The sequence below is a fragment of the Aeromonas caviae genome, from assembly GCF_000819785.1.
In the GTDB taxonomy this organism is placed as follows: domain Bacteria; phylum Pseudomonadota; class Gammaproteobacteria; order Enterobacterales; family Aeromonadaceae; genus Aeromonas; species Aeromonas caviae.
Genome location: NZ_CDBK01000065.1, coordinates 1 through 44,614, shown reverse-complemented (window position 1 = coordinate 44,614; position 44,614 = coordinate 1). Strand labels below are relative to the sequence as shown.

The window sequence follows — 44,614 nt, the reverse complement described above, 5'->3', positions numbered from 1 at the left end:
GCCCGCCTCTCCCTGCTGCTCGTCGTTGCCCGTCCCCCCCGGGACGCCCTGCTCGCCCCCGAGCCCATGCCACCCACCCCGTGAGCCGCCATTCAAGGAAGCCTCGATGTTAGATGTATTGAAGCGCTGGTATCAGACCCGTTTTTCCGACCCCGATGCCGTCACCCTCTTCCTGCTGCTGGTCTTCTGCTTTGCCGTGCTCTGGCTGTTTGGGGATCTGCTGGCACCGCTGCTGGTGGCCCTGGTGATGGCCTATCTGCTGGAGTGGCCGGTGAGTCGCCTGCAACGGGGCGGCCTTTCTCGCACCGTCGCCACCAGCCTGGTCCTGCTGCTGTTCATCACGGTGACGACCCTGATGCTGCTGGGCCTCATCCCGACGCTGGTGAGCCAGGGGGTCAACCTGGCCAAGGAGGCGCCCGCCATGCTGGCCCATGCCCAGGACTATGTCCGCACCCTGCCGGAAAAATACCCCGAGATCATCGACGTCAGCCTGGTGGAGACCATCATCGACAACATTCGCCAGCGCATCCTGACCGGCGGTGAACAACTGGTGAGTGCCTCTTTGAGCTCCCTCATCAACGTGGTGGCCATCCTCATCTACGCCATCCTGGTGCCCCTGATGGTCTTCTTCATGCTCAAGGACAAACAGGTGCTGATGGGGGGCCTGCGCCGCTTCCTGCCCCGCAACCGCACCCTGGTGAACCGGGTCTGGGTGGAGATGAACGACCAGATCATCAACTACATCCGCGGCAAGGTGATCGAGATCGTCATCGTCGGCATCGCCACCTATGTGCCCTTCGCCCTGATGGGATTGCGCTACTCCGCCCTGCTGGCGGTCGCGGTGGGCTTCTCCGTGCTCATCCCCTATATCGGCGCCGCCGCCGTGACCGTGCCGGTGGCCATGGTGGCCCTGTTCCAGTGGGGGCTGACCCCCGACTTCGCCTGGCTGATGGTGGCCTATTTCGTGATCCAGGCCCTCGACGGCAACCTGCTGGTCCCCCTGCTCTTCTCCGAGGCGGTCAACCTGCACCCGGTGGCCATCATCATCGCCGTGCTGGTGTTTGGCGGTCTGTGGGGCTTTTGGGGTGTCTTCTTCGCCATTCCCCTCGCCACCCTGGTCAAGGCGGTGCTCAACGCCTGGCCCAAGCGGGAAGATCTCCCCCGCCCCGCCCCCTGACCCTGGCAAGGGGCGAGGCCGGGTCTCGCCCCTTTCAGATACCGGCCACCAGCTGCACTTCCGTGACGCTGGCTCATGCTTGCCTTATCGGGTTTAATTGAAAACCGACATCCGTTTGACTTGCTACGCCGGTCTGATTCGTTCCCACGCCCACCCACCGACAAGGATCTGTCATGCCCCCACTCCCTGCCCTGCGCCATGCCTCTCTGGGTGCCTTTCTGGCACTGCTGTTCTGTTCTCCCGTCCGGGCAGACCTCGACATCGGGGCCCTCAGCGCCTTCTCCAGCGACAGCCCTGACAGCCCCATTCCCAAGGGGCTGGTGCTGGGCGGGGCCGTCATCGGCGGTCAGGCCCGTTACCAGCACCAGGACGACACCCTGATGCCCATCCCGGGGGCCCTCTATTTTGGTGACAACCTGATGTATCTGGGGGATCGGGCCCGCTACTACCTGAGCCGCAATGGCAACCTCTCGACCTATGCCTTCGGCCGGATGCGCTTTGGCAACCTGGACCCGGACGACGATCCCTTCCTCCATGGCATGGAGAAGCGCAAGGGGCAGTTCGAAGCGGGGTTCGGGGCCGATCTCATCACTCCCTACGCCCTCTGGAGCGTGCGGGCCACCACGGATGTGACCGGCACCAGCAACGGTCAGGAGCTGATGCTGTGGGCCAACTTCCCCATCATCCGCGGTCCCCTGCTGCTGATGCCGGGAGCCGGCGTCATGCTGCGCAGCCACAACCTCGCCAACTACTACTTCGGCGGTGTCTCGCAAGACGAAGCGAGGGCGGACAGGCCGGCGTGGAACACGGGCACCACCCTCTCCCCCATGGTCTCCCTCATCGGCAGCTATCGCTTCAGTGCCAACTGGATTGGCGGCTTTGGCATCAACTACGAACGCTACGACGACGACATCGCGGACAGCCCCATCGTCCAGCATCAGGGAGAACTCTATGCAGGCTTCGGGGTGGGCTACATCTGGTAGCCCCATCCGGACTGGGCAACAAAAAAGGAGCCCATGGCTCCTTTTTTACGGCTATCCGGCGCAGTGCCACCCTGCCACTTCGGCGAGAAATTCGGCGAGCGCCCGGTTGATGAACGCGGGGTTCTCCAGGGTCGAGATGTGACCAGCCCCCGGGATCTCCTTGAACGGGCACCCCAGCACCTCGGCCATCAGATACCCCTCCAGCACAGGGCGAGCCTTGTCCTCACACCCCGTCATCACCAGTGCGGGCAGCCTCATCTCTTCGATCCAGTCGATGCGATCCTCCCGGGTCACGAAGCTGCGGCCCACCGCCACCAGGCTCGCCACCTTGTCGGCGGGCCATTGGGCCAGCCGTGTCTTGAAACCGGCCATCAGGGCCGCGTCCGGTTGATGGGCGAAGAAGAGCGGTGCCACCTGATCGGCGATGGGCGCAGGCACGGCGCCGACCTGTTCGATCATCGCCAGCATGCCGAGATAGCGCTCGCAGGTGATCTGGGGTTCAAGGCCGACGAAGCTGTCCATCAGCACCACTCCCTTGAGGCGAGCAGGCGCCATGCGCGCCAGCTCCACGCCCCACATGCCACCGATGGAGAGCCCCACCAGCACGCACTCGTCGATGCCGAGGGCATCGAGCAGCGCCAGGTGATCCCGGGCCAGGGTCGCCAGGGTGCAGGGCCCCTCGGGCAGCACATCGGAATCCCCGTGACCCCAAAGCTCGGGCACGATGCAGCGATACTGCCCCTTGAGGGCCTCGATTTGCGGTGCCCACATGGCACTGTCCCACAGGTAGCTGTGGCCAAAGAGCAGTGCCGGACCCTGCCCCTCGTCCAGATAGGCCATGCGGCGGCCCGCTATCTCCATAAACTGCTTCATGTTTTCTCCTGTTGCCAGCGGCGATGAAACTGGCTTTCCTGTTTTTCTGTTGCCAGCGGCTGATGAGGCGGCAGTGTAACACGCCACCCTTGGCAGGGGGGCCCGCCTGGTGCAAGCTGGAGAGACTCACAACGAGGAGTCACCAAGGAGAGGATGATGGCCAAGGAAAAGAGCAAGAAACGCCCCCGTCTGGACAAGAAGACCTACGAACATCACCTCGCCCACCTGCAGGAGGAGCTGGTCAAGTTGCAGGAGTGGGTCAAGCAGGAGGGGCTCAAAGTGGTGGTGCTGTTCGAGGGGCGCGACGCCGCGGGCAAGGGGGGCGTCATCAAGGCGATCACCGAGCCCCTCAACCCCCGGGTCTGCCGGGTCACCGCCCTGCCCGCCCCCTCGGATCGGGAGCGCACCCAGTGGTACTTCCAGCGCTACGTGGCGCACCTGCCCTCGGCGGGCGAGATGGTGCTGTTTGACCGCTCCTGGTACAACCGGGCCGGGGTCGAACGGGTGATGGGCTTTTGCAGCGACGACGAGTATCGCGAATTCCTGCGCGCCTGCCCCGAATTCGAGCGGATGTTGATCCGCTCCGGCATCACCCTCATCAAATACTGGTTCTCGGTCAGCGACGAAGAGCAGGAGAAACGCTTCAAGGAGCGCATCAACACCCCCATCAAGCGCTGGAAATTCAGCCCCATGGATCTGCAATCCCGCTCCCGCTGGGTCGAGTATTCCCGCGCCAAGGATGACATGTTCACCTACACGGATACCGAGGATTGCCCCTGGTTCGTGGTGGACGCCGACGACAAGCGCCGCGCCCGCCTCAACTGCATCTCCCACCTCCTTGGCAAGGTGCCCTACGAGGCGATCCACTACGAGCCCATCACCCTGCCTCCCATCAAGACCGAAGGCTATGAGCGCCCGCCGCTCACCAGCCAGCACTTCGTGCCGGACGTCACCGCCGCCCTCGAGTCAGACAAGCACGGGCAGTGACGGGCCCCGGCCAGCCGCACCCGCTGGCCGGAACCCGGGCTTCGGATGACAGGCAATAAAAAGCCGGTCTTGCGACCGGCAAAAGGCATTGAACGTATAGAAAGGAAAACCTGGCACTCTCGCCCTCTCAGGCGCGGATATATTTGGCCGTGCGCGGGAACGCCTGCTCTTTGGCATCGAACAGGTAGCAGGCTTCGGCCGGGATGCCGACGCTGTACTCCTGGCCGGTGGCCACGTCGATGTCGGAGCTCGCCTTGACGGTGAAGTCGTGACCATCCACGTCCATGTAGACGAAGGACTCGGCCCCCAGGTGTTCGGCTACCTGCACCACGCCGCTCACGCGGCTGTCGGCATGGGCATGACCCAGCGGCACCAGGTGCTCGGGGCGAATGCCCAGCTCCACCTTGTCGCCCACCGCGCCGCGACGGGCATCCACCCGGGCACGCACGGTATCGCCGGAGGTGAGCTTGACCAAGCACTCCTGCTCGCCGATCTCCACCAGCTCGCCCGCCAGGAAGTTCATCTTGGGGGAGCCGATGAAGCCCGCCACGAACTTGTTGTCCGGGTTGTGGTAGAGCTCGAGGGGGGTGCCGAACTGCTCCAGGTTGGTGGCCGCCTCGCCCTTGAGCGGGCTCAGCACCACGATGCGGTTGGCCAGCGTCATGGCCTCCACCTGGTCGTGGGTCACGTAGATGATGGTGGAGTTGAGCTCCTTGTGCAGCTTGGCGATCTCGATGCGCATCTTGACCCGCAGGGCGGCGTCGAGGTTCGACAGCGGTTCGTCAAACAGGAACACCTGCGGCTGCTGCACTATGCTGCGGCCGATGGCCACCCGCTGACGCTGACCGCCAGAAAGGGCCTTGGGCTTTCTGTCCAGCAGCGGCTCGAGACCCAGGATCTCGGCGGCGCGCATCACCCGCTTGTGGATGTTCTCCTTGTCCATCTTCTTGAGCTTGAGGCCAAAAGCCATGTTCTCGTAGATGTTCATGTGCGGGTAGAGGGCGTAGGACTGGAACACCATGCCCACGTTGCGCTCCACCGGCGGCACGTCGTTCATGTAGCGCCCGCCGATGGTCAGCTCGCCGCTGGTGATGTCTTCCAGACCCGCGATCATCCGAAGCAGGGTGGACTTGCCGCAGCCGGACGGGCCGACGAAGACGATGAACTCCCCTTCCTTGATGTCGAGGTTGATGCTGCGCAGGGTGTCCTTGTGGACAGCCGGGTCGTAATTTTTGCGAACGTTGTTGAGTACTACTTCAGCCATGTCGAGCTCCGCTCTTGAATCTTTGCAAATCGTGATGACGGGGGGAGCCAGCTCCCCCGGCCATGAACCGTTAACCTTTCACGCCGCCTGCGGTCAGACCGCCCACCAGCCAGCGCTGGGCGAGCAGGAAGACGACCGTGATGGGGAAGCCTGACAGCACGGCGGCTGCGGCGAAGTCACCCCACAGGTAGTTCTGCGGATAGAGGTACTGCTGGGCCCCGACCGCCAGGGTCAGATTGTTCACATCCTGCAACAGGATGGAGGCCATGGGCACCTCGGTGATGGAGCCGATGAAGGCCAGGATGAACACCACCGCCAGGATGGGCACCGACAGGGGCAGCAGGATCAGGCGGAACGCCTGCCACGGAGTAGCGCCATCGATGGCCGCCGCCTCCTCCAGGGAAGAGTCGATGGTCTCGAAGTAGCCCTTGATGGTCCAGACGTGCAGGGCGATGCCCCCCATGTAGGCCAGGATCAGGCCGCCGTGGGTGTTGAGACCCAGCCAAGGGATGTAGTCACCGATCTTGTTGAAGAGCGCGTAGATGGCCACCAGTGCCAGCACCGCCGGGAACATTTGGAAGATCAGCATGCCCTGCAGGATGGTGGACTTGCCACGGAACCGCAGACGGGCGAAGGCGTAGGCACAGGTGGTGGAGAGCACCACTATCATCAGGGCGGTAATACCCGCCACCTTGATGGAGTTCCACAGCCAGGTCAGCACCGGGAACGGCGGCGGCGTGATGCTGCCATCGGCGTTGGTGATGGACATGCCGAGCGCCAGCTTCCAGTGATCCAGGGTCGGATTGGTGGGGATGATCTCCCCCACCGAGAAGTTGCCGTTACGGAACGAGATGGCGATGACCATGATCAGCGGGAAGATGATCAGTGCCAGGAAGCCCCACATCACCAGGTGGGTTGCCCACACCCGGTATTTGACTGATTTGGGTTGTACGATTGCCATGTTGAAGCCTCCTTACAGTTGCTTGTCGGCTTTGGACAATTTCAGGTTGAGCAAGGCCAGCGCACCCACGATGAGGAAGATGGCGGTGGCGATGGCACTGGCCAGACCGTAGTCCTGACCACCCGAGCCCTGGAACGCGATCCGGTAGGTGTAGCTCACCAGCAAGTCGGTGGTCCCGGCCGGCGTGGTGGCCCCGATGATGTCCGGCGCCCCGTTCGTCAACAACTGGATAAGTACGAAGTTGTTGAAGTTGAAGGCAAAGGATGCAATCAACAGCGGTGTCAGCGGCTTCATCAAGAGCGGTACGGTGATCTTGAAGAAGTTCTGTACCGGCCCCGCCCCGTCCATGGCAGACGCCTCGTAGAGATCTTCCGGAATGGCCTTGAGCAGGCCCATGCAGAGGATCATCATGTAGGGGTAACCGAGCCAGGTGTTGACGATGAGGATCATCACCTTGGCCAGGAAGGGATTGGTGTACCAGTCCGGCTTGATGCCGAAGGCCGCTTCCAGGAACAGGTTGATTTCACCGAAGTTCTGGTTGAACAAGCCCTTGAACACCAGGATGGAGATGAACGCCGGTATCGCATAGGGCAGGATCAGCATGACCCGGTAGAAACCACGCCCCCTGAGCTGCTCCCACTGCACCAGACACGCCAGCACCATGCCGATCGCCAGGGTGAACGCCACCGAACAGGCGGAGAAGATCACGGTCCAGACGAAGATCTGCATGAAGGGACTCTGGATACCCGGGTCCGTCATGATGCGCATGAAGTTTTTCCAACCCACGCTCACCACGAAACCGGGGGCAACGCCCTTGCCGACGAAGTGACCTTCCGCATCGATGTACTGGTAGAAGCCGGTGTCACCGTTGGGCAGCATCAGCTCGCCGCTCTGGTTGTCACGCAGCAGGTTGCTGTCCTTGATCATGACGCCCGACTTGAGCACGGCGCCGTCGACCAGCTGGGTATAGAGCTGTTTCTGGGCGGCGAACTTGCGCAGGCTGCTCAGGGTCAGATGGATATTGCCTTCGGGCAGTACCACATCCAGGGCACTCAGGTGGGTGCGGTGATCAACGATGGCACGAATGGGTGCCGCCTCGCCGACCGTGGCCCCGTCCAGAGGCTGCAACTGAACAACCTGGGGCTCGTCACGGACCCGTCCTTCACGGACGGCCAGGGTACGCGCCTTGTTGTTCAGCAAGGTAAGGGGTTGACTGATAAAGGATTGGTCGTCCTGTTTCAGCAGCAGCTGAAACTGATTGTTCTCACCACCCAGGAGGGTGAAATCGAATTCACCGCCGGTCACCTTGTAGGTTTTTTTCAGATGGTAATCCCGTGCCTGCTCAAGGGAGAGCAAGTTGGATCCCGAATAGTTGGTGAAGGCGATGCCGATCGTGTAGGCAAGAGGGAAGATGATAAAAACAACCATGCCTGCCACACCGGGGAAAATATAACGGTGGGCATAGGTCTTCTTGTTAATGAAGACATAGAGACCGACGGATACGACCACCAGATCGAGCAGGGCAAATACCCACTCGCCGCTGGCATACATCATCACGGCCGCATAACCATTAAGCACTGCGATCAGTGCCGCCATGGTCCATTTCAGCCAGACGTACTTGTCTTTCTTCGGACCGGCATAGGATTCGATAGAAGGTACTACTTCCATGCCAATTAACCTTTATTGCGCCAAGAGAGATTGAGAGAGTGGGAGGCCCGAAGGCCTCCCGGGTAGTGCATGCTTACTGGACGATACGCTTGGCAGCGGTATCCAGGGCTTCGTCAACACCCTGACGGCCAGAGGTGACGTTCTTGAGGGCGGTTTCGAAGGAGGACCAGAAACGGCTCATCTCGGGCACGGACGGCATCGGTTCGCCGTTCTGGGCGTTCAGCATGGTGGCCTTGATGTTGGGGTCGGCTTCCAGGGTCTTCTGGAAGGACTTCAGGGCCACGGCACCCAGCGGCTTGTCGGCGTTCATCGGCGCCAGACCGGCATCGGTCAGCAGGTAGTTCTCGAGGAACTCGATGGCCAGATCCTTGTTCGGGCTGGCGGCGTTGATGGTGGCACCCAGTACGCCAACGAAGGCCTTGGCCGGCTTGCCTTTCAGGGTCGGCAGCTGGGCTACGCCATACTTGATGCCGCTCTTGTCCAGGTTGCTCCAGGCCCAGGGACCGTTGATCATCATGGCCACTTCGCCCTTGTTGAACTTGGCGTCCATCACACCGTAGTCGATGCCCTTCTCCAGGTGACCGGATTTGATCATCTCGGAGATGTAACCGACGCCGGCCTTGGCACCTGCGTTGTTCACGCCGGTGTCTTTGACGTCATAGCCGGTGGCGGTCTTCTTGAAGGCATAACCACCGTTGGCAGCCACCAGGGGGTAGCTGAAGTAGGGGGTGTCATAGGCCCACATGATGGCGCGCTTGCCATTTTTCTTCAGGTCTTCGTCGATCTTGGCGATCTCTTCGAAGGTCTTCGGCGGGTTGGGCAACAGATCCTTGTTGTAAATCAGGCTGACGGCTTCTACCGCGACCGGGTAGCCATAGGTCTTGCCATCGACGGTCATGGCATCCCAGGCGAATTGCTCGAACTTGGCCTTGGTGGCGGCATTCGGGGTCACGGGAACCAGCAGACCGGACTTGACCCACTCACCGTAACGGTCGTGAGCCCAGAAGAAGATGTCCGGGCCGTTGCCGGTGGCGGCGGCTTGCTGGAATTTGACTTCAACCTGATCCGGGTGGGCGACTGTGACCTTGATGCCGGTTTCGGCTTCAAACTTCTTGCCGACTTCGGCCAGGCCGTTGTAGCCCTTGTCACCGTTGATCCAGATGGTCAGCTGACCTTCATCAATGGCAGCAGTGGCAGAGCAGGCCACGCCCAGGGTAGCCAGACCGATCAGGGATGACAGCAATTTCTTTTTCATGAGCCTTTCCTTGTATTAGTTCCGCGCTGTAAGAGCATTGTGTGCAGATGAATATTATCCCAAGCAGTCAATGCCTCACATGACACGCCTCGCATTTTTGAAATGCAATTACGTATTTTCTTCCAGAAAGTTATGAAAACATTTTCTTATTTCAGCGACTTAGGAAGGGATATCCCCATATTTTTGCCAAGATATGGAAATTAAATTACAGAAAGGAAATTAATTTACGTCATTGAAAGGGATTTCACCCCACTGAAAACCCTTTCATTCCCGATATTTTGTTCAATGTGTTAACAAAAGTACTGAGGTGGTTTCCATCTACATCACCCCCTTAAATAAAAAGGCACCGGAGCGGACTCCGGTGCCTTTTTGCAAGAAATGACGGCTGGATCACATTACGACTGGCGCAGCAATTGATCCTTGAGATTGGGCGGGACTCCCCTGATGGTCAGGGTGTCGGTCTGGGGATCGTAAAAGACCCGGTTGTTGAGCAACTTCTGCTCGAAGCTCAGGGTCAGGCCGCCACCGGAGCCCACAAACTTGGTCAAGCCCCGCAGGGTGGAACGGTCCGCCGGGAAGCGCTCCTCCAGCTCGTACTCCTGACCGATGAAGCTGTAAAAATCGAGGTCCCCATCACCGGGCAATTCCGCCGACAGCTCCTTGATCTCGATCTCCTCGCCGGCGCTGGCCTGCTCGGTGCAATATTTGAAGACCTGCTTCTTGTAGTCATTGCGTTCGGCCGGTTCGAGTTGGCGGCTGTCGCAGTAATCGTCCACCGCCTGCAGCAACCCCTTGTTCTGGATCTTGGCATCCATGCCCTCGCGGGCCCCCAGCAGATCCATGAAGAAATCCCCCAGCTTGCGACCGACCCGGCCCTTGCTGAAGGTGATATAACGACGCGAATCCCCCTGGGTTTTCCACTCGGTGAGATCGATGCGGGCCACCAGATTGAGTTTGCCGATATCCAGGTACTGGATGTGGCGCAGCTCCAGCGCCTCGCTCACGGTGACGCTCTCCTTGCCTTCCAGCAGGGCGATCATCAGGTAATCCACCCCCACATAGTTGTACTTGGCAATCAGCAACACCCCCTGCTCGTCCAGGGCATGCTCCACCAGCTGCTTGACCAGCATCTGGGTCAGGTTGACGGAAAAGGGGACGAACTCGGTCTGCTCCGCCAGCAGCTGCTCCAGGGCGATGCGAAAGGCGGGGGAAGGCTGCTTGGGGGCGTCTTCCCCCTCCGCCAGCTCGGCGACGGCGGCCTCGGGATCGGCGAAGAAGCCAAAGCCCTTTCCCCCCTTGCCGTTGTAGATGCGATGCAGCTCCGCCATCAGCCCTTGTACCGCCTCGTCGGCAGGCAGGGTCTGGCTGCGGGTATCGGCGTGGGGCTGGCCATCGTTGCCCGCCCGCAGGGAGTGAAGAATGATCTTGTCGATATCGAGACTCATGTCACAAAGCCATAGTGTTAGCCGAAAGGGTGAAGTATTATAAGGCGCTTTGAACCGAGGTGAACCCAAGATTATGCCCATCGTATCAAAGTACAATAACGAGCAGTTTGACGCCCTGATGAACGACCTGATCACCGCCCTGGAGAAACACAAGGCACCGGTGGATCTCAGTCTGATGGTCCTTGGCAACCTGACCACCAACATCATCAACGGCATGGCCCCGGCCCAGCGCCAGGCGATCACCGAGAAGTTCATCCAGGCACTCACCGCCTCGGTGGGCCATCGCCACGATGCGCACTGAGTTTCTTCGCATTCTTTGATGTTTTTCAAGCAGATGGATCATTATGGTCGAAACCGGCAACCCCTATCGCGATAATGTCTCTCGCCTGATCACCTGGGGGCATTGGTTCTCCTTCTTCAACATCATCCTGGCCATGCTGATCTCGACCCGTTACCTGGGCGCCATCAGCTGGCCGTCGACCACGCTCGGCGTGACCTATCTCGTCATCAGCTGGATAGGTCATTTCTCGTTCCTGAGCTTCGTCACCTATCTGCTGACCATCTTCCCCTTGAGCTTCATCCTGCCCAGGGAGAAGCCGCTGCGCTTCATTTCATCCATCATCGCCACCCTGGCGCTGGTGCTGCTGCTTATCGACACCCAGGTGTTCCAGCTGTTCAAGTTCCACTTGAATGGCCAGGTGTGGCAACTGCTGCTGGATCAGGCGCAGACCGAAGAGGGCTCTATCTGGAGCATCATCTTCGTGGCGGTGCCCGCCATCTTCCTGCTGCAACTGCTGCTGTCGGCCTATGTGTGGCGCAAGATCAACAAGCGCAAACGCCGCCAGTACGGCAATCAGGTGGGGCTAGCCCTGCTGGTCTGCTTCATCCTGACCCATCTGGTCAACAGCTGGGCGGATGCGACCCTGTATCAACCCATCACCATGCAGCGCGCCAACTTCCCCCTCTCCTACCCCATGACCGCCAGGAGCTTCCTGGCCAAGCATGGCTGGCTCGACCTCGAGCAGTATGAGAAGAAGGCCGAAGATCAGGGAAGCGCTGAGCACCGTCTGCTCTATCCCTTGCGCCCCCTCAGCGTGAGCGCACCCAGCGATCACAAGAACCTGCTGGTGGTGGTGGTCGACTCCCTGCGAGCCGACATGCTCAACAACATCAACATGCCCAATCTGCAACGCTACGCGGACAACCACTTCAATTTCCGCCAGCACATGAGTGGTGGCAATGATGAAGCCATGGGGATGTTCAGCCTCTTCTACGGGCTGCCCGGCCACTATTACGGGGACATCCGGGCCGACAAGCGCCCCCCCGTGCTGTTCGACGAGATGCTGCGTCAGGACTACCAGTTCGGCCTGTTCGGTGCACTGGAAGATGCCAAGCAGTATCGCCAGAGTCTGCTTGCAGGTCTGCGCAAACAGGTCTTCGTCTCCCGCCAGACCGATGACCGCAGGCTCATCGACGACTGGCAGCAGTGGCTTGGCACGCGCACCGCGGACAGACCCTGGTTCTCTCTGGTCTATCTCTCTAGCCCGGGGGATTATCAGGTGCCTGCCAGCATCAAGGGCCCCTTCCAGCCCGAGTTGACCCGCTTCAACCCGGCCACTGCCTATCGGCCCGAGAACCTGCAGAAGCTGGAGAACCGCTACAAGAACGCGGTCTTCTATACCGATCAACTGCTGGAGCAGATGCTGACCCAACTGCAATTGCAGGGGCTTGATGATCAGACCATCGTCGTGATCACCTCCAACCACGGTCAGGAGTTCAACGAGACCCAGAGCAACAGCTGGGGCTATGGCAGCAATTACTCGACCTATCAGGTGCAGGTCCCCCTGGTGCTGGCCTGGCCTGGTGCCGAACCTGCGCCCCAGGCGCAGGCGAGCAGCCACCTGGATCTGGTACCGACCCTGATGAAGAACATGCTGGGTGTACGCAACCCCTATCGTGACTACAGCACGGGGCGCAACCTGTTCGAAGCCAGTACACGCACCTGGCTGCTGGCGGGGGATCAGAATGACTTCGCCATCTATCAGGGCAACACCATCACCCAGTTCAACAAGCAGGGGGACTTCGAGCTGCTGGACCGCGACACCTATCGCCCCATCAAGCACGGCACCCCGGACATGGGCACCCTGATCCAGGTGATGAACGAGCTCAATCGCTTCTATCGCGCCCCCTGATCAGCGCCAGCCCACCTCCTTGAGCCCGCCCCTATGGCGGGCTTTTTCTTGCCCGCACCACACCCGTCCTCCCGTTTCCCATGGCGTCATTCGCAAACGTATGCCACCACCTTACTGATTTATCTCTCAAAAAAGTTCAATTCGATCAATATCATAAAAACAAAATGATAATGATTGTCATTTATTGATCTGCTTGACTCCCTCTGCAATAATCCACGCCCTTCAGGCTTAAATAATAATTATTCTCAAATATGAAAATTCGACTTCTTCACTACTGGCCCATGCTGCTGTCCGGTACGGCGCTGGCTGCCAGCGATCCCGCCGGGGTCGACACAACGGACATGCCCCCCGAACTCAAGGGGCGGGAAACCATCGTGGTCAAGGGACAGCGCATCGAGCAGAAGCTCTCCGACGTGTCCGGTTCCATCACCGTCATCACGGAGGAGGATCTGGATCGCCAGGTTGCCACCGAGCTCACCGATGTGTTCAAGAACGAACCCGGCGTCTCGGTGACCGGCTCCGCCGGCCGCCCCCAGAACATCATCATCCGCGGCATGGGCGGCAACCGGGTGCTCATCATCAAGGACGGGGTGCGGGTCAGCGACGGTTTTGGCGCCGACGACCTCAACGACAAGGTGGGCCGCTTCAGCTTCGATCTCGACGACGTCAAACAGATAGAGGTGGCCAAGGGAGCCGGTTCCTCCCTCCATGGCTCCGATGCCATCGGCGGCACCATCGTCATCAGCACCAAGCAGCCGGAAGATTACCTTCAGGGCCAGGATGCCTATCTCAGCAGCAAGGTGCTGCACGATGGCAGCAGTGACAAGCAGAAGCTGAGCGCCACCGGCGCCGCCCGGATACGGGATACCGAACACCTGCTGCGCCTCTCCGGCTGGCAGGGACATGAGACCGCCAACTACGACGAGAGCCGCATCCCGGCGGATCTGGATGGCCTCAGCGCCTCCACCAGCTCTCGCATCCAGCTGAACGAACATCATCTGCTGCGCCTCGAACTCGACTACTTCGAGGACAACGCCGAGCGGGATCAGGGGCCGCGCGAAGTGCCCCAGCCCGATGGCAAGTGGCAGGTGCGCCAGTACCACGAGCAGGGCAGCCAACGCACCCAGGGGGGCAAGCTGGCCTGGGAGGCGAGCAACCTCGACACAATACTGGCCGACAGCCTCACCTGGAGTGCCTACGGCAATCACTCGAAAAACACCGCCAACAAGCGCAGCCTGCTGCAAAACGATCTGCTGAGCGGTTATCCGCGCTATCGCAGCGAACGGGAACTCGCCACCTTCACCGAAGACAGGATCGGTACCGAGCTGGATGTGCGCCGGGATCTCGCCACCGGCCATCTCGCCCATCAGCTCAGTTACGGCATCGAGCTCGAGCGCACCACCCACGAGCGGCCGGTGGAGAAGCTGAGTCTGGAGGCCGGCATTCCCCAACCCGGCCAGTCCGCCCCCTTCAGCCGCGCCCGTACCGACAGGGCCGGAGTCTGGCTCGGCGACGTGGCCAGCCTGGGCCAGTGGCAGTTCACCCCCACCCTGCGCATGGATCACCAGTGGCTCACGCCGCTGGACGGCAGCCACGACAGCAACCACAGCTGGCACCTCTCCCCGAGCCTGGCCACCAGCTACCGCTTCAACGACCAGTGGCGCAGCTGGCTCAGCTATGCCAACGGGTTCCGGGCGCCTTCCTACGACAAGGTGTACGGCAACATCCCCCACTACTTCGCTCTGCCGCCCTTCGAGATCATCGCCAACACAGGGCTCAAGGAGGAGACCAGCCACAGCATCGAGTGGGGGCTGAGTGGCGAGGGGGACAACTGGAGCATCAAGCCAGCGCTCTTCTACAACCGCTACTACAACTTCATCGACTGGCGCGAGGTGGGGCTGCGCCTGAGCGATGGCGTCATCCTGCGCCAATATCGCAACGTCGCCAAGGCCGAAACCTGGGGGGCCGAACTCGCCGCCAGCTACTGGCTGACCCAGGAGTGGGAGCTCGCCACCAAGCTCGGCTGGGTCGATGGCGAGGACAACAAAGGTGAAGCGCTGCGCACCCTGACGCCCCTCGAGGGCAACACCCGTCTGAGCTATCAGGCCAATGAGTGGAGTCTGGGCATTCAGGCGGACTATGCCGCCGCCATGAACCGGGTGCCCACCTGCGGCAACAGCCTGACCGGCCGCCAGGGGGACTGCCTCGAAAGTGCCGGCTGGCTCAGTTTCGCCCTGACGGCCGACTGGCTGGTCACCGACGCCCTCAAGGTCAACCTCAAGCTCGACAACCTGTTCGACACCCGCTACACCCGCTATCAGGATGTGGCCGGGCTGGAAGCCGGGACCGATGCTTCCCTCTTCACCCAGAGCGGCCGCACCCTGAGTGCCAGCCTGCGCTACACCTTCGTGGGGATCTGATGCACAGCCTATTGATCCTGGCCAGCCTGCTGGCCACGCCGGTCCCCGCCTCTCCCCTGCCTGAGGCAACCCTGGAGGCCGCGCCCCTCATCCCCGAGCGCCCGCAACTGATGAAGGGGGAGATAACCCGTCTCGATCCCTATGGTGGCTGGCGTGACGACAGCCGCCAGGATCCCGCCCTCCTGACGCTGCTGCGCGAGCAGAACCGCTGGACCGAGCAGCAGCTCGCCGACCAGACGCCACTGGTACAGCGCCTGCAGACGGAGTGGCAGGGCCGGGAGCGGGGCGAACCCGTGCCGGACGACTGGCTGAGCCAGGCTGGCAGCCAGTGGCGCATGGAGGCGGACGGCAGCCTGTGGCAACGCAGCGACGCCAATGCCGCCCCCCGAAAGCGGCTGGCTCCCCGCCAACCTGCCGAGGGGTATTACGAGCTCGCCGCCTGGGCCCTGCACCCGGGCGGGCAACTGCTTGCCCTGGCCGAAGACCGCAGGGGAGATCGGGACTACCGCATCACCCTGCTGGATCTGGCGAGTGGCGAGACACTGGCCTCTTTGCCTCACCGCGCCGGCGATCTGCTCTGGAGTCTGGATGGCAAGACCCTCTACACCCTCGCCAACGAGCACCAGACCCTGCGCCCCTGGCAACTGCTGGCCTGGCAGGATGGCAAGGAGACCCTGGTGTATGAGGAGCGCGATCCCGCCTGGCTGCTCGGCCTCTATCGCACCACGGATCGCCGCCACCTGGTGCTGCAAAGCAACAACCACGACAGCTCGGAGCAATACCTGCTGGACGCGGGTCGGGCCGACCTGCTCAAGGGGCGCGAGCGCGGCCTCGAATACTACCTGGATACCCTGGGGGACAGGGTGCTGATCAAGAGCAACCGGGACGGCGCCCTCGGCCTCTATCAGGTGGCCGACTTGAGCCTGGTGGCGAAGGGAGAGTGGCAACGGCTCTGGTCCGGCGAGGGCCGGGAACTCGAGAAGTGGCGCCTCTTTGCCCGGCACACCGTGCTGCAATACCGCAAGGAAGGGGATGACTGGCTCGATGTGCTGGACGCCAAGGGTGCGTTGACCCACAGCCTGCCGCTCACCGATGGCGCAGGCACGGCCTGGATCCAGGGCAGCCAGGAACCGGCCAGCGACAAGGTGCTCATTCGCCGTCAGGGTATGGCCGAGCCACCTCACCAGCGCTGGCTGGATCTCGCCTCCGGCGCCTGGGAGGGGACACCCGAGAGCAGGGACACTTCTCCCTATCAGAGCGAGCGGCGCTGGATCGCGGGCAAGGACGGGGTCAAGGTGCCTGTCTCCCTGGTCTGGCGCAAGGGCATTACCCACCCCAGGGCACTGCTGCTCTACGGCTATGGGGCTTACGGCACCCCCATGCGTCCCTACTACCAGCCCCGGGTGCTGAGCCTGCTGGATCGCGGCTTCGTCTACGCCATCGCCCATGTGCGCGGGGGCGGTCTGCTCGGCGAATCCTGGTACCGGGAGGGTCGTGGCCGTGACAAACAGCACAGCGTGGATGATTTTCTCGCCGTGGCCGATGCCCTGGCCCAGGATCCCGCCATCGATCCCGCCCGGCTGTTTGCCATGGGTGGCAGCGCCGGCGGCCTGCTGGTGGCTGCGGCACTCAACCAGGCGCCCACCCGATTCGCCGGGGCCGTGCTGCAAGTTCCCTTCGTCGACCTGCTGGGCACCATGCAGGATCCCGAGCTGCCCCTCACCCGGCAGGAGTACGCCGAGTGGGGCAATCCGGCCATCCCGGGTGACTATGCCGCGATGCGCCGCCTGAGCCCCTACGACAACCTGCACAAGGTCCCTTATCCCCCCGTCTATGTGACGGGCGGCCTGCACGACAGTCAGGTGCCCTACTGGGAACCCCTCAAGTGGATAGCCCGCCTGCGCTCCCATAGCACGGGAACAGGCCCCTATCTGCTGCGCACCGAACTCGACGGCGGCCATCTGGGCGCCCCCCGAACGGCGGCGCTGCGTGCGGCGCAGGAGTTTGCCTTCCTGCTCACCCTGGCGGGCGTCAATCACTGACCCCTTGCCCTCTTTTTCTGGAGTGAACCATGAAACCCTCTTCTCTGGCCCTCTGGCTGGCGGCAACCCTGATCTCATCACCGCTGCTGGCGGCCGATCTGCAGTTTGTCGATGAACCCCCCCTCACCACGACGCCGAAGCGCTGGCTCGAGCAGCGCCTCGGTGTGCTCCTCGCCCCCGATTACGACAGGGCCAGCCTGCTCGGCCACCATTACAGCTTTCGCCAGCTGGTGAACGGCCTGCCGGTGGCCACCACCCAGGCCGCCGTCAGTGTCGACGGGGACGGACGCCCCTGGCGCCTCTATCACAACCTGCGCCCCTTGCAGAGCACAGCGCCCGGCTGCGATGCCAGCGGCACCCTGGATCCCCTGCTCGCCACCCTGCGCACCGACGGCAACCAGATAGAGACGCTGGGGCCGGTCGAAGCCTGGTACTGGCGAGACGGCGATACCCTGGTGCCTGCCCTGCGCCAGCGGGTGCGCGAGCACAAGGCTGGCAATGCCAAGGCCAGCCAGGTGCAGCTGTTTGCCCGTTGCGACGGGGAGCAGGAGCTTGGCCGTCTCGGGGATCAGGCAACTACCCACCCTCTGCATGTCGCCGACGCAGGCGATATGCAGGTTCAGGCACGGGTGTTCGACCCCGATCCCCGCACCCGCCTGCAGGACGCCAGCCTGGTCTGGCACGATGAGCTGGTGCTGGCAGAGGCCGCCTACCAGGATCCGGTTCCCCTGCCGGTGAGCCTGCAAGCCGGGCAGTATCGCCTGAGCGGCCCCCATGCCAGGGTGGTGGATGTCATGGCCCCCGAATCGGCCCCCTACAGCAGCAGTGACGTGCAGGGTTTTCGCCTGACCCGGGACGATCGCGGCTTTGCGGACATCAACGCCTACTACCATCTGGATCTCGCCCAGCGCCACCTCAAGGCGCTCGGCTTCACCGAGCTCATCCCCGGGGCGCTCGACATCGACACGGACGCGGGCTATCAGGACAACTCCCTCTACGATCCGTTCGAACGCAGGCTGGAGCTGGGTCGCAGCGGCGTGCCCGATGCCGAGGATCCCATGGTCATCTGGCACGAGTTCGGCCACGGGGTACAGCACCACATCCTGCCAGATCTCGGGGAAGAGGGTGACTGGGGAGCCATCGGCGAGGGCTTTGGCGACTACCTGGCCGCCAGTCATCGCCAGCGCAGCGAAGCCGGTCGCCAATTCGAACCCGCCATGGTGTTCAACTGGGATGCCCGCTTCACCGACCGCACCCCGCGCCAGCTCGACGATCTGCGCGCCCGCTACCATCCGGACTACCGCTACCCCGCCCACCGCACCATCAACGGCAGCAACGGGGATCAGCTCTGGGGCACCCCGCTGTTCCAGGCCCTGCTGACGGCGGTGGCCGAGCACGGTGAGGCGGCCAGGGACGAGTTTGATCGCGTCATCATCGAATCCCACTTCGGCCTGGGGCCGGCCATTCGCATGCCGCAACTGGCCCGGATCACCGTGGATACTGCCGCCCGTCTCTACCCGACGCGAGCCTATGCCCGTCTGCTGGAGCAGGCATTTCGCCAGCACGGGCTGCTGCAAGCTCCCGTCAATATCGCCCTCGCCGAGGGGAGCGCCATCCCGCTGGGGCAGCGCCAGTCGGTGCAGCTGACCCTCAGCAACCCGGGCAAGGGGGAGGTGACCCTCAACGAGCTGGCCCTCACCCTGCCAACCGGGTTGCAGGCCGATCCTGACAACTGGCAACCAGCGACCCTGGCCGCCGGTGCCAGCATGACCACCACCCTGCGCCTGCTGGCCCAGAGCCCGCTCGCCTGCGGCGACGAGGCGAGCCTCTCGGTGAATCTCGCCATGAGCAGTACCAGCCCCACCGAGCGCCAGTGGCAGCAATCCCTGACCCTGCCCATCGGCACCCCCGTCATCAGCCGGGCCAGTGGTCGGTCTCAGCGACTGAACGATGCCCAGAGCGAGGAGGTGCGCGGCCTGAGCGAAACCAGCCTGCTGCTGGAGAAGAGCGATGCCCGTGTGAGCGACAGGCTGCAACTGAGCCTGGATCTGCAGCATGAGGCGCTGGATGAGCTGGAGATCTGGCTCAGCTCCCCCGCCGGCACCCGGGTCCAGATCTGGGACAAAGGTTACAGCCCCCTGCCGAGCCTGAAAGGGGTCTTCCCCACCGAGTTGCAGTCCCTGCAACCCTTCAGCGCCTTCGAAGGAGAACCCCTGGCCGGTCGCTGGACCCTGGAGGTGGTGGACAGCAAACCGGGCAATCAGGGTCTCCTGAACGGGTGGAGCATCAGTCAGCGTACCGGCGCCCAGTGCGGCAACACCGTGCCCGTGCCGGATGACGGCATCATCCGCTTCGATACCTCGGACAGCAGTGGCGGGGGGGCCTTCCCCCTGCTCTGGCTGCTGCCGCTGGCCCTGTGGCGCCGTCTGCGTCGCCTCTGACTCTCCCTATATAAAGAAGAGAGGGGCCAAGGCCCCTCCAAGGACACACCATGACCATGAGAATGACCCCGATCGTCTGCCTGCTGGCCCCCCTGCTCAGCGCCTGTGGCGGCGGTTCGGACGAGGCTCCCCTGACCGCGCCGGACTACCGCCTGACGGTCAGCCTGCCCGCTGCGGGCACCCTGTGCATCAACCTGAACCAGAACGACGGCTGCGAAGCCAATGAGCCCGCCGTCAGCGGCGAGGCCGGTGCCCACACTCTGACCCGGCGCCACCCTGATCTGCTCACCACTCCCCTGCTGTTCATTCCGGCGGATCCCGCCGCCCTGCCCCTGGCCCACCCGGCGGCGCGCCAGGACAACCAGCACCTCACCCCCAGCCCCCTCAGCACCCTGCTGCAGACGCGTATCTCGGACGGGCTGCCACCGGCTCAGGCCCTGACGGACGTGCTGTTCGCCCTGGCGCCCCTTCACCCCGGCCCAGATCTGGCGGCACTGGCGCAGCTGGGCGACTTCAACCGCGCCCTCGCCGAGCTGGCCCTCGCCACCTTTGATGACGAGGCCACCCTGCCCACCTTTGCCGCCAGCGAACGCCGCCAGCAGATCTGGCAAGGCCTTGTCACCCTGCTGCCCGAGCTCGCCCGGCACTTTGCCGCCAGCCCCGAGCTACTGAGCCAGCAGGCCAGACTCGCCGCCGTGCTGATGCAGCAGCAACCCCGGGCGTTGGTGACCGCCAGCGGCGTCACCACCTACACGGACGGGGTGGATTATCTGCTCGACCAGGAGCCTGCGGATCACCCGGGCCAGGAGGCGAGCCTGGGCCAGGCGCCCCTTCGCTATCGCAAGCTGGACGGCAAGGGGCAACCCCTGGCGGACAATGCCGACGAGTGGGAGTGCGTGGAGGATCTCAATACCGGCCTCGTCTGGGAGAAGAAGCTGGCGGATCCGGACAGTCCGAGGGATCTGCACCGCACCTTCGCCTGGGAGTTCGACAACTATCACCCGACCCAGGAGGAGCGGGATTACGCCTGCCCCGAAGGGGAGGCCATCTGCACCACGGAGCAGTACCGTCAGTGGCTCAATGCACAGCAACTGTGCGGCATCACCCACTGGCGCCTGCCCCACGCCCGTGAGCTGATGAGTTTGCAGCACTACGGCTCCCTCGCCCGCCAGGATGGCCAGCTCGTCACCCTGGATGTGCGCTACTTCCCCGATGTCGGCACCGGACTCAATGGCTTCGATGGCTATTACTGGAGCCAGACCCTGACCCCGTCCCGCCGGCTGGAGAGCGCGCCTCTGAGCGCCATCGCCCACATCTTCCTCGGCGAGGACGCCGGTGCCGACTATCCCACCCCAGTTCAAAACAGCAATGACGCCAACGGTCTGCAACTGCGCCTGGTGGCCGAGGTAACCCGATGAACAAGTATCTTCTGACCCTGCTGCTCACCCTGTGCAGCCCCCTGGCACTGGCCATCGCCATCTGCGACGACGCCCTGCCCCGTACCAGCCCCACCGCCCGTTTCCAGGATCACGGCAACGGCACCGTCACTGACAGGGGCACCGGTCTGACCTGGATGCGCTGCCAGCTCGGCCAGACCTGGCGCAACCAGAGCTGCGAGGGGGAACCCACCCACCTCTACTGGCAACAGGCACTGCAGACGGCGGAACGGATCCGTTCCGAACCGAGCCATGCCCTGTATGGCTTTGGTGGTCATCACGACTGGCGCCTGCCCACCATCAAGGAGCTCGCCAGCATTCTGGAGTCCGCCTGTTACAAACCGGCATTGAACGAAACCATCTTCCCCCGCGCCATGGCCGGGGATGGCAAGGAGGTGAACGACGGCTATGTCTATCTCTGGTCCTCCACCCCGGTGCCGGCCCTTCAGGGCGTCGCCTACCTGGACATCACCAGCGGCTCCGTCGCCCAGCGCGCCCCCCGCTCTTGGGCGAAACAGGTTCTGCTGGTGAGGTGACAGCCTGGCCATGGGGGCCACCCGGCCCCCTGTTTGACACGAGGCAAGAAGCGCCAGAGTGACCCTGGCCGTCAAAAAAGCATCAAATTGCGTCATGTGATGCCTGTTCAGGGCGGTTTTGCACGCCGCAGCGCTGGCATGAAACCGGCAGAGCGGTTAGTCTAGCGGCGTTGAACCAATCCCAAGAGGTACAGATGAAAACCGTGTTGCGTTTTAGCCTGCTGGGCGCCTTGTTATTGGGTGGCCATGCCTTCGCCGCCGAACCGAAAAAATTTGATATCAGCATGTTCCCCGCCGCCGAAGTGAACCAGGAACGTGTCGTGATCCGTCTGCCGGAAGTCGAGAACGAAGCCGACATGATGGTCGAGCTGCAAGTCGGCAAGAAGATGCTGGTCGACTGCAACCTGCCCCGCTTCGCGGGCAATCTGGAACAGCACAGCGTCAAGGGCTGGGGTTACAACTACCTGACCCTGGGCCAGGTCACCGGCCCCGTCAGCACCCTGATGGCCTGCCCGGACGGCCAGAAGAAGGAGAGTTTCGTCCAGATCTACGGTCAGGGCTTCTTCGTGAACTACAACTCCAAGCTGCCCTTCGTCATCTATGTGCCCCAGGAGTACGAGGTGCGCTATCGTCTGTGGCGTGCCGACAACCTGGCACAGCCAGCCATGATTGAGTGAGTGCCGCGCACTCGGGTTCAGCTCAGTCATGATGATAAAAAGGCGCCATACGGCGCCTTATTTTTAGCTTCCAAGCCCGTTTTTGAGCGGTTTTTCCTGTACAAAATCTGACATAACTCCACTATTTTTCAGGCTTTTTTGTGCAGCGCACCGCAAAATGCCCCCGCGGGATGCGACAAACCCTGTTCGATAAAAGATATTTATTAACATAGTAAGAAAATTGATTTTGCACTCTGCGACGGCCTGATGATACTTGCCCGCAAAGGTCAAACTAACCAGAACAAGAGCATTATGAGCTTCGAATCAGACAAGCGTTTCAACGACTTCAAACATTTTCCCCGTGGCCTGCGTCGCAGTGGCGAATTCACCGTGGCCGAAGCGGACAGTCTGGAAAAATATGGCACCGTGATGCTGGCGCTCTATCAGGGCAACCTGGCCCCGCGCGATGACGTAGAAAGTGCCTTTATCGAACAGGTCAAATCCGGCGCAGCCGGCAACAACCCCCACGCCAAGGTGTGGTTCAAATACCTGAAGGTGATTGGTCCCAAGCGCGTGCACCGTCTGTGCACCGTCGCAGGCGGCGCCAATGAAGATGCGGGTGGCAGCTTTGAAGGCGGCGGTGGCGGCAGCGACGAGTCCCTCGATTAATGGATACCGAGCTGCTTCGGACCTTCATCGAGGTCAGCAAGACCCGGCACTTTGGCCGGGCGGCTGAAAATCTCTACCTGACCCAGTCGGCGGTGAGCTTCCGGATCCGCCAGCTCGAGCAGCAACTCGGGGTCAGCCTATTTGCCCGTCATCGCAACAACATCCGCCTGACTGCCTCCGGTGAGCGTCTGCTGCCCTACGCAGACGCCATTCTGCATACTTTGGGGCGCGCCAAGCAGGACGTGGCCCTCTCCCCCGGTTTCAGCCAGCAGCTTGCCATCGGCGCCCCCGCCGTCTTCTGGGAGCTCGACTTCAACGACTGGCTCAACCATGTCTATGCCCTGGCCCCCGGCCTCGCGGTGCGCCTCGAAACGGCCTCCCGCGAGCACCTCTGTCGCCAGTTGCTGGAGCGCTCCCTCGATCTGGCCCTGCTCTCCGAGCCGACCAAGATCGACGAGATTGCCCTGCACCCCATCGGCGAGCTGGTGTTCGAACTGGTGAGCCGGGAGCCAGCCGCAAACGCCGACAGCCTGATGCAGATGCCCCACATTCATCTCGACTGGGGCACCAGCTTCGAACCGCCATCGAGCCGATTGCAGAGCCTGCAGAAGACCCCAGTTCTGCATTCGAGCTCCGCCAGCATGGCCCTGCAATTCGTACTGGCCAACGGCGGCGCCGCCTACCTGCCAAGGCGCATGGTGAGCCCCTTCCTGGAGCAGGGGCAGCTTCATCTGGTGGAAGGGGGCCAATCCCTGAGCCGCCCGCTCTACCTCGCCTATCTGGAGAAATCCGACCGCCGGGAGCTGATCGATCAGCTGCTGACCCTGCCGCTGGGCTGGCATGACGCCGACTTGCGTCAACCGCCTGCCGAATGAAACAGGGCGATTTCACGCCCAGACCTGTGTTTTCATCTACCCTGGTTATCGGTGCAGCACAAACAACATGAAAAAGGGGCCATCAGGCCCCTTTTATATGGATGTCTTTGTGTATCAGCCGTGATGGCGACGGTCGTTGGCCTGCGCCAGCAGGGTGCGGCTCTCGCGCAGGAACTCCTCCGCCCGCTCGCCGAAGAAGCCGGAGACCTGGCTGAAGGCCTCGATGAAGCCCTCCCTGTCGCCCCGCTCCAGCAGGCCCAGCGCCTCGCCGAAGTTCTGGTAGTAGCGGCGGATCATCGCGAGGTTCTGCGGCGACGACAGTATGATGTCGGCGTAGAGATGGGGATCCTGGGCGAACAGCCGTCCCACCATGGCCAGCTCCAGCCGGTAGATGGGGGAGCTCAACGCCAGCAGACGATCGATGTTGGCCTGCTCGCGGGAGAGATGCCAGCCGTAGGCGAAGGTAGCGAAGTGGCGCAGCGCCTGAATGAAGGTCATCGCCTCGTCGTGGGCCCTGGCCTCCACCTGCTGTAAACGCGCCCCCCAGATGGTCATCTGCTCCAGCAGCCACTGGCTGGCGGCGGGTTCGCGTCCCTGACAGCAGACGATCACCTGCTTGGCGAGGCTCGCCACGTCCGGTCCGAACATGGGGTGCAGCCCCAGCACCGGCCCCTGGTGGACCGCCAGCATATGGGCAAGCGGTTCACTCTTCACGCTGGTCACGTCCACCAGCAGGCAGTCCGCCGGCAGGTTGCCGAGCCGGTCGATCACCTGGCAGGTGACGTCGATGGGCACCGCTACCATCACCAGCCCGGCCCCGTGCAGGATCTCGTCGGCGCGTGGCCAATCGGCCTGACCCAGGGTTTCGACCCGGTAGCCCGAGAGGCTGAACAGGTTGCCGAACAGGCGGCCAAGCTGCCCCTGGCCACCGATGATCACCACCTTGCCGAGCTCAGGCTTCATACACTTGAAGTGGTGCTCCTTGTCGCTGGCGGACTCCAGAATATAGGACTCGCGCATCACCCGGCGCAGCACATCCTCGATAAGGTCCCCCGGCACCCCCAGTGCCTCGGCCTCGGCGCGGCGGCGGGCCAGCATGCTCGCCTCCCGATCCGGCGCGTAGATGGGCAAGCCGTGCCGGCTTTTCACTTCCCCCACTTCCCCCACCAGGGCGAGACGGGCAGCCAGCAGATCAATCAGCTGCTTGTCCACCGCATCTATCTTGTCCCTGAGGGCATTCAACTCTTCCGCCATGTCCAGTCCCTGCTGGCGCCGCCCGCAGCGACGCCCTGTCATTCAAGAGGCAACAAGGTATCACTGCGTGGGCCGTGATACCTCGATGGTTCAATCAGTTACAACAAGATACCACGGCTTATGCCGATGTTCTGGCCAAAAGTGGTGCCGCCAGCTGGCTGTGGCAGCGGGCCAGCAGCGCATCCGTGGTCTCCCAGTCGATGCAGGCATCGGTGATGGAGACGCCGTAGCGCATCTCGCACTTGGGCTGCTCGCTGGACTGATTCCCTTCGAACAGGTTGGATTCAAGCATCACCCCGATGATGGAGCGGTTGCCCTCCTGGATCTGGTGAATGACGTTGTCGGCCACCTTGGGCTGCAGCCGGTGATCCTTGCTGGAGTTGCCGTGGCTACAATCCACTACCAGGCCGGGCAGCAGGCCCGCCTTCTCCAGCGCCTCTTCCGCCAGCGACACATTGACCGAGTCGTAGTTCGGGTGCTTGCCGCCGCGCAGGATCACGTGACCATCCGGGTTGCCCTGGGTCTGCAGCAGCGCGACTTGGCCCTGCTGGTTGATCCCCATGAAGGCATGGGGGCTGGAGGCCGCCTGCAGCGCATTGATGGCGGTGCCCAGGTTGCCGTCGGTGCCGTTCTTGAAGCCGACCGGCATGGAGAGGCCAGAGGCCATCTCCCTGTGGGTCTGGGATTCGGTGGTGCGGGCACCGATGGCCGACCAGGAGAAGAGCTCCGCCAGGTATTGCGGGCTGATGGGGTCGAGCGCCTCGGTCGCCAGCGGCAACTCCAGCTCGGCCAGCCAGCAGAGCAGCTCGCGGGCGCGGTGCAGACCCAGCTCCACGTCGAAGGTGCCGTCCAGGTTCGGATCGTTGATAAAGCCCTTCCAGCCGACCGTGGTGCGCGGCTTCTCAAAGTAGACCCGCATGACAATGTAGAGAGAGTCCTGATAGGCGTCATGCAGCGCTTTGAGTCTGGTTGCGTACTCTTTGGCGGCGTCCATGTCGTGGATGGAGCAGGGACCACAGATCACCAGCAAGCGGTGATCGCGACGGTGGATGATGTCGGCGATGGTATTGCGGGCCCCTTGCACGAATGCCAGCGCGCGATCGGAGATGGGCAGTTTCTCCTTGAGCTGGGCAGGCGTGATCATCACTTGTTCGGACTGGATATGGATGTTGTTCAGGGGATCTCTTTGCATCTTCTCATTCTCTCTACTGTTTCAAGCCAAGGGCACCAACTGTTAATTTTTGTTTACACAAGTCAGCACTTTGTTACGCAACCGCCCCCACCTTACCAAGGAAAAACAAACAATCAAGTGAAACTAGCGTCTTTGCACGCTGACAGATGGATAAATGACCAAGAATGCAGGGTGAGACAACTCAAAAGTAGCGACTCGCGAGGCCGGATCAGCCTCATGTCGTAAACATTAGATTACACTCACCCATTTCAATATCATCTCTCTGCCCCCTCTCATGGCCCCTTATCCCGGCGACGACACCGGGCACAAAAAAGCGGGGCACCTGGCCCCGCTTGCATTCCCGTGTTGCTCTTCTTTTATTATTTGCCGTGAGCCTTGATAGCCTCGACCGCCTTGTCGGGGAAGTCGCTGAATACCCCATCCACATCGGCTTGGTAGAGGAAGATGTTGAGCAGGTCGGTGAAGTCTTTCGCATAGGCCGGGATCTGCCCCTCATCCTGACGGAAGGTATAAGGATGCACCTTGAGACCGGCCGCGTGGGCCTCTTTCACCATGCCGGTGAAGACCGGCTTGCCAGGAGTGCCCGGCTCGGTCACCACCATGGGTTTCCAGGGACCGATTCCCTCGGCATAGGTGGCGATGGTCTTCATGGCCCCCGGCTTGAACATCCAGTCGTAGTCATAGGGGGTCGCCTTGCCCTTGGCGTCGTAGACCATGGTCTCGTTCCAGTCGGTCTCGGCCATCAGCTGCACCAGCTTGAGATCCATGCCCATGGCGGGCATCAGCTCGCCGTTGATGCGCTTGAGCTCGTTGGCATCGAAGCACTGCAGATAGACCTTGTCGCTCTTGCTGGTGTAGCCGTACTCCTTGAGCACCTTGAGCACCGCCCTGGAGATGTCCTTGCCCTCGTGGCGGAACAGCCAGGGAGCCTTGATTTCCGGGTAGATGCCGATGTGCTTGCCGGTGCTCTTGTTGAGCCCCTGGATCATCTCGATCTCTTCCTGGAAGGTATGGATCCTGAAGCTCGACTTCCACAGCGGGAAACGGGCCGGATAGACCGGCACCTGCTTGCCGTCCACCAGCTGGAACGGCTCGGTCATGCGCAGGGAGCGCACCTCGTCCAGGGTGAAATCCACCACATAGTAGCGTCCGTCCGGGCGGGCCCGGCCGGGGAAGCGCTCGGCCACGTCCGTGATGCCATCAAGGAAGTGATCGTGCATCACCACCAGCTGGTCATCCTTGGTCATCACCAGGTCCTGCTCCAGATAGTCGGCGCCCATGCCATAGGCCAGGGCCTTGGATTCCAGGGTGTGTTCCGGCAGGTAACCGGAGGCACCCCGGTGGGCGATCACGATTTTGCCTTCGTCGGCCGCCAGTGCGGGCAGCGCCAGGGCGGCCCCGAGGCCAAGGGCTATCAGGGTACGGTGAGGTTGCTTCATCAAGAGGTCTCGTTGTTATGGTGTGTAGGATGCAGGTAATTGTTATAGCAGGGGTTTATTGCAGTTTGACGGCGGGCGGCAAAGGCCGCCCGCCATGGGTCATCAGCAGGCTTCGGGCAGGGCGTGGTGGTGCTCGAGCAGCCAGGCACCGAGCTGCTGCTGTTCGGATTCCGACAGGCGCAGCCCCAGCTTGCTGCGGCGCCACAGGATGTCCTCCAGGGAGTGGGCCCATTCGCGCGCGATGAGATAGCGCACTTCGGATTCATACAGCCCGGCGCCAAAGTGCTGGCCGCGCTCCTCCTTCAGCCAGAGGCGGGCATGAGCGCCATAGGCTTCGGCGATGCGCAGGGCGCTGCGATCGTCGAGCCAGTCGAATTCCAGCGCAAAGGCACGCGCCAGTTCACGCACCGAGCAGTCGAACTCGCCACCGGGCAGCCGGCAGGAGGCGGTCCAGTCCTCTCCCATCTGGCTGAACCAGGGCTTGAGCTTGTTGCAGGCGGCCTGGGCCAGCTTGCGATAGGTGGTGAGCTTGCCGCCAAACACCGACAACAGCGGCGCGCTCGCCCTGTCATCCCCCGTCATGAAGTCCGACAGGCAGACGATCCCCTGCCCCGCCAGCGCCAGCTGACGCAAGGTTTCCCCGCTGCTGGCCCGCAGGGTCGGGGTGATGGCGAATCGGTCCCCCTGCTCCTCGCTCAATAGGGGCCAATGATTGAGGTGATCGGGGTGCAAAAAACCGAGCAGCTCATGGCCCGCCAGCAAGTCAGCCGGCTGGCGCGGGGTACCGCGTGCCTTCAGATAGTCGGGGGAGGCCAGCAGCCGCAGCCGCGAGCGGCCAAGGGGCAGGGCCCGCAGGGAGGAGTCCGTCAGCTCGCCGATGCGAATGGCCATGTCCACCCGCCGCTCCATCAGGTTGATGAAGCCCTCGGAGCTGTGCAGTTGCAGCTCGATGGCGGGGTAGCGGCGGCGAAACTCACCGATGATGGGCACCAATCTATGCAGGATGAAGGGGGTGGCGGCGTCCACCCGCAATATGCCCTCCGGCTGCTCCCGGCGCATCAGCAGCAACCCTTCCGCCTCGCTCATCTCGGTCAGGATCTTCACCGCCCGCTGATAGAACCAGCTCCCCTCCTCGGTCAGGCTGACCCGGCGGGTGGTGCGGTTGAGGAGCACGGTGGCGAGCTTCTCTTCGAGGCGCTTGATGCCGCGGCTCACCACGGAATTGTCCATGCCGAGATTCTCCGCCGCCTGGCGAAAGCTGCCCGCCTCCACCACCGCCACAAACAGGGTCAATTCATCGGAATGGGTCTTCATTGTTGTCATCCTGGCAAGAGTAATGGGTCTTTATAGGTGCAATGGCCGGGAGTTGGCAAGACAGGCGTCGCTTCGTATCGTGACGCACCACCTGTTTTATCTGCGCCCTTGCCAGTACAATGCCGCCAACCGGCACCGTATGGCGCCACACCATGACAGGGACGATGATATGACATTCGACAACAGGCTGGCCGCCGCCCATCGGGAGCTGGCCAAGAAGGGCGTGCAAACGCTCAACTACAACCCGCCGATCATCTGGCTGCTGCGAAAGGCGGGGTTCACCATCAGGCCGCCCCACTACGAACGCTTTATGATCAACGTTCTTGCCCTGGGACTCCCCATCGGCGCTATCTGGGGGGTGTTGATGTGGTGCCTCGGCTGGCAGGATGAGGTGAGCCCGGGGTTTGCCCTGCGCCAGAGCCTGCTGTTTGGCATCGGGCTCGGTCTGCTGATGGGGACCTGGTTCTGGTTTCGGCGCAAGCAGCTCAAGCTGACCCCCTGGGACGCCTTGCCCCACTCCACGAGCCCCACGCAAAAGCGCTGGCAACCGAAATAACCACCGATATCGACAAGGAGCGCCTTATGACCAGGGCCCATGAAAAACTGAACTATGTGGAGTTTGCGGCCAGGGATCTTGCCGCCACCAAGGCCTTCTTCACCGCCGCCTTTGGCTGGCAGTTTGCCGACTACGGCCCCGATTATTGCGCCTTCGAGGGAGAAGGGCTGGATGGCGGCTTCTACCGCGCCGAACTGTGCAGCCAGAGTGCTCAGGGCGGGGCGCTCCTGGTGTTCTACAGCGCCGATATCGAGGCGACCCAGAGCAAGGTAGCCGGCGCAGGGGGCACCATAGTGCGCCCCCTGTTCGATTTTCCCGGTGGCCGCCGTTTCCACTTTGTGGAACCCAGCGGCAACGAGTTTGCGGTCTGGTCCGAACCGGCGGCCTGATGGCGAGGGGGGGCGAGAAACAATTCAGCCCCACCCCCATATACCAAGCCAGCCGTTGTCCCTAGTTGTATCAACAACAAAAAGCCTGAGTGAACATATTTTTGTGATCTTTGCGCTGCCAATTAGAGGACCAAATAGATTATCATCGCCATTCGATGCCAACTCCATGATTGGTAACCTCTATCAACGGATTGTGGCCTATATATTTAAAAATTTAAGTGGAGCAGGTAGATGGCTGGGGAAAGATCTAAAACCATTGGTGAGGTTGGAGAGAAAATTGCAGATAAATTTTTCAGTAGAATAGGTTGGAACTCTCCACAAAAAGGCATGTATTACACCTGTTACAACCCAAATGCACATGCGCTTCCTGAAGCAAAAGGAGGTGAGAAAAAACAACATGGCATTGATTTCCAATACTCCTACAAGTCATCTCTTGAATCTAATACACTCAATAATTTAATTATATCAATCAAACATATAAAAGATTCAAAGTATCCTCAGTCAGCCACAGAAAAGTTTAAAGGGTATATCAGGGACTTAGTACATACTACTGAATGCTTTCAACGTTCTGCTGAACGAAGAGATATTAACTCGGCTTTTAAAGGATGCACTCAAATAAATGACATTCCCGTTTTGTTTTTCATTTCAAGTTTAGATGATGATGATACAGACTTCGTTACTCGACTACAAAGCAGCAGATTCATTTCAGAGCATGATGTAAAACAACTTTATGTGATAGATAATAAGAAAGTAACTTTTATACTTAAAACAATAGACTTTATAGAATATACATACCAAGATTGGGAGTGGTACTTTTATCACCCTCTCACTGGATTGAATTTAAATGATAACACTATAGTATTGCATAGCAATAAACTTCAGGTTGAATATTTGACCAGCCCTATAATCCCATTTTTATTGAAGAAAAAAGTTGGCGAGCATGATACATTCAAATTTATAGTTTCAACTATAAATGGGTTCTCAGAGGACAACTTTTCAAAACTAATAACATATTGTAGAGATAACACATTAGATCATGTTAGTGACTTTGAGGTATTAACCCCTGATTACTTCTCAGATGACCATGATGCTATAAAAAGAAAAGTCCTTAGCTCTTTTGAGACTTCAATAAACATTTCCATTAAGAATTATTTGCCAACTTTTAGGAGTCTTGCTAATGAGTGATGCTTTCTTTATTCCAACTGGTGATTATTTACGTCAGTTTATTGGAAACTCAATGATTAAAGCTCCTGATATACAAGCCATCCTAAAATCGAGGGGAACCTTCAGTTCATCAACTGATAAAGTTGTTCTAGGGCCACTTCTTGTTAAGACTGGCATATCTCCTGAAGAGTTTGAGTTGCTAAAAGAAGCCATCCAATCGAAAGAAGACAACCCTAAGATAAGAACACGGAATTTAAAATGGAATAGTGATGAAACATTACTTAACGCTCTTCCTTTCGACTTTGATTTTTCAAATCTAATTAATGATCCTTTCGGTGTTATATCTATCGACAATGTACCTTCATTTTCCGCCGCAGGAGATGGAAAAGATCCCAACCATATAATCGCCGAGGTTACGCTAAAAAGAACTGATAAGACTAAAAATTTCGGCGATGATGTTTCCTTTCACAACGGCTCCATTGAATTAAAATTAACAAATGATAATGTTGATTTAAGACTTACAATGAAGCATACATCAAAAGAAACTGCTAATGTGCTGAACAAAATATCCACGAGAGTACATAAGCATCTATCTGAACACAATTATATTATTGACCAACCTTTACAACAAATCTTGTTTGGCGATTTTACAAATGAAGCAAGAATTGGTTTCTTGCTGGAACTGGCTAGAACGAATGAAATGTACTTGTATTATAAGGACATGAAAAAAGTAACGTTCTCACCTGATGATGACCTAAAAGATAGCCGCCCACAAGAAATGGAGTGGTTTGAAGAAAAAGTGAAAAATTTGATGTTTAAAGGACAAGGCTTAGATACAAGTCTTTTCTTCATAAAGGAAGAATTAAAAAGCCATATAAAGCTATATAGCGTTACATCAAGTTATGAGCTTAATGATGATGAGCACCAAGGGACTTGCACTGTAACTATTTGCTTTCCAGAGCAGGAAGAAAACAGCGAATTAATGATGGAGGTCGACAATATCAACATACAAAGAAAGATGCCCGCAGAACAAAAATCAAAAATTAAACTTGATATACTTAAGTTTTTAGAGTCACACAAATTAAAATTACATGAAAAATATAAGGGTTAATGGACTTTATTGAATGTATAGCTCTAGATTTGTACATATGGATTGTACAAATCTAGCTATCACCTGACACCGCCCTTTGTCGGTGGCATTTATGTGCCCCATTGCTGCTCTTATCTCAATAGTGTTTTGCTACTGCTGCCCTGTTTCCCCCAGTCTGTGGCGGGCATACTGACCGCCGATATTGCAAGGAGGTTCAGATGCCATCCCCCCTGATTGTGATTGCCCAGCTTGACGCCAAACCCGAATTCGCCGCCCAGTTTCGCGCCGCCCTCGAGCCGCTGATCGCCGCTACCCTGCAAGAGCCGGGGTGCCTTCGCTACCAGTTGCACCAGAGCCTGGAGAGCCCCCACAGCTGGATACTGTACGAGGAGTGGGAGAGTGAAGCCGCCCTGCTCGCCCACCAGCAGCAGCCCCACTACATCGCCTTTGCCAGCCTCGCCTCCCCCTGGTTTGCCAACCGGGTCGTGAGCCGCTACCGGCGCGCCTGACTGCCTCCGCCCTCGGCGCAGGCAAAGCCCATCATTTGAGCGTAGAAACACTAACCTGAGGAATTTGATGATGAAGATGCCCAACCTGGGTCTTGGAACCTTCCGCCTGAAAGATCAGCCCCTTCGCGACTCCCTGCTCCAGGGGCTGGAACTTGGCTACCGCCATATCGACACCGCCCAGATCTATGACAACGAGGCCGACGTCGGCCAATTGATGAGCGAAAGCGGTGTTCCCCGCCAGGATATCTACCTGACCACCAAGGTGTGGACCAGCGAGTTCGGTCCGGGCAAGGTGATCCCGAGCCTGGAAGTGAGCCTGGAGAAACTGCGCACCGACTATCTGGATCTGGCGCTCATTCACTGGCCCTCCCCCCAGGATGAGGTGCCGATGGCGGTCTATCTGGAGCAGTTGGCCGAGGCCAAAGCCCGGGGCCTGACCCGGGAGATCGGGGTCTCCAACTTCACCGTGGCCCAGCTTAAACAGGCCATCGAGATTTTGGGGCCGGGCGCCATCGCCCACCAGCAGGTGGAGATCCACCCCCTGCTGCAAAACCGCAAGGTGGTGGAGTTCTGCAAAGCCCACGGTATCGCCATCACCGCCTACATGCCGCTTGCCTATGGCAAGGTGCTCGCCGAGCCGCTGCTGATGGAGATCGGCCAGCGCCACGGCGTCTCGGCGGCCCAGGTGTCGCTGGCCTGGCTGCTGGCCCAGGGCATGACGGTGATCCCGAGCTCTACCAAACGGGAGAATCTGGCCGCCAACCTGGCTGCGCTGAAGGTGCAACTCAGTCGCGATGAGATGGCCGCCATCGCCACCCTGGATCGGGGCGAGCGCTGCGCCAACCCGGATTTTGCGCCGAATTGGGATTAAACCATGGCCTCTCGATTCGGCGGTGGATAGCGGCGACCCTCACGAACAGACTGCAACCACGGGCTATCCCCTCTCCCTATGGGAGAGGGAGAGGGTGAGGGCAGGCTCTTCTATTCAGGTCATCAGGCCTTAAACCAGATAGCCCCCTCATCCCCAGCCCTTCTCCCGCAAGGGGAGAAGGGAGCAAAGAAAACCTGACACCGTCGACGAGAACACCAGCGGGAGGCCCAGTGCCTCCCGCTTTTTTTGTCCCCAATACCGCGCGTCACCGCCGCCCGAGTCCTCCTCCAACACCTTCCCTCAATCCTTTACCTCTTACCTCATTTCTCTTTCCTCTTTTCTCTCTGTCCCGGCTCGCTCTGCACGGGTTGCCGCCGTGCGCGTTGTCTCTGCACCCACCTCGCGCGCTACAGCCGCTCTTGCCGCAGTTGCCTCGACCACTCCCACTACCCCATTTCACGGTCACATTGCTGCTGATTTGGCAAAAGTAATTTGACGTTGCCGTCATTTTTACCAACAAACACCCTCGGCATACTGGCGCCATTCTCCCGTCGGGAGTCCCAATCCAAGGAGTTGTTATGCCACTGGCGTTATTTGCCCTCACCTTAAGTGCCTTTGCCATAGGCACCACCGAATTCGTGATCGTGGGGCTCATCCCCACCATCGCCGAGCAGCTCAATGTCTCGCTCCCCTCGGCGGGCCTGCTGGTCAGCCTCTATGCCCTTGGGGTGGCCATCGGCGCCCCCGTGCTCACGGCGCTCACCGGCAAGCTGCCGCGCAAGTGGCTGCTGGTGGGGCTGATGGCCCTCTTCACCGTCGGCAACCTGCTGGCCTGGCAGGCCCCCGGGTACGAGAGCCTGATTGTGGCCCGCATTCTCACCGGGCTGGCCCACGGGGTCTTCTTCTCGGTAGGCAGCACCATCGCCACGGGTCTCGTGGCCAAAGAGAAGGCGGCCAGCGCCATCGCCATCATGTTCAGCGGCCTCACGGTCGCCCTGGTGACCGGCGTCCCGCTTGGCACCTGGATTGGTCAGGTCTTTGGCTGGCGCGAAACCTTCCTGGTGGTGAGCCTGCTCGGCCTCGTCGCCATGGTGGGCAGCATGCTGCTGGTACCGGGGAACCTGCCGAAGGGGGCCGCCTCCAGCGTTCGCGAGCAGCTCTCGGTGCTCACCAGAAAGCCCTTGCTGCTGGTCTACGCCAAGACGGCGCTCGGTTACGGCGGTGCCTTCACGGCATTTACCTTCCTCGCCCCCATCCTGCAACAGGTGAGCGGCTTTGGCGCCAGTGCGGTGAGCCTGATCCTGCTGGTGTACGGGGTATCGGTGGCGGTCGGCAATATCTGGGGCGGCAAGCTCGCCGACCGGATGGGCCCATTGCCCGCTCTCAAGCTGCTGTTCGCCGGGCTCGCCGTGGTGCTGCTGGTGCTCACCTTCACCGCGCCGCACCCGGTGCTGGCGGTACTGACCGTGCTGGTGTGGGGCGCCTTCGCCTTTGGCAACGTGCCGGGTCTGCAGGTACTGGTGGTGAAACAGGCCGAGCGCCACACCCCCAATGCCGTGGATGTGGCCTCCGGCCTCAACATCGCCGCCTTCAACGTCGGCATTGCGCTGGGCTCCGTGGTCGGCGGTTTCGTGGTGGAGCACCTCGGCCTGATGCACACCCCCTGGATTGGCGCCCTCATCGTGCTGCTGGCCTACGGCCTCACCCATGTCAGCGAAGCGGGCGAGCGCCGCGCCGCCCTTTCCTGACCCCCGGGCAAGCAAAAGGCCGACACCCTGTGTCGGCCTTTTTTCATGGGCAAGATGCGAGGCTCAGGGCTCCTTGAGATCCTCATCGGCAGCCCAGCGCGCCTCCAGCCAGAGCAGGTTGACCAGCCCGCAGAGCAGGGCGAACCCCAGCCCCAGCAACCAGGTGAAATACCACATATCGCGTTGATCCTTGTGTTGAAGCGGATTAGTAGAGGCTGTGGCCGTGCTGGCGCACCTGTTCGGCGCTGACCCTGCCGCGCACCACCCGATATACCCAGAGGGTGTAGCCGATGTTGACCGGCATCAGTACCCCGACGATCCCCAGCATGATAAGCAGGGTGCGCTCGCTGGAGGTGCTGTCCCACAGGGTCAGGCTGCTGGCCGGATCCAGGGACGAGGGCAGCACGAAGGGGAAGAGCGCGATGGCCACGGTCAGCATCATGGCGGCGCAGGCACCGCCGCTGGCAACGAGCGCCAGCCCGGACTTGCCGAGGCGGCTTGCCAGCGCGCACACCAGGGGCAGCAGGAGCCCGAGCACAGGCACGGCCCAGAGCACCGGATGGGCGACAAAGTTGCCAAGCCAGCCTGCCGGCACCGCCACCACCTCTTTCATCAGCGGAGTGAGGGCGCCGTTGAGATCGCCGATGGCCGTGATGCGATACCCCGCCATCTCCCCAAGCCAGACGCCGCCAAGGGCAAAGAGGGCGCTCGCCAGGGGGCCGAGCCAGAGGGCGAGGCGGGCGCTGCGCGCCGCTATGGCCCCCTGGGTTTTGCACTGCAGGAAGCTGGCACCGTGCAGCAAGAGCAGCGCCAGCGCCGTTCCCATGGCGGTCAACAGCAGCGGCCAGTGGAACGCAAAGGCGCCATAGTGGATGCGAAGGGCCGCATCGAAGCGAAACGGCAGCCCTTGCAGCACCAGGCCAAGGGTGGCACCAAACACCAGGGTCGGCAGCAGACCGCCCACCACCAGGGCGCGGTCCCACCAGCGGCGCCAGACCGGGTCCGGCAGCTTGCTGCGATAGTCAAAGCCCACCGGGCGCAAAAAGAGGCCGAACAGCAGGAACATGAAGGGCACGTAAAGCGCCGAGAAGGCGGCGGCATAGACCAGGGGCCAGGCGGCAAACAGGGTGCCAGCACCGGCGATGAGCCACACCTGGTTGCCCTCCCACACCGGCCCCACGCTGTTGAGCAGCACCCGCCGCTCGTCATCCGTCTTGCCGACCACGGGCAACAGCATGCCGACCCCGAGATCGAAGCCATCCATCACCACGAAGCCGACCAGCAGGAAGAGCACCAGCCCCCACCAGATCACTTTCAGGGTTTCGTAATCCATCAGGCAGGACTCCCGTTTTGCAACACTTCACCTTGATAACGACCCGTCTGCAGGCTGGCAGGCCCTTTGCGGATCACATGACGCAACAAGAACAACTCCACCACCAGCAGGCTGCTGTAGATGAAGAAGATGGCGATGAGGCTGAACCAGAGCTGCCCCGGTTGCAGCAGGGAGACGGAGGCCGACACCGGCAGCACGTCGCTGATGGTCCAGGGCTGGCGACCGAACTCCGCCACGAACCAGCCCGCCTCAATGGCAATCCAGGGCAGCGGAATAGACCAGAGCAGGGCCCTGAGCAGCCGCGGGGATTGCACCAGCCTGCCCCGGCACAGCTGCAGGAAGGCGGCGGCAAAGAGCGCCAGCAGCGCCACGCCGATGCCCACCATCAGGCGAAAGCTCCAGAACAGCGGCGCCACCTGGGGGATGGAGTCCTCCACCGCCTTGGCGATGGCCCCCTCGTCCGCCTTGCCAATCTCCTTGGCATAGGGGGTGAGCAAGAGGCCGTAGCCCAGATCGCCGCGGTGGCGCTCGAAGGTGGCGCGGGCCGCCTGGTTGCTGCCATCTGCCCGCATCGCTTCGAGCGCCTCGTGGGCCAGCATGCCGCTGCGAATGCGCGCCTCGTGCTGCGCTTTCAGATCTTTGAGGCCCGTCACCTGCTCATCCAGGGAGCGGGTGGCGATGATGCCCATCAGATAGGGTATCTTGATGGCCGCGTGGGTGGTCTCGGCACGCTGATCCGGCAGGCCGAACAGGGTGAAAGAAGCCGGGGCGGGCTCCGTCTCCCACTCCGCCTCGATGGCGGCGAGCTTGACCTTCTGCACCTCCCCCGAGCGATAACCCGACTCGTCCCCGAGCACGATGACAGAGAGGATGGCCGCGAGGCCAAAACCCGAGGCGATGGCAAAGGATCGCAGGGCGAAGCGCACCTCCATGCCGCGCAGCAGATACCAGCTGCTCACCCCCATCACGAACAGTGAGGCCGCCACATAGCCCGCCGCCACCGTGTGGACGAACTTGACCTGGGCCACCGGGTTGAAGATGACCGCGGCCACATCCACCAGCTCCATGCGCATGGTCATGGGGTTGAACTCGGCGCCGACCGGGTTTTGCATCCAGCCGTTGGCGATGAGGATCCAGAGGGCGGAGAGGTTGGAGCCGAGCGCCACCAGCATGGTCACCAGCAGATGCTGACCGCGGGAGAGCTTGTCCCAGCCGAAGAAGAAGAGGCCCACCAATGTGGACTCGAGGAAGAAGGCCATCAGCCCCTCCACCGCCAGCGGCGTGCCGAAGATATCGCCGACATAGTGGGAGTAATAGGCCCAGTTGGTCCCGAACTGGAACTCCAGGGTGATCCCGGTGGTCACCCCCATCACGAAGTTGATGCCAAACAGCTTGCCCCAGAAGCGGGTTATGTCCTTGTAGATCACCTTGCCGGTCATCACGTAGGCCGACTCGGCGATCACCAGGATCCAGGACAGCCCCAGGGTGAGGGGCACAAACAGAAAGTGGAACATCGCCGTCGCCCCGAACTGTATTCGGGAGAGGCTGACCACATCATCCAGGCTTATCATGCATGACTCTCTATGTTGCATTTAACGGACAGGTTTTCGCCCGCCAAGTACACCATGGTCCATGACACCTATAACAGATGCAGTTATAGTGAAAAACACCTATAACAGTTTGGGCCCACCATGTCCCGCTACGGCCAGTTGGCAGACCAGCTGCAACAGCAGATCACGAGCGGCCTCTGGCAGCCGGGGGAGCGCATCCCCTCCATCCGCCAGAGCTGCAAGACCCACGGCCTCAGCCCCATGACGGTGCTCCAGGCCTATCAGCTGCTCGAAAGCCGGGGCCTCATCCTGGCGCGGCCCCAGTCCGGCTACTACGTCAAGGCCGCGAGCACGGCCCGGCGGGAGAGCCAGCCCCAGCAGGCCCGCTACAGCGGCTCGGTGGACATCAACGATCTGGTGTTCGAGGTGCTGCAGGCGAGCAAGTCACGGGAGCTGGTGCCCCTTGGCATGGCGGTGGCGGACCCGACCCTCTTCCCCCACCCCCAACTCGGTCGAGCCCTCGGCAGTTGCATGCGCCGCCTCGATCCCTTCAGCACGGTGGCAGATCTGCCCCCCGGCAACGAGGCACTGCGCCGCGCCATCGCCCGGCGCTACGCCGGCGAGGGGATGGCGGTGGATCCCCAGCAGATCATCATCACCACGGGGGCCATGGAGGCGCTTTCCCTCAGTCTTCAGGTGCTGACCGAGCCCGGCGACTGGGTGGTGGTGGAGTCCCCCACCTTCTACGGCGCCCTGCAGGCCATCGAGCGGCTCAAGCTCAAGGTGGTGGAAATCCCGGTGATCCCCGGGGTGGGCATCGATCTCGCCCTGCTGGAGGAGGCCCTCGCCCAGCGCCCCGTCAAGGCGTGCTGGCTGATGGGCAATGTGCAGCACCCCCTCGGCCACACCATGCCCGATGAGCACAAACAGGCGCTGATGGGGCTGCTCAACCGCAACCTGGTCCCCCTGGTGGAGGATGACGTCTATGCGGAACTCTATGTCGGGCGTGAGCGGCCAAGGCCCATCACCCATTGGGATGCGCGGGGAGAGAGCCTGCTGTGCGGCTCCTGGACCAAGTGTCTGGCGCCGGGCTTTCGGGTCGGCTGGGTGGTGGCGAAGCGCCACGCCGAGCGCATCCAGCGGCTGCAACTGATGTCGACGCTCTCGACCAATGTGCCCAGTCAGCTGGCGCTGGCCGACATGTTGCGCCAGGGCGGGGTGGACGCCCACTTTCGCCGCCTGCGCCACACCCTGGCCCAGCGCCAGCAGCAGATGCGGGCAGCCCTGATGCGCCTCTTCCCCGAGGCGCGTATCTCCAACCCCGATGGTGGCTACTTTCTCTGGCTCGAATTTGACGCCCGCCTCGATGGCCGGGCGCTCTATGCCAGCGCCATCGAGCAGGGGGTCTCCATCGCCCCCGGGGCCCTCTTCTCCAGCCAGGGCCAGCACAACCACTGCCTGCGCCTCAACAGCTCCCATCCCTGGAGCCCGCAGCTGGACGCGGCCCTCACCCGGCTGGCGGGCCTCATCGCCCGGCAACGGGAAACCTGGCAGAGCCCCCCTGACGCCTCACACGACAAGGGCCCGTAACGGGCCCTTTTGCAAGCGAGTGCGCCTTATCTGGCCATGGTCTGTGACTGGGCCTTGAAGCCCAGTCGCTCGTAGAGGGCCCTGGCCCGCTCGTTGAAAGCCATCACCTCCAGGCGCAACTGGCTTGCGCCCCGCGCCTTGCCCCACTGGTCCCCGTGGGCGATCAGCGCCCGGCCGATGCCCCGGGAGCGCAGCCTCTCATCCACCACCACGGTCGTGATGCGGCAGACGGGCAGCTTGCTGAGAAAGGGGACGCTCTCGTTGAGGTCGATGCGGGCGATGAGAAAGCCCGCCACCTCCCCCGCCACCAGCGCCACGCAGAAAAGACGCGCCTCGTCGGCTATGGCGCCGAGCAAGAAGGCCCTGTCCTCCGGGGACGGGGGGCAGAACACCTCGGGCACCTGCTCGAAGTGGAGCTGACCTATCTGCCGGTTCAGGGCCAGAATGGCGTCGATATCCTGTTCAGTTGCCTTGCGAATGTCCACCTGATGCTCCTTGCAGTGAGGGTCGCCAGCGAGGAAAGAGGCTCGGCGGTCACCCTTTGGAACCCGCATCTTATCGGCTCGTCACGGCAATCAACAGCCCCCGGCAACGACAAGGCCCCATGACGGGGCCTTGTGGACAATCCTGATGGCAATGCGGGCTCAGCCCGGCGCCCCCAGCTGGGCCACCTGGCGCTCTATGCTCCCCTTGAGGTTGTCATCCAGCTTCAAGGCGCGCGCCAGCTCGTCCAGATAGCCGCGCTCCATGAAGTGATCCACCTCGATGGTGAGCAGGGAGGCGAGGTAGACCTCGGTCGCCAGCTCCATGTCGGTCACTTCTCGCGCCAGGACATGGGGGTCGAGGGGGCGGGAGAGCTCGGCGTCAATCCAGCGGGCCGCATCCCGCTCCCCCTGTTCGGTCAGGTACTCCTGGATCTTCTGGCGCTCGGCGGCATCGATGTGGCCGTCGGCCCGGGCCGCCGCCACCATGGCACGCACCAGCAGATTGGCGCGGGCATCCAGGGCCTTGCCCTCCAGGGTGTCCAGGGGCTGGGTCGGCTGGGCCGGGGTGGACTGCTGGGTCTGCCAGTCCTGATAGAGCTTGTAGGCCAGCCCCCCGAGAGCCGCCGCGCCCCCCACCGCCGCCACCTTGGTGCCATATTTGCGCATCTTCTTGTTGCCAAGCAGCAGCGCCATGGCCCCGGCGGCCAATCCCCCCTGGGCCATGCCCTTCATCTGGGCCTTGCGCGTGTCACCACCGTCGTTGAGCCAGCCCTTGCCAGCTCCCATCAATTGCTCCAGCATCTGTTTCATGGGGCCTCCTCCCTCGCGTGATGAGTCATGCTGGGCCGCCTGCGCTGAACTCAAGGTGAATGACGGCGCAGGCAAGAGGAGGCGCTGGTTGGATCAGTGTCGGCCCCGCCCACTGTTATTGTCCCCGGGGGACAGCCAAGGAGTCCCCCTTGCCTCGACATAAGGAAGTACCATGAGCGCCCGTGAACTGACCCTGCAATTTCTCGCCGAACCCGCCGACGTCAACTTTGGCGGCAAAGTCCATGGCGGCATGGTGATGAAGTGGATTGACCAGGCCGGCTACGCCTGCGCCGCCGGCTGGTGTGGCGGCTATGCCGTCACCGTCTATGTGGGGGGCATCCGCTTCTTGCGCCCCATCCAGATAGGCCAGCTGGTGGAGGTGCACGCCAAGGTGATCCACACCGGCACCACCAGCATGCACCTGGCGGTGGATGTCTACAGCCGCCATCCCACCGACCCGGAGCGGCGCAAGACCACCCACTGCATCATCATCTTCGTGGCCATGGACGAGCATGGCAAACCCACTCCGGTGCCCCAGTGGCAGCCGGTGAGCGAGAGCGATCTGCAGTTGCAGCAGTACGCCAAAAAGCTGATGGCCCTGCGCGAGGAGCTGGACAAGGAGATGCGCCAGCACATGTGACCCGTCCCGCCCCGGGCAGCCGGGGCGTGTCTTCGCGCCGCCGGGCGCTATAATGGCGACCACCCTTGCCCTTGAGAACCCAAGATGTCCCTGGAAAATGCCCCCCCCGAGGTCCAGCTCGCGGTGGATCTGATTGAACTGCTGGAAACCAACCACATCGCCCCCGCGCTGGCCCTGGCGGCACTCGCCATCGTTCGCCGGGATTATGAGCGCAAGCTCGAGGAAGGTCGGGAGGCCTGAGCGCCCCCGCAGGAGGCACCATGTCAGCCCCCATTCGCATCGAACAAGGCCGCGCCATGCTCCTCGGGGGGCTGCGCCGTCACCACCCCTTCGAGCAGGGGGACTTCGCCGGCCAGTGGCGCGACCTCAGCGCCCTGCTTCCCCTGCCGGGGCAACTCGGTGAGCACGCCTATGGCGTCATCTGCGCCGCCACCGACACCCACTGCGAATACCTCTGCGGGGTGGAGGTCGCCGCCCTGGAGGTGCTGCCTCCCGGGCTTGGCCGCATGCGCATCGCCCCCCAGACCTACGCCATCTTCTTGCATCAGGGGCATGTCGCGACCCTGCCGCACACCTGGCGCCAAGCCCTGGCGTGGCTCGCGCAATCGGACTATCAATCTGCCCAGCAGCCGGATTTCGAGCGCTACGGCGCCCGCTTTGACGCCGCCACCGGCAGTGGCGAAGTGGAAATCTGGCTCGCCGTGGTGCCGAAACAGGCCCTGGCCTGACCCCTGGCCGCCCGGGCTACCTCGGCCCCATCACCTCGTCACAGAGCGCGATCAGCGCCTCCCCCAGCCGGGCGAGGGGCTCGCTCGTGCCCGGCCCCTGGTGCAGGGCCAGCTCCACCGAGCGCACCGCAGGCCAGTGAGCCAGCACCACCTGATCCGGTTGCAGCAGGCGCGCCGGCAGCAGACTGACCCCGATCCCCGCGCTCACCGCCCCTTGCAGGCTGGCGAGACTGCCGCTCACGTAGGCGATGCGCCAGGGGATCCCCTCGGCATCCAGGGCGTCGGTCATCTGGCGCCGGTAGAGCCCCTCGCTTGGAAACACCACCAGAGGCAGGGGGTCGCGCCCGGCGGCGGGCCACTCCCGGCTGTCAACCCAGGCCAGGGGCTCGCGCCAGCGGGCGATGGGCTCTCCCTGGCCGCGCCCCTGCTTGATGAGGGCCAGATCCAGCTCTCCCCCTTCGAACGCCTGCCACAGGGCATGGCTGAGATCGCTTTGCACCTCCAGCCGCACCTGCGGGTGCGCGCGGGCGAAGGCGGCCAGCACCGGGGTCATGGCCCCCGCGGCAAAATCCTCCGGCACCCCGAGGCGCAGTGGGTGGCTCGCCTCGCTCACCCGCTCCCCCGCCCGGGCCAGCAGCCCCAGGATGCGGCGCGCCAGCCCGAGCAGGGTCTCCCCCTGGGCCGTGGTCACCACCTGGCGACCGGATCGGTCGAGCAGGGTGCAACCCAGCTGCTGCTCCAGGCGGCGCATCTGCTGGCTCAGGGTGGACTGGGTGAGGTGGATACGCTCGGCGGCGCGGGTAAAGCTGCCGGTTTCGACGATGGCGACGAAGCTCTGCAGCAATTGGGGGTCCAGCAGGGGGCGCTCCATGGGCAATCTCCATTTATAAAACCACTGGAAGTCATTTTATCATTTAATTTCCAAATGATGCGGCGACCCTCTAGGCTGCTGTCCTCCCCCTTTTTGCCAGGATATGACCATGCCACCCCCTTCCCAGTCCGGTGCCCGCCTCCTCAACTCCCTCACCGCCGTCTCGGCCCCCAGCCATCAGGAGTGGCTGGAGCAGGCCCTGCACCTGGCCCTGACCCATCGCCAGCAAGGGGGGCGCCCCTTCGCCGCCCTGCTGGTGAAGGAGAACCGGCTGGTGGCGAGCGCCGTCAACCGCATGCTGGAGGCGGGGGACCCCACCCGCCACGCGGAGCTGGAAGCGCTGCGGGAAGGGAGTCGCCAGGGGCCGCTGGCCGGGGCCATCGTCTATGCCAGCGGGCACCCCTGTCCCATGTGCCTGTCGGCCCTGGTGATGAACGGCATCCAGGCGGTCTACTACGCCTTTGACAACGACGATGCCGCCCCCTTCGGCTTTGACAGCCGCGCGGCCTACGCGGCGCTGCGACTGCCGCTGAGTCCGCCGCCCCTGCCCCTCATCAAGCTGGCGAGCCCCATCGCGGCCGAAACCCTCTACGGTCCCCTGCCCCATGCATAAGCGCCTTCTCCCCCCGGGCAGCGGCGCCTTGCTGGTGCTGGTGATCCTCATCGCCCTCAACCTGCGCCCCTTCCTCACCGCCATCGGCCCCCTGGCCCCTCGCATCGACGCAAGGCTGGCCCTCGGGGTAGATACCCTGGCCTGGGTCACCCTGCTGCCCCTCTGGCTTATCGGGGTCGGCGTGCTGCTCACCCCGGCGCTCCTGGGTCGCACGGGCCCGCGCCCCCTGCTCGGGACGGCCCTGCTGTTGCTCGCCCTTGGCAGCGCCCTGCGCGTCGATCTGGCGAGCGGCACCCTGCTCATCGCCAGCGCCGCCCTGTGCGGGCTGGGCTCGGCCCTGGTGCAGGGGGTGCTGCCCGGCCTTATCAAGGAGGGGTTCGCCCAAAAGGTGCCTCTGGTGATGGGGATCTTCTCCGCCTGCATGATGGGGGGCGGGGCGCTCGGGGCCGTGCTCACCCCGCGCCTTGCCGAGTATCTGGACTGGTCTCGGGCGCTGGCGCTCTGGGGCCTGCCGGTGCTGCTGGCCCTCGGCTGGCTGGCCTGGCGGGTGCCCCTGCCTGCCCCGGCCAGCACGCCCGCCCCCACCGG

Annotated in this window: 41 protein-coding genes and 2 pseudogenes; 26 read left to right on the top strand and 17 right to left on the bottom strand. The window is 62.0% G+C overall.

Annotation, left to right across the window (positions count from 1 at the left end):
* Positions 1–106 precede the first annotated feature (106 nt).
* Both BN1120_RS10000 and BN1120_RS09995 read left to right on the top strand, forming a co-directional pair.
* A complete protein-coding gene (locus BN1120_RS10000; protein WP_029314318.1) occupies positions 107–1,177 on the top strand; it encodes an AI-2E family transporter in 1,071 nt (356 codons plus the stop codon).
* A gap of 173 nt (positions 1,178–1,350) precedes the next feature.
* On the top strand, positions 1,351–2,160 hold the full coding sequence (locus BN1120_RS09995; RefSeq protein ID WP_042015930.1) for a MipA/OmpV family protein: 810 nt from the start codon (positions 1,351–1,353) through the stop codon (positions 2,158–2,160).
* Positions 2,161–2,211: 51 nt separating this feature from the next.
* Here the strand turns inward: BN1120_RS09995 and BN1120_RS09990 are convergent, their stop codons facing one another.
* Positions 2,212–3,033, bottom strand: coding sequence for an alpha/beta fold hydrolase (locus BN1120_RS09990; protein ID WP_042015929.1), 822 nt, complete (start codon positions 3,031–3,033; stop codon positions 2,212–2,214).
* Positions 3,034–3,189: 156 nt separating this feature from the next.
* Between BN1120_RS09990 and ppk2 the strand changes: the two genes are divergently transcribed.
* The gene (gene ppk2 / locus BN1120_RS09985; RefSeq protein ID WP_010674253.1) at positions 3,190–4,020 is read left to right on the top strand and encodes a polyphosphate kinase 2; all 831 of its coding nucleotides are present in this window, start codon (positions 3,190–3,192) and stop codon (positions 4,018–4,020) included.
* A 127-nt stretch (positions 4,021–4,147) separates the two neighbouring features.
* Here the strand turns inward: ppk2 and BN1120_RS09980 are convergent, their stop codons facing one another.
* The 5 genes from BN1120_RS09980 to yejK form a co-directional block, all read right to left on the bottom strand.
* Positions 4,148–5,284, bottom strand: coding sequence for an ABC transporter ATP-binding protein (locus BN1120_RS09980; RefSeq protein WP_039038631.1), 1,137 nt, complete (start codon positions 5,282–5,284; stop codon positions 4,148–4,150).
* 70 nt (positions 5,285–5,354) lie between these two features.
* A complete protein-coding gene (malG, locus tag BN1120_RS09975) occupies positions 5,355–6,245 on the bottom strand; it encodes a maltose ABC transporter permease MalG (RefSeq protein WP_010674251.1) in 891 nt (296 codons plus the stop codon).
* Between the two features lie 12 nt (positions 6,246–6,257).
* On the bottom strand, positions 6,258–7,913 hold the full coding sequence (malF, locus tag BN1120_RS09970; protein ID WP_042015927.1) for a maltose ABC transporter permease MalF: 1,656 nt from the start codon (positions 7,911–7,913) through the stop codon (positions 6,258–6,260).
* A gap of 73 nt (positions 7,914–7,986) precedes the next feature.
* Positions 7,987–9,168 (bottom strand): maltose/maltodextrin ABC transporter substrate-binding protein MalE, encoded by a 1,182-nt coding sequence (gene malE, locus BN1120_RS09965; RefSeq protein WP_010674249.1) that lies wholly within the window; start codon positions 9,166–9,168, stop codon positions 7,987–7,989.
* Positions 9,169–9,563: 395 nt separating this feature from the next.
* Positions 9,564–10,613 carry a nucleoid-associated protein YejK gene (yejK, locus tag BN1120_RS09960; protein WP_042015925.1) on the bottom strand — a complete coding sequence of 350 codons (1,050 nt, stop codon included), beginning with the start codon at positions 10,611–10,613 and terminating at the stop codon, positions 9,564–9,566.
* Positions 10,614–10,686: 73 nt separating this feature from the next.
* Here yejK and BN1120_RS09955 point away from each other — a divergent pair, with 73 nt between their 5' ends.
* The 10 genes from BN1120_RS09955 to hdfR all read left to right on the top strand — a co-directional run bounded on the left by BN1120_RS09955 (position 10,687) and on the right by hdfR (position 23,880).
* On the top strand, positions 10,687–10,914 hold the full coding sequence (locus BN1120_RS09955; protein WP_039038627.1) for a YejL family protein: 228 nt from the start codon (positions 10,687–10,689) through the stop codon (positions 10,912–10,914).
* A gap of 43 nt (positions 10,915–10,957) precedes the next feature.
* Complete coding sequence (locus BN1120_RS09950; protein WP_042015924.1) at positions 10,958–12,805, top strand: DUF3413 domain-containing protein; 1,848 nt, start codon at positions 10,958–10,960, stop codon at positions 12,803–12,805.
* A 281-nt stretch (positions 12,806–13,086) separates the two neighbouring features.
* The gene (locus BN1120_RS09945) at positions 13,087–15,225 is read left to right on the top strand and encodes a TonB-dependent hemoglobin/transferrin/lactoferrin family receptor (RefSeq protein WP_042015922.1); all 2,139 of its coding nucleotides are present in this window, start codon (positions 13,087–13,089) and stop codon (positions 15,223–15,225) included.
* Complete coding sequence (locus BN1120_RS09940; RefSeq protein WP_042015920.1) at positions 15,225–17,267, top strand: prolyl oligopeptidase family serine peptidase; 2,043 nt, start codon at positions 15,225–15,227, stop codon at positions 17,265–17,267. Before BN1120_RS09945 ends, BN1120_RS09940 begins: the two co-directional genes overlap by 1 nt.
* Positions 17,268–17,296: 29 nt before the next feature.
* Positions 17,297–19,708: a proprotein convertase P-domain-containing protein gene (locus tag BN1120_RS09935; RefSeq protein WP_042015919.1), complete on the top strand. Its 2,412-nt coding sequence runs from the start codon at positions 17,297–17,299 to the stop codon at positions 19,706–19,708.
* A gap of 50 nt (positions 19,709–19,758) precedes the next feature.
* Positions 19,759–21,126: an Lcl C-terminal domain-containing protein gene (locus BN1120_RS09930; protein WP_042015918.1), complete on the top strand. Its 1,368-nt coding sequence runs from the start codon at positions 19,759–19,761 to the stop codon at positions 21,124–21,126.
* Entirely contained in the window at positions 21,123–21,680 is a 558-nt protein-coding gene (locus BN1120_RS09925) for an Lcl C-terminal domain-containing protein (protein WP_042015916.1), read from the top strand. The genes BN1120_RS09930 and BN1120_RS09925 overlap by 4 nt, the downstream gene beginning before the upstream one ends.
* A gap of 194 nt (positions 21,681–21,874) precedes the next feature.
* Positions 21,875–22,357 (top strand): serine protease inhibitor ecotin, encoded by a 483-nt coding sequence (gene eco, locus BN1120_RS09920; protein ID WP_010674240.1) that lies wholly within the window; start codon positions 21,875–21,877, stop codon positions 22,355–22,357.
* Between the two features lie 291 nt (positions 22,358–22,648).
* Positions 22,649–23,005 (top strand): MaoP family protein, encoded by a 357-nt coding sequence (locus BN1120_RS09915; RefSeq protein WP_010674239.1) that lies wholly within the window; start codon positions 22,649–22,651, stop codon positions 23,003–23,005.
* Positions 23,005–23,880: an HTH-type transcriptional regulator HdfR gene (hdfR, locus tag BN1120_RS09910; RefSeq protein WP_039038620.1), complete on the top strand. Its 876-nt coding sequence runs from the start codon at positions 23,005–23,007 to the stop codon at positions 23,878–23,880. The genes BN1120_RS09915 and hdfR overlap by 1 nt, the downstream gene beginning before the upstream one ends.
* 114 nt (positions 23,881–23,994) lie before the next feature.
* Here hdfR and tyrA read toward each other — a convergent pair whose 3' ends face one another.
* The 5 genes and pseudogenes from tyrA to BN1120_RS21565 all read right to left on the bottom strand — a co-directional run.
* Positions 23,995–25,134, bottom strand: coding sequence for a bifunctional chorismate mutase/prephenate dehydrogenase (gene tyrA / locus BN1120_RS09905; RefSeq protein WP_010674237.1), 1,140 nt, complete (start codon positions 25,132–25,134; stop codon positions 23,995–23,997).
* 118 nt (positions 25,135–25,252) lie between these two features.
* Complete coding sequence (locus BN1120_RS09900) at positions 25,253–26,326, bottom strand: 3-deoxy-7-phosphoheptulonate synthase (RefSeq protein WP_010674236.1); 1,074 nt, start codon at positions 26,324–26,326, stop codon at positions 25,253–25,255.
* Between the two features lie 359 nt (positions 26,327–26,685).
* Positions 26,686–27,765 (bottom strand): glycerophosphodiester phosphodiesterase, encoded by a 1,080-nt coding sequence (gene glpQ / locus BN1120_RS09895; RefSeq protein ID WP_042015914.1) that lies wholly within the window; start codon positions 27,763–27,765, stop codon positions 26,686–26,688.
* 102 nt (positions 27,766–27,867) lie between these two features.
* Positions 27,868–28,323, bottom strand: a pseudogene (locus BN1120_RS21570) (glycerol-3-phosphate dehydrogenase C-terminal domain-containing protein); the annotation flags it as partial.
* A pseudogene (locus BN1120_RS21565) lies at positions 28,306–29,079 on the bottom strand (LysR substrate-binding domain-containing protein); the annotation flags it as partial. The pseudogenes BN1120_RS21565 and BN1120_RS21570, both read right to left, overlap by 18 nt.
* A gap of 169 nt (positions 29,080–29,248) precedes the next feature.
* Between BN1120_RS21565 and BN1120_RS09885 the strand changes: the two are divergent.
* The 7 genes from BN1120_RS09885 to BN1120_RS09860 all read left to right on the top strand — a co-directional run bounded on the left by BN1120_RS09885 (position 29,249) and on the right by BN1120_RS09860 (position 35,406).
* A complete protein-coding gene (locus BN1120_RS09885) occupies positions 29,249–29,635 on the top strand; it encodes a DUF6404 family protein (RefSeq protein ID WP_042015913.1) in 387 nt (128 codons plus the stop codon).
* A 26-nt stretch (positions 29,636–29,661) separates the two neighbouring features.
* The gene (locus BN1120_RS09880) at positions 29,662–30,024 is read left to right on the top strand and encodes a VOC family protein (protein ID WP_042015911.1); all 363 of its coding nucleotides are present in this window, start codon (positions 29,662–29,664) and stop codon (positions 30,022–30,024) included.
* 231 nt (positions 30,025–30,255) lie between these two features.
* A complete protein-coding gene (gene gapS4a, locus BN1120_RS21285) occupies positions 30,256–31,209 on the top strand; it encodes a GapS4a family protein (RefSeq protein ID WP_145983760.1) in 954 nt (317 codons plus the stop codon).
* Entirely contained in the window at positions 31,202–32,299 is a 1,098-nt protein-coding gene (gapS4b, locus tag BN1120_RS09875; RefSeq protein ID WP_042015910.1) for a GapS4b family protein, read from the top strand. The genes gapS4a and gapS4b overlap by 8 nt, the downstream gene beginning before the upstream one ends.
* 197 nt (positions 32,300–32,496) lie before the next feature.
* Positions 32,497–32,787: a putative quinol monooxygenase gene (locus BN1120_RS09870; RefSeq protein ID WP_042015909.1), complete on the top strand. Its 291-nt coding sequence runs from the start codon at positions 32,497–32,499 to the stop codon at positions 32,785–32,787.
* A 67-nt stretch (positions 32,788–32,854) separates the two neighbouring features.
* Complete coding sequence (gene dkgB, locus BN1120_RS09865; protein WP_042015908.1) at positions 32,855–33,658, top strand: 2,5-didehydrogluconate reductase DkgB; 804 nt, start codon at positions 32,855–32,857, stop codon at positions 33,656–33,658.
* A gap of 578 nt (positions 33,659–34,236) precedes the next feature.
* A complete protein-coding gene (locus BN1120_RS09860; RefSeq protein ID WP_039038609.1) occupies positions 34,237–35,406 on the top strand; it encodes an MFS transporter in 1,170 nt (389 codons plus the stop codon).
* A 63-nt stretch (positions 35,407–35,469) separates the two neighbouring features.
* Here the strand turns inward: BN1120_RS09860 and BN1120_RS09855 are convergent, their stop codons facing one another.
* From BN1120_RS09855 to BN1120_RS09845, 3 genes are read right to left on the bottom strand one after another with little or no spacing between them, the layout of a single operon-like run.
* Positions 35,470–35,583, bottom strand: a complete 114-nt coding sequence (locus BN1120_RS09855; RefSeq protein WP_010674207.1) for a CydX/CbdX family cytochrome bd oxidase small subunit — start codon at positions 35,581–35,583, stop codon at positions 35,470–35,472.
* A 28-nt stretch (positions 35,584–35,611) separates the two neighbouring features.
* Positions 35,612–36,739 carry a cytochrome d ubiquinol oxidase subunit II gene (gene cydB / locus BN1120_RS09850; protein ID WP_042015906.1) on the bottom strand — a complete coding sequence of 376 codons (1,128 nt, stop codon included), beginning with the start codon at positions 36,737–36,739 and terminating at the stop codon, positions 35,612–35,614.
* Positions 36,739–38,310 carry a cytochrome ubiquinol oxidase subunit I gene (locus BN1120_RS09845; protein ID WP_042015904.1) on the bottom strand — a complete coding sequence of 524 codons (1,572 nt, stop codon included), beginning with the start codon at positions 38,308–38,310 and terminating at the stop codon, positions 36,739–36,741. The genes cydB and BN1120_RS09845 overlap by 1 nt, the downstream gene beginning before the upstream one ends.
* A gap of 120 nt (positions 38,311–38,430) precedes the next feature.
* Between BN1120_RS09845 and BN1120_RS09840 the strand changes: the two genes are divergently transcribed.
* On the top strand, positions 38,431–39,879 hold the full coding sequence (locus tag BN1120_RS09840) for an aminotransferase-like domain-containing protein (protein WP_041215483.1): 1,449 nt from the start codon (positions 38,431–38,433) through the stop codon (positions 39,877–39,879).
* Between the two features lie 26 nt (positions 39,880–39,905).
* On the opposite strand, the gene BN1120_RS09835 is transcribed toward BN1120_RS09840, so the two are convergent.
* Together BN1120_RS09835 and BN1120_RS09830 are read right to left on the bottom strand one after the other, a co-directional pair.
* Positions 39,906–40,364, bottom strand: a complete 459-nt coding sequence (locus BN1120_RS09835; protein ID WP_042015903.1) for a GNAT family N-acetyltransferase — start codon at positions 40,362–40,364, stop codon at positions 39,906–39,908.
* 159 nt (positions 40,365–40,523) lie between these two features.
* Positions 40,524–41,174 carry a tellurite resistance TerB family protein gene (locus BN1120_RS09830; protein ID WP_042015902.1) on the bottom strand — a complete coding sequence of 217 codons (651 nt, stop codon included), beginning with the start codon at positions 41,172–41,174 and terminating at the stop codon, positions 40,524–40,526.
* Between the two features lie 172 nt (positions 41,175–41,346).
* On the opposite strand from BN1120_RS09830, the gene BN1120_RS09825 reads away from it, so the two are divergent.
* The 3 genes from BN1120_RS09825 (at position 41,347) to BN1120_RS09820 (ending at position 42,542) form a co-directional block, all read left to right on the top strand.
* On the top strand, positions 41,347–41,814 hold the full coding sequence (locus tag BN1120_RS09825) for an acyl-CoA thioesterase (protein WP_010674201.1): 468 nt from the start codon (positions 41,347–41,349) through the stop codon (positions 41,812–41,814).
* Positions 41,815–41,898: 84 nt separating this feature from the next.
* Positions 41,899–42,054 (top strand): pleiotropic regulatory protein RsmS, encoded by a 156-nt coding sequence (rsmS, locus tag BN1120_RS20735; RefSeq protein WP_010674200.1) that lies wholly within the window; start codon positions 41,899–41,901, stop codon positions 42,052–42,054.
* A 20-nt stretch (positions 42,055–42,074) separates the two neighbouring features.
* Positions 42,075–42,542, top strand: a complete 468-nt coding sequence (locus BN1120_RS09820; RefSeq protein WP_039038603.1) for a GyrI-like domain-containing protein — start codon at positions 42,075–42,077, stop codon at positions 42,540–42,542.
* Between the two features lie 16 nt (positions 42,543–42,558).
* Here BN1120_RS09820 and BN1120_RS09815 read toward each other — a convergent pair whose 3' ends face one another.
* On the bottom strand, positions 42,559–43,401 hold the full coding sequence (locus tag BN1120_RS09815) for a LysR family transcriptional regulator (RefSeq protein WP_029314296.1): 843 nt from the start codon (positions 43,399–43,401) through the stop codon (positions 42,559–42,561).
* Between the two features lie 115 nt (positions 43,402–43,516).
* Between BN1120_RS09815 and BN1120_RS09810 the strand changes: the two genes are divergently transcribed.
* Together BN1120_RS09810 and BN1120_RS09805 are read left to right on the top strand one after the other, a co-directional pair.
* Complete coding sequence (locus BN1120_RS09810; protein ID WP_042015900.1) at positions 43,517–44,026, top strand: nucleoside deaminase; 510 nt, start codon at positions 43,517–43,519, stop codon at positions 44,024–44,026.
* Positions 44,019–44,614, top strand: a 596-nt coding sequence (locus tag BN1120_RS09805; RefSeq protein ID WP_042015985.1) for an MFS transporter, incomplete at its 3' end; no start/stop codon positions are given. The genes BN1120_RS09810 and BN1120_RS09805, both read left to right, overlap by 8 nt.

Coding starts and splice junctions, on each gene's coding strand:
- BN1120_RS09955 (WP_039038627.1), top strand. CDS start 10,687: ATGCCCATCGTATCAAAGTACAATAACGAGCAGTTTGACGCCCTGATG.
- cydB (WP_042015906.1), bottom strand. CDS start 36,739: ATGGATTACGAAACCCTGAAAGTGATCTGGTGGGGGCTGGTGCTCTTC.
- BN1120_RS09810 (WP_042015900.1), top strand. CDS start 43,517: ATGACCATGCCACCCCCTTCCCAGTCCGGTGCCCGCCTCCTCAACTCC.
- ppk2 (WP_010674253.1), top strand. CDS start 3,190: ATGGCCAAGGAAAAGAGCAAGAAACGCCCCCGTCTGGACAAGAAGACC.
- BN1120_RS09980 (WP_039038631.1), bottom strand. CDS start 5,284: ATGGCTGAAGTAGTACTCAACAACGTTCGCAAAAATTACGACCCGGCT.
- BN1120_RS09935 (WP_042015919.1), top strand. CDS start 17,297: ATGAAACCCTCTTCTCTGGCCCTCTGGCTGGCGGCAACCCTGATCTCA.
- BN1120_RS09855 (WP_010674207.1), bottom strand. CDS start 35,583: ATGTGGTATTTCACCTGGTTGCTGGGGCTGGGGTTCGCCCTGCTCTGC.
- BN1120_RS09870 (WP_042015909.1), top strand. CDS start 32,497: ATGCCATCCCCCCTGATTGTGATTGCCCAGCTTGACGCCAAACCCGAA.
- tyrA (WP_010674237.1), bottom strand. CDS start 25,134: ATGGCGGAAGAGTTGAATGCCCTCAGGGACAAGATAGATGCGGTGGAC.
- BN1120_RS09925 (WP_042015916.1), top strand. CDS start 21,123: ATGAACAAGTATCTTCTGACCCTGCTGCTCACCCTGTGCAGCCCCCTG.
- BN1120_RS09840 (WP_041215483.1), top strand. CDS start 38,431: ATGTCCCGCTACGGCCAGTTGGCAGACCAGCTGCAACAGCAGATCACG.
- rsmS (WP_010674200.1), top strand. CDS start 41,899: ATGTCCCTGGAAAATGCCCCCCCCGAGGTCCAGCTCGCGGTGGATCTG.
- BN1120_RS09900 (WP_010674236.1), bottom strand. CDS start 26,326: ATGCAAAGAGATCCCCTGAACAACATCCATATCCAGTCCGAACAAGTG.
- BN1120_RS09950 (WP_042015924.1), top strand. CDS start 10,958: ATGGTCGAAACCGGCAACCCCTATCGCGATAATGTCTCTCGCCTGATC.
- malF (WP_042015927.1), bottom strand. CDS start 7,913: ATGGAAGTAGTACCTTCTATCGAATCCTATGCCGGTCCGAAGAAAGAC.
- gapS4b (WP_042015910.1), top strand. CDS start 31,202: ATGAGTGATGCTTTCTTTATTCCAACTGGTGATTATTTACGTCAGTTT.
- BN1120_RS09915 (WP_010674239.1), top strand. CDS start 22,649: ATGAGCTTCGAATCAGACAAGCGTTTCAACGACTTCAAACATTTTCCC.
- BN1120_RS09940 (WP_042015920.1), top strand. CDS start 15,225: ATGCACAGCCTATTGATCCTGGCCAGCCTGCTGGCCACGCCGGTCCCC.
- BN1120_RS09990 (WP_042015929.1), bottom strand. CDS start 3,033: ATGAAGCAGTTTATGGAGATAGCGGGCCGCCGCATGGCCTATCTGGAC.
- BN1120_RS09860 (WP_039038609.1), top strand. CDS start 34,237: ATGCCACTGGCGTTATTTGCCCTCACCTTAAGTGCCTTTGCCATAGGC.
- BN1120_RS09885 (WP_042015913.1), top strand. CDS start 29,249: ATGACATTCGACAACAGGCTGGCCGCCGCCCATCGGGAGCTGGCCAAG.
- dkgB (WP_042015908.1), top strand. CDS start 32,855: ATGATGAAGATGCCCAACCTGGGTCTTGGAACCTTCCGCCTGAAAGAT.
- BN1120_RS09820 (WP_039038603.1), top strand. CDS start 42,075: ATGTCAGCCCCCATTCGCATCGAACAAGGCCGCGCCATGCTCCTCGGG.
- hdfR (WP_039038620.1), top strand. CDS start 23,005: ATGGATACCGAGCTGCTTCGGACCTTCATCGAGGTCAGCAAGACCCGG.
- yejK (WP_042015925.1), bottom strand. CDS start 10,613: ATGAGTCTCGATATCGACAAGATCATTCTTCACTCCCTGCGGGCGGGC.
- BN1120_RS10000 (WP_029314318.1), top strand. CDS start 107: ATGTTAGATGTATTGAAGCGCTGGTATCAGACCCGTTTTTCCGACCCC.
- BN1120_RS09830 (WP_042015902.1), bottom strand. CDS start 41,174: ATGAAACAGATGCTGGAGCAATTGATGGGAGCTGGCAAGGGCTGGCTC.
- BN1120_RS09845 (WP_042015904.1), bottom strand. CDS start 38,310: ATGATAAGCCTGGATGATGTGGTCAGCCTCTCCCGAATACAGTTCGGG.
- BN1120_RS09880 (WP_042015911.1), top strand. CDS start 29,662: ATGACCAGGGCCCATGAAAAACTGAACTATGTGGAGTTTGCGGCCAGG.
- malG (WP_010674251.1), bottom strand. CDS start 6,245: ATGGCAATCGTACAACCCAAATCAGTCAAATACCGGGTGTGGGCAACC.
- BN1120_RS09945 (WP_042015922.1), top strand. CDS start 13,087: ATGCTGCTGTCCGGTACGGCGCTGGCTGCCAGCGATCCCGCCGGGGTC.
- malE (WP_010674249.1), bottom strand. CDS start 9,168: ATGAAAAAGAAATTGCTGTCATCCCTGATCGGTCTGGCTACCCTGGGC.
- gapS4a (WP_145983760.1), top strand. CDS start 30,256: ATGGCTGGGGAAAGATCTAAAACCATTGGTGAGGTTGGAGAGAAAATT.
- BN1120_RS09995 (WP_042015930.1), top strand. CDS start 1,351: ATGCCCCCACTCCCTGCCCTGCGCCATGCCTCTCTGGGTGCCTTTCTG.
- glpQ (WP_042015914.1), bottom strand. CDS start 27,765: ATGAAGCAACCTCACCGTACCCTGATAGCCCTTGGCCTCGGGGCCGCC.
- eco (WP_010674240.1), top strand. CDS start 21,875: ATGAAAACCGTGTTGCGTTTTAGCCTGCTGGGCGCCTTGTTATTGGGT.
- BN1120_RS09825 (WP_010674201.1), top strand. CDS start 41,347: ATGAGCGCCCGTGAACTGACCCTGCAATTTCTCGCCGAACCCGCCGAC.
- BN1120_RS09930 (WP_042015918.1), top strand. CDS start 19,759: ATGACCATGAGAATGACCCCGATCGTCTGCCTGCTGGCCCCCCTGCTC.